This is a genomic window from Vibrio sp. J2-4 (assembly GCF_021728155.1).
GTDB lineage: Bacteria > Pseudomonadota > Gammaproteobacteria > Enterobacterales > Vibrionaceae > Vibrio > Vibrio diabolicus.
Map to the genome: position 1 here is coordinate 288,357 of NZ_JAKKCN010000004.1, position 56,050 is coordinate 344,406.

Below are 56,050 nucleotides of genomic sequence, written 5' to 3' on the forward strand. Positions count from 1 at the left end.
TCGACCGCAACGTAGGCGCGCATCGGGAAAAGGTGAATCTTGCCAACTTGAGAGCCTGGGATACCATTTTTTCCCGTCAGACACCCTAAGATATCACCCGGTCGTACTTTCTGTTTCTTACCGCCATCAATGTTAATCGTCACCATCTTCGCTTGGTATGGCTGCTGATTTGATTTGGCAGGCAATGTTGCTGGTACCACGTCCATATCCAGGTATTCTTCAATACGAGCTACACGCAAACCGTCTTTCTCTCCAAAGAAGCTGAACGCCAAACCTTTACTACCCGCACGGCCTGTACGACCGATACGGTGTACATGAACCTCAGGATCGCGTGATAGCTCAAAGTTAAAGACTGCATCAAGGTTATCTACGTCCAAACCACGCGCCGCGACGTCTGTTGCGACAAGGATAGAAACACTCTTGTTAGCAAACTGCACCAATGCCTGATCGCGTTCACGCTGTTCTAAGTCCCCATGGATATCGATAACGCTGAACCCTTTGCGATGCAACTCATCTGCGACACTTTGCACTTCTTTTTTGGTATTGCAAAAAACCACCGCGGACTCTGGTTGGTGAGTCAGTAGCAAGTTCGCCAACGCTTCATCACGCGCTTCCGAACCTTCAACTTTGTAGAAATGCTGAGCAATGCTTGAGGTATCGTGCGTCGATTCCACCTTAATGACTTCAGGCGTCTGCATAATACGCTGCGCAATTTGCTCAATTTTCTCCGGGAAAGTAGCACTGAAAAGTAGAGTTTGACGCTGCTTTGGCGCTGCATCAATAATCGCATCTAATGCGTCTTGGAAACCCATGTCCAACATGCGATCAGCTTCATCCAACACCAAGGTATTCAGCTCGCTAAGGTTAATGCGGCCTTTCTCAAGGTGATCCAAAATACGGCCAGGTGTGCCGACTAGGATATGCGCTCCATGCTCCAGCGAACCAATTTGTGGCCCCATTGGCATCCCACCGCAGAGAGTAAGCACTTTAATATTATGAATGCCACGACCTAAAGTACGAATTTCCTTCGCGACTTGATCCGCAAGCTCACGAGTTGGACACAATACTAATGACTGGACACGAAAGCGTTTGACGTTAAGGTTCGATAAAACACCCAAACCAAATGCAGCGGTTTTACCTGAGCCCGTTTTACCCTGCCCGATGACATCACGATGTTTTAGGATTGCAGGCAAACTCAAAGCTTGAATTGGCGTCATGTGGGTGTAGTTCAGGGAATCAAGTGTGGCGAGTAACGCTGGGTTTAGCCCGACTTGATCAAAAGTTTGTTTGCTCACGGGAATATCCTCAGGTGAGATGAAAAGAGGGCACATTATCACCAGATTTGGTGGGAAAACCAGTGATAATTAACCTTTGTTAATGAGTATGAGTACAAAACAAAGTAAAGTCAGTCACTCTACTCTCATGACGGATGACAACATGCTCACTTGGATTACTTTGCCCTTTGCTCAACTGACAACCACACAATTGTATACAATGATGAAATTACGTGTGGATGTATTCGTCGTTGAACAAACCTGCCCTTATCCTGAACTGGATGGCAAAGACACACTGGAAGGTGTTTATCATCTAATAGGTTACCACGGTGATGAACTTGTTGCTTGCGCACGATTGCTACCCGCTGGCACGACGTATGACAATGTAAGCATTGGTCGAGTCGTCACCAAACAAACTGCGCGTGGTGATGGTCTGGGACATAAGTTGCTGAAAGAGGCATTAACACAGTGTGAAATATTGTGGCCAGGACAGACGATTGATATAGGAGCTCAAGAGCATCTCATCCAGTTTTATGCGAGTCATGGATTCAAAGTTATTTCTGATCGCTACCTAGAGGATGGTATTCCACATGTGGATATGCGAAAAGAAGCCGTAGCGATATAACGCGTTCATTGCTAGGTTAACTAATTCAAAGATAGATAAACTAAAAAGACGCGATACCTTCGCGTCTTTAGCTCATTTGAAGCATCTACTTGTTGCGCCCAAAGGTCCCATCCGATAAGCGGAAAAACATGACGGACCGGCCGCTTTTTTCTAGTTGCAGCATATCCAACTCGCCTTCATCGCTAAGCTTAAAGCGAATCAATTGTCCTTGTTTAATTTGGCTCAGCGGCTTATCACTGCCTTCGATTTTTACTAGAGCGCTAAGATCCGCCATCGAGAGCTGATTACTTCTGAAAACCTGCGCTAACGTGTCGCCATTTTTAACCGTGTACTCTTTCCAGTCTTCGGATTTCGGCCCAGAATTCTTAGAGGTTCTTTGCTGGCTTAAACTCTGTGCGTTCAGCTGAATCGCTACGCGCTGATGATCGACCTCAGCTTGCTCAACTGATTGTTCAGTTTTATTCGGCAAAGGAATAACAAGGAGTACCAGAATCAATGGTACTAAAACCATCAAAGCTCGCTGATGGAATTTCGGTAGGCGCAGCCAAAACTGCTTAACTGGCTGTATACGCTCCAACCATTGCTCTTTGTTGAACGGCTGCTTCCAGTCGATAGCAGCGAATTTTTGTTTAACCAATTCGACATAGTCGACTTGCTGCTTTTTCTTTCTGCGACGATTCATTTTAATGAGTCCCTTAATACTTCTACTGCCAGTATAAAAATACCGACGCGGAGAGTATATGTTTTTCACTAAACTAAAATGGAATTTGGATTAAATTAGCAGAAATTTCACTTGGAGTAAGAGATAAGTCACACCCTGGCCGCCTCAATTAAGCATTCAGTCGCAATCATTTAAACCTAAGCTCGAAACTGATATCCTGTTGCCTTTATCACTCCTAACAAGAGCGACATTCATGTCTGAAATTAAATTTGAAACTGCAGAACAAAAAGCAAGCTACGGCATTGGTCTGCAAATGGGTCAGCAACTTGCAGGTTCTGGTCTTGAAGGTCTTAGCGTTGATGCTATCGCAGCGGGTATTGCAACAGCACTAACTGGTGACATGCCATCAATCGAAATTGATGAAATCAACAAAGCACTACAAGAACTTCACACTCGTGCAGAAAACGCTCGCCAAGAAGCAGCGAAAATTGCAGCAGCAGAAGGCGAAGCGTTCCTAAAAGACAACGCACTACGCCCTGAAGTTAACGTTCTAGACTCTGGCCTTCAGTACGAAATCATTTCTGAAGGTACTGGTGCAGTTCCAACAGCAGAAAGCTCAGTTCGCGTTCACTACCACGGTGAGCTAACTGACGGTACTGTATTCGATAGCTCTGTATCTCGCGGTCAACCAGCTGAATTCCCTGTTACAGGCGTAATCAAAGGCTGGGTAGAAGCACTACAACTAATGCCTGTTGGTTCTAAGTGGAAACTATACGTACCACAAGAGCTTGCGTACGGTGAGCGTGGCGCTGGTGCAGCTATCCCTCCATTCGCAGCACTAGTTTTCGAAGTAGAACTACTAGATATTCTTTAATTGAAACCATTTTCAATTATGATTTAATAAAACGGCGCATTAGCGCCGTTTTTTTGTCTAAACTGAATAGACTTTCTCACCTCTAAACCTTTCATTCTGATAGCCTTTAAAACAATAAAATCACGTTAAAAACGCTCAACCTTCGGAGGTACTATGCGTAAAACACTCCTGACTCTGGCACTCTTATCAATGAACATTGGTAGTGCACACGCATTCTTAGATTCCGTCACGCAAAAAAGTAAAGAAAGTGGCCTAATGGATATGGTAGGTAGTAGCCTGAACACTGAATCATCTCCATTGACAGACATGCTAACTAGCCAATTACCTGTATCTACAGAACAAGCGGCTGGAGGTAGTGGCGCACTACTCGCTTTGGCTCAAAGCCAGCTTTCACAAGAAAATAGCAGTGAATTACAGTCTTTGATTCCTGGGCTTTCAAACTTGCAAGGAGCACAAAGCTTACTGGGGAATATTGAGAATATCAGTGCAGTAAAAAGTGCATTCGATACGTTGGGTTTAGATCCCTCTATGATCAGTCAGTTTGCTCCAGTAATTCTGGATTACTTGAACAAACAAGGCGCCAGCGAGGGGCTTCTAAGTTCGTTGGGCGGGTTGTGGAATAGTAGTAAATAAGCGCAAGTGATAATCACTTTTTAAATTGCCAGTCTGCATGGAGTAAAATAAATGCAGGCTAGATATAAAGATTTACTGAATCGCAGATACAAAAAAGCCGAGCTAACGCTCGGCTTTCTCGTTCTTACGAACTGATTACTCAGCAGCTTCTTCAGCAGCTGGGCGATCTACAAGCTCAATGTAAGCCATTGGAGCTTTATCACCAGCACGGAAGCCAGCTTTTAGGATACGAGTGTAACCGCCCTGACGAGCAGCAAAACGTGGACCTAGTTCGTTAAATAGTTTTGCAACTACTTCGTTGTCACGAGTACGTGCAAATGCTAGACGACGGTTAGCAACACTGTCAGTCTTAGCTAGTGTAATCAAAGGCTCAACTACGCGACGTAGCTCTTTTGCTTTTGGCAAAGTAGTCTTGATAACTTCATGACGTACTAGAGAGCTAGCCATGTTGCTGAACATCGCTTTGCGATGTGAGCTGTTGCGGTTGAGTTGACGACCACTCTTACGATGGCGCATGACCTAATCCTTCTAACTAGTATCGATTAATCTTCAGCGATTGATGCAGGTGGCCAGTTTTCTAGGCGCATGCCCAGAGACAGACCACGTGACGCAAGTACGTCTTTAATCTCAGTAAGAGATTTTTTACCAAGGTTAGGCGTTTTAAGTAGCTCAACCTCAGTACGTTGTACTAGATCACCGATGTAGTGAATCGCTTCTGCTTTCAGACAGTTAGCAGAGCGAACTGTTAGTTCAAGATCGTCTACAGGACGCAGTAGGATCGGATCGAATTCTGGCTTCTCTTCTTTCTCCTCAGGAACTCGTACATCACGAAGATCTACGAATGCATCCAATTGTTCAGCTAGGATTGTAGCTGCACGACGGATTGCTTCCTCAGGTTCTAGAGTACCGTTTGTTTCCATATCGATAACAAGCTTGTCTAGATCAGTGCGCTGTTCTACACGAGCTGCTTCTACAGCGTAGGCAATTTTGTCTACTGGGCTGTAAGTAGCATCTACTAGTAGGCGACCGATTGGACGCTCGTCTTCTTCGTTATGGATACGCGCAGAAGCTGGAACATAACCACGACCACGTTCTACTTTAATACGCATTGCGATTTCAGCGTTGTCATCCGTTAGGTGACAAATAACGTGTTCAGGGTTAGCGATCTCTACATCACCATCATGGGTGATGTCACCTGCAACCACAGGGCCCGAGCCTGATTTGTTCAAAGTAATGAACACTTCATCTTTGCCTTCAGCAACACGCACTGCCAAACCTTTAAGGTTTAGAAGGATTTCAAGAATATCTTCTTGTACGCCTTCTTTAGTGCTGTACTCGTGAAGTACGCCTTCGATTTCTACTTCTGTCACTGCACAACCAGGCATAGAAGATAGAAGAATGCGGCGAAGTGCATTACCCAGAGTATGACCAAAGCCACGCTCTAATGGCTCAAGAGTTACTTTTGCGTGAGTCGAGCTGATTTGTTCGATGTCAACTAGACGTGGCTTAAGAAATTCTGTTACAGAACCCTGCATTGTGTCCTCTCTTTAGTTTAAACCTTACTTAGAGTAAAGCTCGACGATCAATTGTTCGTTGATGTCAGCTGATAGATCAGAACGCTCAGGCATACGCTTGAATGTACCTTCCATCTTGCCACCATCTACTTCAATCCAAGTTGGTTTTTCACGTTGTTCAGCAACTTCTAGAGCCGCTTTAATACGAGCTTGCTGTTTAGCTTTCTCGCGAATAGAAACAACGTCATTAGCCGCTACTTTGAAAGAAGGAACGTTTACAACTTTACCGTTTACTAGGATAGCTTTGTGGCTAACTAGCTGACGTGCTTCTGCGCGAGTTGCACCAAAGCCCATGCGGTAAACTACGTTATCAAGACGACCTTCAAGAAGCTGAAGTAGGTTTTCACCAGTGTTGCCTTTTAGGCGAGCAGCTTCTTTGTAGTAGTTACGGAATTGTTTTTCTAGAACGCCGTACATACGACGTACTTTTTGCTTCTCACGAAGCTGAACGCCATACTCAGATAGACGACCGCGACGAGCGCCGTGTACACCTGGTGCGTTATCAATTTTACACTTGGTATCGATCGCGCGAACACCAGACTTAAGGAATAAGTCAGTGCCTTCACGACGGCTAAGCTTCAGCTTAGGACCCAAATATCTTGCCATGATTCTTCTCCAATTGTCCTAGAAACGTTATACGCGACGTTTCTTAGGTGGACGACAACCGTTATGAGGGATTGGTGTAGCATCAACGATGTTTGTGATGCGGAAACCAGCGGCGTTTAGTGCACGAACAGTAGATTCGCGACCTGGACCAGGACCCTTAACCATAACTTCCAAGTTCTTTAGGCCGTATTCTTTAGCCATTTCAGCACAACGCTCAGCAGCAACCTGTGCAGCGAACGGAGTAGACTTACGAGAACCACGGAAACCAGAACCACCTGCAGTAGCCCATGCAAGAGCGTTACCTTGACGGTCAGTAATGGTTACGATTGTGTTATTGAAAGAAGCATGGATGTGCGCAACGCCATCTGCAACTTGCTTGCGTACGCGCTTACGAGCGCGAGTTGGTTGTTTAGCCATTGTACTCTACCTTCCCGATTATTTCTTGATCGGCTTACGCGGACCCTTACGGGTGCGAGCGTTGGTTTTAGTACGCTGTCCACGTAGTGGTAGACTGCGACGATGACGAAGACCACGGTAACAGCCAAGGTCCATAAGACGCTTGATGTTCATAGATACTTCACGACGTAGATCACCTTCTACAGTGTACTTAGCTACACCATCACGCAGTTGATCGATCTGCTCTTCAGTTAGTTCACTGATCTTAACATTTTCAGCAATACCCACTTCAGCTAGGATAGCTTGAGAGCGAGTTTTACCGATGCCGTAGATCGCTGTTAGAGCGATTACTGCATGTTTCTGATCAGGAATGTTAATGCCTGCTATACGGGCCATTATTCACTCCTAAGTGTTTCTATAAAAGAATTAGCCGCAGCAAAGCCCGTTATGGATACGCTGCGGAATACTACTTCTTTTGCACGCAAAAGGTAGGCCGAGGAATATACTCGACCCAACCTTCATTTTCAAGTAAAAATTTCTGCTAATTAGCCTTGGCGCTGTTTGTGCTTTGGCTCACTGCAAATCACGCGAACGACACCGTTACGCTTGATTACTTTACAGTTACGGCAGATTTTTTTAACGGAAGCACGAACTTTCATTGCTAAACTCCGTAAATGAAACTGAGTCTACCGCCGGATTAACGGCCGTAGCCTTTCAGATTCGCTTTCTTCAACACAGAATCATACTGTTGAGACATCAGATGAGTCTGTACCTGTGCCATAAAGTCCATAATTACAACAACTACGATTAGTAGCGATGTACCGCCGAAGTAGAAACGTACGTTCCACGCGACCATCATGAACTCGGGAATCAGACAGATAAAGGTAATGTACAGTGCACCAGCAAGGGTTAAACGTGTCATTACTTTATCAATGTACTTCGCTGTCTGCTCACCTGGGCGGATACCGGGTACGAATGCACCAGACTTCTTCAAGTTATCTGCTGTTTCACGCGGGTTGAAAACCAACGCCGTGTAGAAAAAACAGAAGAAGATAATTGCTGCTGCATAAAGCATTACATACAACGGTTGACCTGGGCTAAGAGCCAAAGACACGTCAGTTAACCAACCGAACGCGCTGCTCTCGCCGTTTTGACCAAACCACTGAGCCAATGTTCCTGGGAACAAGATAATGCTTGATGCAAAAATCGCTGGAATTACACCTGCCATGTTAATTTTAAGAGGCAGATGCGAGCTTTGTGCAGCAAATACTTTACGACCTTGTTGACGCTTCGCGTAGTTAACGACGATTCGGCGTTGACCACGTTCCATGAAAACAACGAAGTAAATGACTGCAAAAGCTAATACCGCGATTAGCAACAGAAGAAGTACATGCAATTCACCTTGACGCGCTTGCTCGATTGTTTGACCGATTGCAGAAGGCAATCCAGCAACAATACCTGCAAAAATCAGTATCGAAATACCGTTACCAATTCCTCGCTCTGTAATTTGTTCACCTAACCACATTAAGAACATGGTACCGGTTACTAAACTTACGGTAGCAATTAGCGTAAACATGGTTTGGTTGATAACAACCAGATTGTCGACCATGTTTGGTAGGCCAGTTGCAATACCTATAGCTTGGAAGGTTGCAAGTACAAGCGTGCCGTAGCGTGTGTATTGGCTGATCTTACGACGGCCTGCTTCACCCTCTTTTTTGAGTTCAGCTAACGCTGGATGAACTACAGTTAGCAATTGGACAACAATAGATGCCGAAATATACGGCATGATGCCCAATGCTAATATAGATGCACGCTCAAGAGCACCACCGGAGAACATGTTAAACATTTCAACGATGGTACCTTTTTGCTGTTCGAACAAATCGGCAAGTACAGCAGCGTCAATACCAGGAATCGGCACAAAGGAGCCGGCTCGGAATACTAAAAGTGCACCAATTACGAATAACAAGCGCGACTTTAGTTCACTTAAGCCGCTCTGAGCACTACGAAAATCTTGTCCTGGTTTCTTAGCCATCTGTACCTCGTTCCTCGAGATTATTCCTCGATTTTACCGCCTGCAGCTTCGATTGCAGCTTTAGCGCCTTTAGTCACACGTAGACCTTTCACAGTCACTGCTTTGTTGATTTCACCAGAAAGAACAACTTTTACAAATTCGATGTTCTTAGTGATGATGTTAGCAGCTTTAAGACTGTTTAGATCAACTACGTCACCAGAAACTTTCGCTAGCTCAGCTAGACGAACTTCAGCAGACACTAGGCTCTTACGAGAAGTGAAACCGAATTTTGGTAGACGTTGTTTCAGAGGCATCTGACCGCCTTCGAAACCTGGACGAACACTGCCGCCAGAACGTGATTTTTGACCTTTGTGACCACGGCCACCAGTTTTACCTAGGCCTGAACCGATACCACGACCTACTCGCTTCGCAGAAGTTTTCGCGCCAGCAGCCGGTGCTAGAGTATTCAAACGCATTCTGATTACTCCTCAACTTTAACCATGTAGTAAACCTTGTTGATCATACCGCGAATACACGGAGTATCTTCAAGTTCTACTGTGTGGTTGATTTTACGAAGACCTAGACCGCGCAAAGTAGCTTTGTGCTTTGGCAGACGACCAATTGAGCTTTTAGTTTGAGTTACTTTAATAGTTGCCATGGTGTTCTTACTCCGAAATAGATTCAACAGTTAGACCACGTTTAGCAGCAACCATTTCTGGTGACTTCATGCTACCTAGTGCATCGATCGTTGCACGAACGATGTTGATAGGGTTCGTAGAACCGTACGCTTTAGATAGTACGTTGTGTACACCAGCAACTTCTAGTACTGCACGCATCGCACCACCTGCGATAACACCAGTACCTTCTGCAGCAGGCTGCATGTAAACTTTAGAGCCCGAATGGCGACCTTTCACTGGGTGGTGAAGAGTGCCTTCGTTTAGAGCGATCGTAGTCATGTTACGACGCGCTTTTTCCATTGCTTTTTGAATCGCTGCAGGTACTTCACGAGCTTTGCCGTAACCGAAACCTACACGACCATTACCGTCACCAACTACTGTTAGTGCAGTGAAGCTCATGATTCGACCGCCTTTAACCGTCTTAGATACGCGGTTAACTGCGATTAGCTTTTCTTGCAAATCATTCGCTTGAACTTGTTGTTCTTTAGCCATCTTCCAACCCTACCTTAGAATTTCAGACCAGCTTCGCGAGCAGATTCTGCTAGCGCCGCTACTCGACCGTGGTATTGGAAACCAGAACGATCAAATGCAACTGCAGTTACGCCCTTCTCAAGAGCGCGCTCAGCAATAGCTTTACCCACTGCTTTAGCTGCATCAACGTTACCAGTGTATTTCACTTGCTCACGGATCGCTTTTTCTACAGTAGAAGCTGCTGCGATAACCTCAGAGCCGTTAGCCGCGATAACCTGTGCGTACACGTGACGAGGAGTACGGTGTACAACTAGGCGAGTCGCACCCAGTTCTGCAATCTTACGACGTGCACGTGTAGCACGACGGATGCGAGATGCTTTCTTATCCATAGTGTTACCTTACTTCTTCTTAGCTTCTTTAGTACGCACATTTTCATCTGCGTAACGAACACCTTTGCCTTTGTATGGCTCAGGCTCACGGTAAGAACGAATGTCAGCCGCAACTTGACCAACTAGTTGCTTGTCAGCACCAGTGATCACGATTTCAGTTTGGCTTGGACATTCAGCTTTAATACCCGCTGGCAACTCGTGCTCAACTGGGTGTGAGAAGCCTAGTGTTAGACCTACAGCGTTGCCTTTGATAGCAGCACGGTAACCTACACCTTTAAGAGTTAGCTTCTTAGTAAAGCCTTCAGTAACACCAACAACCATGTTGTTAACTAGAGCGCGAGCAGTACCTGCTTGAGCCCATGCGTTAGCAACACCTTCTTTAGGACCGAAAGTCAGGTTATTTTCTTCCTGAGCGATTACAACTGCATCGTTAAGAACGCGAGTTAGTTCGCCTTTCGCACCTTTTACAGTGATTTCTTGGCCGTTTAGTTTCACCTCTACGCCAGCTGGAATAGCGACAGGTGCTTTTGCAACACGAGACATAGTCTACTCCTTATTAAGCTACGTAAGCGATGATTTCACCACCAAGACCTGCTTTACGTGCAGCGCGGTCTGACATAAGACCCTTGGAAGTTGAAACGATAGCAATACCAAGACCACCCATTACAGAAGGAAGTTCATCTTTCTTCTTGTAAACACGTAGACCTGGACGAGAAACACGTTTAAGTTGCTCGATTACTGGTTTAGCTTGGAAGTACTTAAGTGTAACTTCTAGCTCAGGTTTTGCTTCGCCTTCAACAGCGAAGTCAACGATGTAACCTTCAGCTTTTAGTAGTGCAGCAATTGCAACTTTAAGCTTTGAAGAAGGCATTTTTACAGCAACTTTGTTTGCTGCCTGACCGTTACGAACGCGGGTCAGCATATCCGAAATCGGATCTTGCATGCTCATATGATTTACTCCAAATGATTAAGTGGCAATTACCAGCTAGCCTTACGAAGACCCGGAATCTCGCCTTTCATGCAAGCTTCACGAACCTTAATACGGCTTAGACCGAACTTACGTAGGTAACCGTGTGGACGACCAGTTTGGTTGCAACGGTTGCGCTGACGTGATGCACTTGAATCACGTGGAAGAGATTGCAGTGTAAGAACCGCGTTCCAACGATCTTCTTCAGATGCGTTTACATCGCTGATGATAGCTTTTAGCGCTGCACGCTTTTCAGCGAACTTAGCTACTAGCTGTGCACGTTTAGCTTCACGTGCTTTCATTGATTGTTTAGCCATAACAGTAACCCTTCACCTTACTTACGGAATGGGAAGTTAAAGGCAGCCAGCAGAGCACGGCCTTCCTCATCAGTACCAGCAGACGTCGTAATAGTGATGTCTAAACCGCGTACACGATCAACTTTATCAAAGTCGATTTCCGGGAAGATGATTTGCTCGCGAACGCCCATGCTGTAGTTACCGCGACCGTCAAAAGACTTAGCGCTAACACCACGGAAGTCACGTACACGTGGAAGAGCGATGTTAATTAAACGCTCAAGAAAATCCCACATACGTTCGCCACGCAAGGTTACTTTACAACCGATAGGGTAGCCTTCACGGATTTTGAAACCTGCAACAGATTTGCGCGCTTTTGTGATAAGTGGCTTTTGACCAGAGATCGTTGCCATATCAGACGCTGCATTTTCTAGCAGTTTCTTATCGTTGATTGCTTCACCAACACCCATGTTTAGGGTGATTTTCTCGATTCTAGGGACTTGCATGACGCTTGTGTAACCGAACTGTTTGGTCAGTTCAGCGACTACAGACGACTTGTAGTAATCATGCAGTTTCGCCATAGTAGAACTCCAAATTACTTCTATTAGTTAGAAACGGTTTCGCCGTTAGACTTGAAGAAACGAACTTTTTTGCCGTCTTCAAAACGGAAACCGATACGGTCAGCTTTACCAGTAGCTGCGTTGAAAATCGCCACGTTAGAAACGTCGATTGCTGCTTCTTGCTCTACGATACCGCCTTGGATACCCATAGCTGGAACAGGTTTCTGATGCTTCTTAACTAGGTTGATACCTTCAACGATAACTTTACCAGTTGCTAGAACCTTAGTTACTTTACCTTTCTTGCCTTTGTCTTTACCAGCAAGAACGATTACTTCGTCATTACGACGGATTTTAGCTGCCATTTCTACGTGCTCCTTACAGAACTTCTGGAGCCAGTGAAACGATCTTCATGAACTTATCGCCACGAAGTTCGCGTGTCACAGGACCAAAGATACGTGTACCGATTGGTTGCTCAGTATTGTCGTTTAGCAATACGCAAGCATTTCGGTCGAAGCGAATGACAGAACCGTCAGGACGACGTACGCCTTTACGGGTGCGCACTACCACCGCCTTCAGAACATCACCTTTTTTAACTTTACCGCGAGGGATTGCTTCCTTCACAGTAACTTTGATGACGTCACCGATATGTGCATAACGGCGGTGAGAGCCACCCAGAACCTTAATACACATTACGCTGCGTGCGCCTGAGTTATCAGCTGCGTCCAGCATACTTTGCATTTGGATCATGTTAGTGCTCCGCTAAATATTAATAACTAGACCCATCACGGGTCGGGCTGCCTCTTTAAAAGGGACGCGAATTGTACCACCCTTTTTTGTGATTGGGTAGTCAAAAAATAAACGGCTCCAAAAATATTTTGGAGCCGCTTTAGTTTCATAGAATTAACGAGATTAAATCTTCGCCTTTTCTAGAACTTTTACCAAAGTCCAAGACTTAGTCTTAGACAGTGGACGACACTCTGCGATTTCAACTGTGTCGCCTAGGCCACACTCGTTGTTCTCGTCATGTGCGTGTACTTTAGTCGTACGTTTTACGTATTTACCGTAGATTGGGTGTTTTACGAAACGTTCGATAGCAACAGTGATAGACTTGTCCATCTTATCGCTAACAACACGACCTTGTTGAGTACGTTTTACTTCGCTCATTATGCGCCTGCCTTCTCAGTCAAAACAGTTTTCACACGTGCGATATCACGGCGTACAGCTTTCAGAGTATGAGTTTGCTGTAGTTGACCAGTCGCAGCTTGCATGCGCAAGTTGAACTGTTCACGTAGCAAATTCATTAGCTCAGCGTTAAGCTCTTCAACGCTTTTCTCGCGTAGATCTTGTGCTTTCATCACATCACCTGCTTAGTTACAAATGTAGTTTTGAAAGGCAGTTTACGTGCCGCAAGACGGAACGCTTCACGTGCCAATTCTTCAGGTACACCACCCATTTCGTACATAACCTTACCAGGTTGGATTTGGGCTACCCAGTACTCAACGTTACCTTTACCCTTACCTTGACGAACTTCAAGTGGTTTTTCTGTGATTGGTTTGTCTGGGAACACACGGATCCAGATTTTACCTTGACGCTTAACGTGACGTGTCATTGCACGACGTGCCGCTTCGATTTGACGAGCAGTTAGACGACCACGGCCAACAGCTTTAAGACCGAATTCGCCGAAGCTTACATCAGTACCTTTAGCTAGACCACGGTTACGACCAGTCTGAACCTTACGGAACTTAGTACGTTTAGGTTGTAGCATCTGTCGACTCCTTACTTACGGCCTTTACGCTGCTTCTTAGGCTTGTCGCCTTTAGGCTCTACAGCGTTAGCTGCTGGCATACCACCTAGGATTTCACCTTTGAAGATCCAAGTTTTAATGCCGATCACACCGTATTGAGTGTGAGCCGAAGAAGTTGCGTAATCAATGTCAGCACGTAGAGTGTGTAGAGGCACACGGCCTTCACGGTACCACTCTGAACGTGCGATTTCAGCGCCGCCTAGACGACCGCTTACTTCCACTTTGATACCTTTAGCGCCTAGGCGCATTGCGTTTTGTACTGCGCGCTTCATAGCACGACGGAACATAACACGACGCTCTAGCTGAGACGCGATGCTGTCACCAACAAGTTGCGCATCTAGTTCAGGCTTACGTACTTCAGCGATGTTAATTTGCGCTGGTACACCTGCAATTTTAGCTACAGCTGCGCGTAGCTTCTCAACGTCTTCACCTTTCTTACCGATAACAACGCCTGGACGAGCAGTGTGAATAGTCACACGGATGCTCTTAGCAGGACGCTCGATAACGATACGTGATAGAGACGCTTTTTTCAGTTCACTTGTAAGGAACTGACGTACCTTGAAGTCGCCGTCTAGGTTGTCAGCGAAATCTTTGGTGTTAGCAAACCATGTAGCATTCCAAGGCTTAACGATGCCTAGACGAATACCATTTGGATGTACTTTTTGACCCATTGCTTACTCTCCTAGTCTCTAGCGATCTGCTACAACAACAGTGATGTGGCTTGAACGCTTCAAGATACGATCCGCACGACCTTTAGCACGAGGCATAATACGCTTCATGGTTGGGCCTTCATCTACAAAGATTTTTGCGACATTCAGATCGTCAATATCTGCACCTTCGTTGTGCTCCGCGTTAGCGATAGCAGACTCTAGAACTTTCTTAACTAGTGCAGCAGCTTTTTTGTTGCTGAACGTTAGGATTTCTAGAGCTTGGTCAACAGATTTACCACGGATTAGATCCGCAACTAAGCGAGCTTTCTGAGGCGAAATGCGAGCAAAGTTATGTTTAGCAATTGCTTCCATTATTTACTCCTTAGCGCTTCTTAGCTTTCTTATCCGCAGCGTGACCGCGGTAAGTACGTGTTGGTGCGAATTCACCCAGTTTGTGACCGATCATTTCATCAGTTACAAATACTGGTACGTGCTGACGACCATTATGGACAGCGATGGTCAAACCGATCATCGTAGGGATGATCATTGAACGACGGGACCAAGTCTTAATAGGCTTTTTGTCTCCGCTTTCCACCGCTTTCTCTACCTTCTTCAGCAAGTGTAGGTCAATAAAAGGACCTTTCTTGAGAGAACGTGGCATGGCGATTCCTCTTTATATAGATTACTTGTTACGACGACGTACGATGTACTTGTCAGTGCGTTTGTTCTTACGAGTCTTGAAGCCTTTAGTAGGCATACCCCAAGGAGATACTGGGTGACGACCACCAGAAGTACGGCCTTCACCACCACCGTGTGGGTGGTCAATCGGGTTCATTACAACACCACGAACCGTTGGACGGATACCGCGATGACGTGATGCACCTGCTTTACCAAGTTCACGTAGCATGTGCTCAGAGTTACCAACTTCACCGATTGTTGCACGGCCTTCAGAAAGAACTTTGCGCATCTCGCCAGAACGTAGACGGATAGTTACGTACGCACCGTCGCGAGCAACGATTTGAGCGTAAGCACCAGCCGAACGAGCTAGCTGACCACCTTTACCAGGCTTAAGTTCAACGTTATGTACTGTTGAACCTACTGGGATATTACGCATTGGTAGAGTGTTACCAGCTTTGATTGGTGCATCAACACCAGACTGAATAACATCACCAGCTACAACACCTTTAGGTGCTAGGATGTAGCGACGCTCACCGTCTTTGTAAAGAACTAGAGCAATGTTTGCGCTACGGTTTGGATCGTATTCAAGACGCTCAACTGTCGCTGGAATACCATCTTTAGTACGTTTGAAGTCAACTACACGGTAGTGGTGCTTGTGACCACCGCCGATGTGACGTACTGTGATACGACCCTTGTTGTTACGACCACCGTTCTTAGAGTTTTTCTCTAGAAGAGGTGCGTATGGCTTGCCCTTGTGTAGGTCAGCGTTAACAACTTTAACAACGTGACGACGACCAGGGGAAGTCGGCTTACATTTAACAATAGCCATTTTTAACTACTCCTGTTATTCCGCGCCGCCAACGAAGTCAAGATCTTGACCTTCTTTCAAAGTAACGTACGCTTTCTTAACGTCGCTGCGGCGACCTTGGCGTAGACCTTGACGTTTGGTCTTACCCTTAGTGATAAGAGTATTTACAGACTTAACTTCAACTTCAAATAGCTTTTCTACAGCTGCTTTGATCTCTTTTTTAGTCGCATCTTTAGCTACTTTGAAAACGATAGTGTTCGCTTTCTCAGCTGCCATAGTTGCTTTTTCAGAGATGTGCGGTGCACGTAGAACTTTTAGGATACGCTCTTCAGTGATCATGCTAGCATTTCCTCTACTTGCTTAACTGCTTCTGCAGTCATTACAACTTTGTCAAACGCGATTAGAGATACTGGATCGATACCAGCAACATCACGTGCGTCAACTTTGTATAGGTTACGAGCAGCTAGGAATAGATTCTCATCTACTTCGCTAGTCACGATTAGAGCGTCAGTTAGCTCAAGCTCTTTAAGCTTAGCAACTAGCTCTTTAGTCTTTGGTGCTTCAACTGAGAAGTTATCAACAACGATTAGACGCTCTTGACGAACAAGCTCAGAAAGAATGCTCTTCATAGCACCACGGTACATTTTTTTGTTTACTTTTTGGCTGTGATCTTGTGGTTTCGCAGCAAAAGTAACACCACCTGTACGCCAGATTGGGCTACGGATTGTACCAGCACGCGCACGGCCAGTACCTTTTTGACGCCATGGCTTAGCGCCACCGCCAGAAACTTCTGAACGTGTTTTTTGAGCACGAGTACCTTGACGAGCACCTGCTGCGTACGCAACAACTACTTGGTGTACAAGAGCTTCGTTAAACTCACGTCCGAAAGTAGTTTCGGAAACAGTTAGTGCATCGGCACCTTTAACCATTAGTTCCATTACTTACTCCTGAGACGTTATGCTTTAACAGCTGGTTTAACGATCACGTTGCCGCCAGTTGCGCCTGGGACTGCACCTTTAATAAGAAGCAGGTTGCGCTCAGCGTCAACACGTACGATCTCTAGGTTTTGAGTCGTTACACGCTCAGCACCCATGTGACCTGCCATTTTCTTGCCTTTAAATACGCGACCTGGAGTCTGACATTGACCGATAGAACCAGGAGCACGGTGAGACAATGAGTTACCGTGAGTCATATCTTGAGTACGGAAGTTCCAACGCTTAACAGCGCCTTGGAAACCTTTACCCTTAGATGTACCAGTAACGTCTACTTTCTTAGTTTCGTTGAATAGTTCAACAGTTAGTTCTGAACCAACTTCGAACTCTTCGCCGTTTTCTAAACGGAATTCCCAAAGACCGCGACCAGCTTCAACGCCAGCTTTAGCAAAGTGACCTGCTTCAGCTTTGTTTACGCGGTTAGCTTTCTTAGAACCAGCTGTAACCTGGATTGCTGCGTAGCCGTCAGTTTCAAGAGTTTTCACTTGAGAAACACGGTTAGCTTCAACCTCAACAACAGTTACTGGGATAGAAACGCCTTCTTCAGTAAATACGCGGGTCATGCCCACTTTACGACCGATTAGACCAATCATACTTCTAATCTCCCTTAACCTAGGCTAATTTGAACGTCAACGCCCGCAGCAAGGTCTAGACGCATTAGAGCATCAACAGTCTTGTCTGTTGGCTCAACGATGTCGATTAGACGCTTGTGAGTACGGATTTCGTACTGGTCACGTGCTTTCTTGTTAACGTGTGGAGAGATAAGAACTGTGAAACGCTCTTTACGAGTTGGCAGTGGGATTGGACCACGAACCTGTGCGCCAGTGCGCTTAGCTGTTTCAACGATTTCCGCTGTAGAAGCATCGATTAGTTTGTAATCGAAAGCTTTTAGGCGGATACGGATACGTTGGTTCTGCATGAGACAGAGCTCCAAATTTAATAAATTACACAAACAATATCGCCACTCAAACTCGTCAAGACGAGAGAATGCCGATTGATTTATGTGAAACCGTAGCATCCAAGATTAGGACGCATTGTCAGTTAATTTTCGATTAACTATCCCTATATGCCAAAGTCACCTTTGAGGATAGTTTTTCCGAAGAAAAGATAGCTAATTGTATTAACCGCGAACATAAGCTGAGTATACATTACCTCGCAAATCCTTAGATTTGCTCGCTCCTCACTGCTCATTGGTTCACAACTGGCTTAACCAGTGCGCTGCATTATACAGATCACACTTTAGGTTGCAAGCGCTGAGTGAAAAATAATCGGGAATATTCCAAACCCTATACATCCCTCTTCGCTTGGTAGCCATTAAACAAAAAGGACGCCGAAGCGTCCTTTTCTAAACTGTAATCGTAATAGCGGCTGCTATTATTTCTTACCGCTTGATAGTGCACCGAAACGCTTGTTGAAGCGATCAACACGGCCGCCTGTATCAACGATACGTTGCTTACCAGTGTAGAATGGGTGACACTTGTCACATACGTCTAGGTGGATAGACTCTTTACCTAGAGTAGAGTTGAACTCAAAAGAGTTGCCGCAAGAACAAGTCGCTTTTACTGCTTTGTATTCTGGGTGGATACCAGCTTTCATGGGATAACCTCAATAGTAGGCCGTGTCGCTATACGAATCTAAGCCGCACACCACACGCAATTAATAATAAAATGGGATACCGCATCAACTAATTGCCGAAGCCATATCTCAAGGCGCGATATAGTAAAGAATCACATTGCTCGGATCAACACATTTGGCAACTTTTTCGCCACTTTTTTAGCCAGACTAATCATAGAGGCACGATTCACGCTGAATCACATAGCTTTACTCGAATTTCCATACCGATTTTAATAGACTCTCATTTCCTTTCCCTCTTTTTAATAGCTAAGAATTTATGCGTCCAACCATTGCTAGAGTGGCATTACCCGTTCCGCTCGACAAACAATTTGATTACGCCATTCCGGGGCACCTGTTTCCGATCATTGGTGGACGCGTTTCCGTACCTTTTGGACGCCAAACCTTAGTCGGCATCGTCACCGCAATGGTGAACGACTCCGACTTTCCTAAAGATCAACTTAAGCCAATCAAAGCGGTATTAGACTCCCAACCGATATGGCCAGAGACGCTTTATTCTCTGCTAAATTGGTGCAGCCAGTTCTATCAGTACCCTCTAGGTGACACTCTACACAATGCAATGCCTGCCGCGCTGAGGAAAGGCAAACCGGCCGACTTTGCAACGCTACAAGAATGGCAACTGACAGAAGCAGGAAGAAATAAGCTCATGCAAGGGCTTGGACGTGCGATAAAACAACAGCGTGCACTCCAAATGATGATCAACGGCCCAATCTCGCATCAAGAGCTCTTGGATCAAGAAGTAAACTCGACCATCTTAAAAAATCTCGAAGAAAAAGGTTGGGTCGAGCGCATCGAGAAAAAGCCGACCATTACGAAATGGAGTCAAAATGTAGAGTGTGCGGTAGAGAAACCAAAGCTTAACCATGAACAAGCACTCGCGATTGCCAGTGTAAATAGCCAAACGGGCTTTGCTTGCTATTTATTAGAAGGGGTCACGGGATCCGGTAAAACCGAAGTTTACTTAAACCTTATCAAGCCCGTTCTAGAGCAAGGGAAACAAGCATTAGTTTTAGTACCTGAGATCGGTCTAACGCCCCAAACCATCAACCGCTTTAAACATCGATTTAATGTCCCAGTAGATGTGATTCATTCCGGTTTGAATGAAACAGAGCGTTTGAACGCCTGGTTATCGGCTCGCGATAAAGCCGCGGGGATCATCATTGGTACGCGCTCAGCCCTACTGACACCTTTTGCTGATTTGGGGATTATTATCGTTGATGAAGAGCATGACTCCTCTTATAAGCAACAAGACAGCTTGCGTTACCACGCTCGTGATGTTGCTGTCATGCGCGCCCATAAAGAGCAAGTGCCGATTGTCCTTGGCTCAGCGACGCCAGCGTTAGAAACCCTACATAATGCGCTGTCTGGTAAATATCACCATTTAACACTCACCCAACGAGCTGGCTCTGCCGTGCCAACCACCAATAAAGTGTTAGATGTAAAAGGTCAGTATTTAGAAAGTGGCTTATCCGCCCAACTGATTGCCGAAATGCGCAAACACTTAAAAATGGGCAATCAGGTTATGTTGTTTCTTAACCGCCGAGGTTTCTCGCCCGCTTTGATGTGCCATGAATGTGGTTGGATTGCAGAATGTAAACGCTGTGATGCGTACTATACGTTCCACCATTACAGCAACGAAATACGCTGCCATCACTGCGGCTCACAACAACCGGTGATTCATCAGTGTCAGGGATGTGGTTCAACTCAACTGGTTACCGTCGGCGTAGGAACGGAACAGCTCGAACAACAATTGGCTCAGTTGTTTCCAGAATACAAAGCCATTCGCATCGACAGAGACAGCACACGTCGCAAAGGTAGCTTGGAAGATGCCCTTGAGTCGATTCGTAAAGGTGAATACCAAATACTGATAGGCACTCAAATGCTGGCTAAGGGGCACCACTTTCCAAATGTAACGCTCGTTGCTCTTTTGGATGTTGATGGCTCTCTATATAGTAGTGATTTTCGCGCTTCGGAGCGATTAGCTCAGCTGTTTATTCAGGTCGCAGGTCGTGCTGGCCGAGCAAGTAAACCTGGCGAAGTGATCCTGCAAACTCACCATCCTGAGCACAGCTTGCTGCAAGCCCTACTTCAAAAAGACTATCGTCACTTTGCTATGACAGCTCTGGAAGAACGTAAGCTCGCCCAGCTTCCGCCTTATAGTTTCTTGACTCTGTTTAAAGCAGAAGCAAACCAAAGTGAAGTGGTTGAAGACTTCTTACGTCAGGTTCGCTTTACCTTAGAATCGCATCCTTTATTTGACGACACTTGCATGGTGCTGGGTCCAACACCATCACCTCTCGCCAAACGTGCAGGCAAATACCGCTGGCAGCTGTTACTTCAAACCCAGCATCGTTCATTGATGCAAAAGTTATTAACCAGTGCCAAACCTGCTATTGAGTTGTTGCCAAATGCCAAGAAAGTTCGCTGGAATTTAGACATAGAGCCACAAGATCTCAGCTAGCAAACGTTTAACTATGTAATGAATTACCATTTAATGTGACAAACATCACAACGGGATTGCAATTTTTGTTAAACAGACCGTAACTTTCACTTTAGAAATGAATAGACTATCCAAATTAGAAAAGTCTAAAGTGACTTGTTCGCACAGGCTTAGATTAAAACAATGACTATTCCCACAAATTGATGTCGCAGTGAAGAATCCATTTTTCCACTTGTTAACACGAACTGAGCGAAGAGCAAACGCTGCTCTAACTCAGCGTGATTACTATGATTTCAAACCGGAATAACGTCATCTTGGCAAAAAATAAACGAGAGGTTAAAAACTATGGCGACAATGAAGGATGTTGCCCAGCTTGCGGGAGTGTCTACGGCTACGGTATCTCGAGCATTAATGAACCCAGAAAAAGTATCTTCTTCAACGAGAAAAAGAGTAGAAGATGCCGTACTTGAAGCGGGTTATTCTCCAAACTCATTAGCGCGTAACTTACGTAGAAACGAATCAAAAACCATTGTTACTATCGTTCCCGACATCTGTGATCCTTATTTTTCTGAAATTATTCGCGGTATTGAAGATGCTGCCATGGAACATGGCTATCTAGTCCTGCTGGGCGATAGCGGACAACAGAAGAAACGCGAAAGTTCTTTCGTTAACCTCGTATTTACTAAGCAGGCGGATGGAATGCTACTGCTTGGCACAGATCTACCGTTCGATGTCAGTAAGCCAGAACAAAAGAACTTACCTCCGATGGTAATGGCGTGTGAATTTGCGCCAGAGTTAGAACTTCCGACAGTACATATTGATAACCTGACCTCAGCATTTGAAGCGGTGAATTACCTAACCCAACTAGGTCATAAACGCATCGCGCAAATCTCGGGGCCAGATACGGCAATATTGTGTCAGTTCCGCCAGCAAGGTTATCAACAAGCCTTGCGCCGTGCCGGCATCAATAAAGATCCACAATATAGTGTCATTACTGAGTTCTCTTTTGATGGCGGAGCAAAAGCCGTTCGTAAACTGCTCGAATTGCCTGAGCCACCAACGGCTATTTTCTGTCACTGTGACACAATGGCCATCGGCGCAATTCAAGAAGCGAAAAAGCTTGGCTTACGAGTACCGCAAGATCTCTCTGTTGTGGGCTTTGATGACATTAACTTCGCTCAGTACTGCGATCCGCCGTTGACCACTATCTCTCAGCCTCGCTATGAGATTGGTCGACAAGCGATGCTAATGATGCTTGAGATGTTAAAAGGCCACGACGTGCATTCAGGCTCGCGTTTGCTTGAAACTAATCTCGTCATTCGCGGAAGTGCAGCGCCACCACAGCGCCCTTAACCTAAAGATTAGGTATTCATACCCAAAGCGGTGCTAAGGCGCCGCTTTTTATTTACCCCTCCTGCTTTTTGTATATCCCCGAATAAATATAAGCGAGAACGGAAACACACTCCTACACTCGAGCGTTGTCGCGCTTTAGCTATCAAGATTCTATCAATAGGGTGTTTTCTCAACTCGTTCTGGATTAACATATTTGCAAGAATCCTTGATGACCAGAAATAACCGTGGCAAATAGAGATTATGTAAGACGGGGGCGAGGCGCCCCAAAAAAGTCGACAAAAAAACAGCCGCCGAGAAGAAAAAAGCCTTGGCGTAGTGGCCTGCTCGCTATCTTGCTTGTGGGCGGTTTTGGCTATGGTCTTTACCTTTTGAGTAGCGACCCAGAACCAAAACAACCTGTCGTAAAACAGCCAACAACCACTGTGAGCAAACCAAAGCCGAAAAAAGATTTGCCGCCACCACCAGAAGAAAAGTGGGAATATGTTGAGTCACTACCGAAACGTGAAGTTGAAGTTGTGGCCAAAGAAATTGAAGTTTCTAAAATTCCTTACATCATGCAATGTGGCGCTTACAAAACCCAGGCGCAAGCAGAAGAGCGTAAACTTGCAATCGCGTTCCAAGGGATGTCGAGCAAGATTCGTAAGAAAGAAGGCAGCTCATGGTATCGCGTGGTGCTAGGTCCGTATAAGTTCAAACGTGATGCAGAACGTGACCGTCACAAGTTGCAACGCGCGAAAATCGAGCCATGTGCGATTTGGAAAGAAAATCTTTAAACTCAGGCCCTAGGAGCTAAGATCCTAGGGCCTTTCTTTTTGCCCCCTTGAATCCCTATTTCCCCTCCCCCATATACTGAATTAAATCCAAAGAGAAATAATCAAGAGGTCGACTGTGACTACCATTGTATCTGTACGTCGAAATAATAAAGTCGTCATCGCGGGTGATGGCCAAGTATCTCTAGGCAATACCGTAATGAAAGGTAATGCGCGCAAAGTTCGCCGCTTATATAACAACCAAGTACTAGCGGGCTTTGCTGGCGGCACTGCGGATGCCTTCACCCTTTTTGAGCGCTTCGAAAGCAAGCTGCAAATGCACCAAGGCCACCTAACTAAGGCTGCGGTTGAGCTAGCCAAAGACTGGCGTAGCGATCGTGCTCTGCGCAAGCTCGAAGCCTTGCTTGCCGTTGCCGACGAAACTGCATCGTTAATCATTACTGGTAATGGTGATGTCGTACAGCCAGAACACGACCTGATTGCGATTGGCTCTGGTGGTGCTTACGCACAAGCTGCAGCAACCGCCCTACTAGAAAACACAGATCTAGATGCTCGTGAGATCGCTGAAAAAGCTCTCAATATCGCGGGTGATATTTGTGTCTTCACCAACCACCACCACACAGTAGAAGAGCTAGACTCAACGGTAGAGCCTGAAAAACCAACCGCGTAATCGTAACGAAGTAAGGAAAGAATATGTCTGAAATGACGCCTCGCGAAATCGTTCATGAATTGAACCGCCACATTATCGGTCAAGAAAAAGCCAAGCGTTCGGTTGCGATTGCACTTCGTAACCGCTGGCGCCGTATGCAGCTTGAAGAAAGTTTGCGTGCCGAAGTGACGCCAAAAAACATTTTGATGATTGGTCCTACTGGTGTTGGTAAGACTGAAATAGCACGCCGCCTAGCAAAACTGGCAAATGCACCATTCATCAAAGTTGAAGCGACAAAATTCACAGAAGTGGGTTACGTTGGTAAAGAAGTTGAAACTATCATCCGTGACCTGACTGATGTCGCGGTAAAAATGACGCATCAACAAGCGATGGAAAAAGTAAAATTCCGCGCTGAAGAGCAAGCGGAAGAACGCATTCTTGATGCGCTACTGCCACCAGCACGTGATAGCTGGGGTCAAGCAGAACAAACAGAAGAGTCTTCTCACACTCGCCAGATTTTCCGTAAAAAATTGCGTGAAGGCCAACTAGACGATAAAGAAATTGAAATCGACGTAGCCGCACCGCAAATGGGCGTAGAGATCATGGCGCCTCCTGGTATGGAAGAGATGACCAACCAGCTGCAAGGCATGTTCCAAAACCTGGCTGGCGATACTAAGAAAAAGCGTAAGCTGAAAATCAAAGACGCAATGAAAGCGTTAGCGGAAGAAGAAGCGGCGAAATTGGTTAACCAAGAAGAGCTAAAAGAAGCAGCGATTTTCAACGTTGAAAACAACGGCATCGTATTTATCGATGAGATCGACAAGATCTGTAAACGCGGTGAGAGCTCAGGCCCAGACGTTTCACGCGAAGGTGTTCAGCGCGACCTGCTTCCATTGATTGAAGGCAGCACAGTATCAACCAAGCACGGCATGGTAAAAACAGACCACATTCTGTTTGTTGCATCTGGTGCATTCCAAGTGGCAAAACCATCTGACTTGATCCCAGAATTGCAAGGTCGTCTACCAATTCGCGTTGAGCTAGAAGCACTAAGCAGCAACGACTTCAAACGCATTCTGACAGAGCCAAAAGCCTCTCTAACAGAGCAGTACGTTGCGTTGATGAAAACGGAAGATGTGGACATCGAGTTCACAGAAGATGGCATCACGCAAATCGCGGAAGCGGCATGGACGGTCAACGAAAGCACAGAAAACATCGGTGCTCGTCGCTTGCATACCGTTATGGAGCGCTTAATGGATGAAATCTCTTACGATGCAGCAGAACAATCTGGCGCGAAGTTTGTTATCGATGCCGCTTATGTGAAAGAGCGCCTAGGCGACACGATTGAAGATGAAGATCTAAGCCGCTTTATTCTTTAATCGCAATCTATTTTACCAAAGCCCAGAACCTTGTTTCTGGGCTTTTTGTTTAGAATGACGATTACTGTGACAACACCTAAATCAAAAGATCTGGTCATTCTAGCGAGCTCAAGCGAGACTAAGAATCTAGTAACAGCACACCCTATTCTTTCCAGCTCACCTTAACCACCGCACAATCGGACGATAGATTCTGAATCACACTCGTTCCTCGTTGTTCAGAATGGCGGTGACTTTGACAACTCATAAATCAAAAGATCTGGTCATTCTAGCGAGCTCAAGCGAGACTAAGAATCTGCTAACAGCAGACGCTTACTCTTCATCTCTCACCTTAACCACCGCACAACCAGACGATAGATTCTGAATCACACTCGTTCCTCGTTGTTCAGAATGGCGGTGACTTTGACAACATCTAAATCAAAAGATCTCGTCATTCTAGCGAGCTCAAGCGAGACTAAGAATCTAATAGCAGCGTTCTCAGTACCCTCCACTTTCCAAAAAGAGGGCTATTTTATCGCCTCAAATATCGAAACTGCTTTCCTTCTACTTCACCCTTTGACTTTTAGTTGAGTTGTTTTAGGTCAATAGCGTATCTGCCTCTTTGTGCTTATACTGGGCACATTGGTTACTAGCACGAAATTTCCATGAAACAATCTTTACAGATCTGGCTTGAAGCCGCTCGCCCAAAAACACTACCTCTGGCGTTAGTCTCTATCTTAACGGGTAGCGTACTCGCCTACTCGGCGGGTCATTTTTCACTGACAATTGCCATCATGGCTTTCGTAACCGCGACGTTGCTGCAAATTCTATCCAACCTTGCGAACGACTATGGCGATGCCGTTCAAGGTACAGATAACGACAAACGCCTTGGCCCATTACGAGCGATGCAGTCTGGCGTGGTAAGTGCGAAACAAATGAAACAGGCGATTATCTTTAACATCGTTCTGACCGCCATTTCTGGCTTAGTGTTAGTTTTCTATTCACTAAGCTCACTAGAAAGCATTGTCACTTTTATCGGGCTGGGAATTTTGGCCATTCTCGCAGCCATTGCTTATACCATGGGTAGCAAACCATACGGTTACGTGGGGCTTGGCGATATTTCAGTTTTCTTGTTTTTTGGTCTACTCGGCGTATCCGGTACCTATTTCTTGCATACTGGTCACGTAGATACCACGCTATTCTTACCTGCTCTAGGCTGCGGTTTGCTCGCCGTTGCAGTACTCAACATCAACAATATGCGTGATATCGAGAACGACCGAGAGTGTGGTAAACGCACGGTCGCAGTGCGTTTGGGTCAACGCAAAGCCAAGCAGTACCACTTTGTTTTACTTGGCGGTGCTATTCTTGCCTTTGCGGCTTACTTGTTAATTCAAGACAAACCCGTTTGGATTAGCTTGCCATTTTTACTTAGTATTTATTTCGTGGCCGATCATGGTAAAGCGGTTTGGCATACACAAAAGCCCGCTCAGATAGCACCAATGATGCCAGTCATCGTGAAATGTTCTTTAGTCACCAACGTTTTGTTTGCAACAATTGTGGTAGCTCAAACTCTAGTAAGTTAAAAAAGGATTGTCATTGCATTGACTTAATGCCTAGATATACTCAAAGACAACCAATTTCTGTTTAGAAAGGTACGCTATGGAATACAATACCTCAGCACTCTGTGATATCTACCTCGATCAGGTAGATGTGGTTGAACCAATGTTCAGTAATTTTGGCGGTCGCGCTTCATTTGCCGGGCAAATCACCACCATCAAGTGTTTTGAAGATAATTCGTTGCTCCGCGAGACATTAGAGCAAGATGGACTTGGTCGTGTTTTGTTAATTGACGGTGGCGGTTCCCTACGTAAAGCCCTTATCGATGCAGAAATCGCAACTATTGCGGAAGAAAGCGAGTGGGAAGGCATTGTCGTTTACGGCTGTGTTCGTGAAGTAGATGAACTTGAAGATATGAATTTAGGCATTCAAGCCCTCGCTTCTATTCCTGTTGGAGCGACCAGTCAGGGTATTGGCGAATTGGATGTACCAGTCAACTTTGGCGGCGTCAGCTTCTTACCTGAAGATTATATTTATGCTGATAGCACTGGGATCATCCTGTCGCCTGAGCCATTGAATATTGATTTAGAGTTGGATGAAGAAGAAGAATAACGAGTCTTAGGTACCTAAGTTATAGGACCTTCTCTTGGCTATCAGGCATAGAGCTTGTCCAAAGATTTCCTACTTCCCCAAAACACAAACACCCGCTTAACGCGGGTGTTTTTAATTTGGAATGAAGAAGCCGGATTATTCCACTTCGTCCATTTTGCCAAGTAGTGCACGAATGCGCTCTTGCCATTGCGCATGCTCTTGCTGTGCTTGTTGTGCTTTTTGCTCTAGCTCTTCTCGTTGAGAGCGAAGCTCGTTCGCTTCTTCCGCAAGTTTAGCTTTATCTTCTTTCAGCTCTTCGACTTCCATCTGAAGAAGAGTGATTGTGTCAACTGCAGTTTGAATTTTAGATTCTAGTTGTTCTAGTACTTCAAAAGACATCTTGGCCTACCTATGTTATTCCGTTGGGACGATGTGCAAGATTGATGCACACCTAACCTATATAAGGTTCATTCTACTCAGCGTCGCGATGAGAAACACTCACTATATTCGATATTTCGCATCATTCGGTCAAAAAATCAGCGCAATCTCACTAAACGCTGACTTTTCTTATCGCCGAAGCATTTTTGAGCAAGGATTTTGCCTCCCGCCACGCTGAAAATCGCCCTAAGTATTGATCAAATTCAAGTTAGATAAAGTAAAAGCTCCGCAAAAAGGCAAACGTTTACCCTACGTTGTGATAGAATCGCCGCGCAAATTCTTCTTCCCTCTTGCTTACTTGGAGACATCATGAAACGCGATTTAGCAATGGCATTTTCCCGTGTGACTGAAGGTGCAGCTTTGGCTGGTTACAAATGGCTTGGCCGTGGCGATAAAAATGCAGCCGATGGCGCAGCTGTTGAAGTTATGCGCACCCTACTGAACAAAACAGATATCAGTGGTGAAATTGTCATTGGTGAGGGTGAAATCGATGATGCGCCAATGCTATACATTGGTGAGCAAGTGGGTATTGGTGGTGATGAAGTAGATATTGCAGTCGACCCGATTGAAGGGACTCGCATGACGGCAATGGGGCAATCTAACGCACTAGCCGTACTTGCCGCAGGTGAGAAAGGCAGCTTTCTTAAAGCGCCAGATATGTACATGGAAAAACTGGTTGTTGGCCCTGGTGCAAAAGGCGTAATTGATTTAGAAAAGCCGTTAAAAGAGAACCTAGAGAACGTAGCAAAAGCCCTGAACAAACCACTTGATACCTTAGTCGTTATTACCCTTGCGAAACCTCGCCACGATGACGTTATTGCAGAAATGCAAGCAATGGGCGTACGTGTCTTTGCGGTGCCTGATGGTGACGTGGCTGCCTCTATTCTGACTTGTATGCCAGACAGTGAAGTGAACATGATGTACTGTATTGGCGGCGCGCCAGAAGGGGTCGTATCAGCCGCGGTGATTCGAGCGCTAGACGGTGACATGCACGGTCGTCTACTTCCACGTCACGAAGTAAAAGGCGATACTGAAGAAAACCGCATTTACGGCGCAGACGAACTAAAACGCTGCGATGAAATGGGCGTAAAAGCGAATGTTGTCCTCAAAATGGAAGACATGGCACGCAGCGACAACGTGGTATTCTCAGCAACAGGCATTACTAAAGGTGACTTGCTAGAAGGCATCTCTCGCCAAGGCAATATCGCAACCACAGAAACGCTTCTCGTGCGTGGTCGATGCCGTACTATTCGTCGTATTAAGTCGACTCACTACCTAGATCGTAAAGATCCAGAAGTGCGTGATATTATTCTTTAAGCATTTCTCGAGGCTCTCGCTCAATCTGAGTGTGAGCCTTTCTTTCCGCACAACCAAGCAATAGATTCTGAAGCACACTCGTTTCTCGCTGTTCAGAGTGGCGATATATATTGGTTCGCATGAACATAGACCCAACAGATCCCCACTCAAACTAAGTCAACACTTTTCTTTACTAACCCTATCGCGCATAATATGTACTGACGTATAAATGGTGGGTATATGAAGACCGTAGATAGGATATTGCAAATCGTTAAGCGTGATGGTTCCGTCACTGCAAAACAACTCTCTTCTGAGCTGGGTATGACAACTATGGGGGCACGTCAGCACCTGCAGAGTTTAGAAGACGATGGCATCCTGTCTATTCATGACGTCAAAGTCAAAGTAGGTCGCCCAGCTCGTCATTGGTCTCTCACTCAAAAAGGTCATGAGCAATTTGCTGACCGTCACGGAGAGTTGACCATTCAGTTTATAGAAGCTGTCGAACACATTTTTGGCAAAGATGGACTGGACAAAGTCACATCGGAAAGAGAAAAACTCACGTTACAAAGTTATCGTCAGCACCTTGAGCAATGCAACTCTCTGCAAAGCAAACTAGAGACTCTTGTGACACTCAGAGAACAAGAAGGCTATATGGCCGAGCTTGAGCAAGATGAGAACGGATTTATCTTGATCGAAAATCACTGCCCGATTTGTAAAGCCGCAACTCGCTGCCCAAGCTTGTGCCAATCAGAATTAAATGTCTTTCAGTCTTTACTTGGACGTGACACCAAAGTAGAGCGTACCGAACACATCATTAGCGGCCAACGACGCTGCGTTTACCGCATCCAACAACTGCAGTAACCACCACAACCAAACATCGACATGCCGCACTTATTCAATCTCAAGCTTAAAAGCTTCTCTTATAAGTGAGACGGCTGAAGAATTCATCCTCTCTTCTCTTTCTAATGGTATAGGCTTTTAGTAACTAAAGGCAATTTCCATAAGGATTTGGAGAACATTGATGTCTACTCTACGTCACTACTCTTCTCAAACGCTTCCGCCATTCGATGAAATGGTTCGAATGGCAGAGCGAGATCCAGAAGCTTTTGAGCAATTTCGTCATGAAATGGCGAAAGAGATGATCGAAAGCGCATCAAAAAACATGCAAGAAAGGCTGTGGGCTCAGCAAAGCCACATCGATAGGGTCATCAGCACGTGTAAAAACCCTCACCACACCAATGTGGTATTGATGAACGAATTACAAAAACAGGTCGTGAAGTTCAGAGCGGCGCTACAAGGGGAAACTGCATCGACTCAAAAAGCGGATGTGGTTAGCTTAAATGCGTTTAAAGATAGGGATGATTTTTACTGATACTCAGCAGACAGATCGAGAAAGTTAGGATTCGTTTCTCTTACCAAGTCTAACTTCCATTTACGCTTCCACTGCTTGAGCTGCTTCTCTCGGGTTATGGTAGTTGCCATATCTTCGAATAACTCAAAGTAAACGAGCTTATGAACGTTGTATTTCTTGGTAAATCCCTCAACTGCTCCGTTTTTATGCTGTCATATTCTTTGAGGCAGCTGACTGGTAACACCAATGTAAAGAACGGCGTTGTTGTTTGACGTTAGGATATAAACGCAAGGTGTCCTATCGATGATTCATTCTTCTTTATGATTCGCTGTTACTTTTCCATTGTAATTCACTCGCTTTCAAACTCGGATCGCTCTGTGCGTAGATTCTGAATCATGCTCGTACCTCGCTGTTCAGAATGACGGTTAATTTAACTTGCTATTAAATAAGAGAAAGTCGTCATTCTAGCGAGCCTCGGCGAGACTCAGAATCTACTTTCAGCGCGCACGTTACTTAAAGCGATTACTCAGGCTCAGGGCCATATTGGTTTGGTCCTGATGTCCCCTTTAAGAAGCCACATTCAATTAGAATCCATAAACCACAAATCAGAGAAATGGATGCGACGAACATCTGTGGGGTCGACGGCTCTTGCGCGGCAGGGCTGGTCATTGGCGTAGCGATTCGTCCGATAATCAGCGGAATATTCAGCGCTAGCCAATAGATTGATTTGTTGCGGTCATGCCAACGCTTGGTGGTGATCGCCAAATCAGGGATTAACAAAATCACCAAGAAAATAGGGAGAAGTAAATAGGAGAAAGTAGGAAATAGCTTACTGATTCCAGCACCAAAACCTAGAATAGAGACATAGTAAATGACGTTCCAAATCCAGTAGGTTTTACGGTTTATACGTCCTTGAAAAGAAAACAGTAACTCTTTAGTCGACATCAAATTTTACCCCAAAATAGAAAGGTTATAGATTAGCCGAGTCGATATGGTTTGGAAAGTACACCTGCAGTGTAAGCGCCAACAACGCCGTTATAACAAGCAGAGCGAGACTAAGCTCAAGCAACGATAAACACTCGATAAGGCCTATTAGCTTTCAGTTCCCTTGCATTTCGCGATGCTTAACCCTGATCGCTATTCTCAAGAAACTCTGTTCAACCTAATTCACTACCTTCTGGAAGCTGTCTACGTCCATGTCTCGGATGTTGACCGTTAAGCTGTGCACGTGACTGGCTTGCTCTTGAAGTGTCGCCATCAAGGCTCGTGACAGTTCCCGCTTCTGCTCTTGGGAACGGCCAGATAGCAAATCAAAGTTTATATGGATAAAGTCGAGGCTATCGCCCTCTTCCCCAATTAACCAATTGTGGCACCTGAGCGTTCTAGATTTCACTGACGCGAGTTCAAAAAGGCCACTCTCTAACGCCGTTTTATGTAAATCCTCCAGCAACCCCTGAACATTGACGCGTTCTTCCACCGAGTTTGAATACTCTAAAACGAGATTTGGCATTTTGATTCCTTTCTACAACAATTAATTCCAGCGCGTAGTAATACCAATCTCAGCAGCAATTTCCGAGGAATGAACTATCATTCTGTCTACGTGATCACCAATCGATTGCTTTTGACAAAAATAACAGAATCGATGCTTGGTCGAATCAGTAAAGAAAGCCGGACAAGACATGACGCCAATCATGATCTGTTCACATTATTCTGTTATATTCCTACGTAGATTTTTTACATTAATTGACTATTTACATTAAAGATAAGGGAGATATTCCTATGCGTCGTCCTGTAGTGATGGGTAACTGGAAACTAAACGGCAGCAAAGCAATGGTAACTGAGCTGCTAACTGGTCTTAACGCAGAACTTGAAGGCGTTGAAGGTGTTGACGTAGCAGTCGCTCCACCTGCACTTTACATCGACCTAGCAGAGCGCGTAATCGCTGAAGGCGGTAACAAGATCATCCTAGGTGCTCAAAACACTGACCTAAACAACAGCGGTGCGTTCACTGGCGATATGTCTCCAGAAATGCTGAAAGATTTCGGTGCTACTCACATCATCATCGGTCACTCAGAGCGTCGTGAATACCACAACGAATCTGACGAGTTTATCGCTAAGAAATTCAACTTCCTAAAAGAAAACGGCCTAACACCTGTTTTCTGTATCGGTGAATCTGAAGCGCAAAACGAAGCTGGCGAAACTGAAGCTGTATGTGCACGTCAAATCAACGCAGTTATCGACACTTACGGTGTTGAAGCTCTAAACGGCGCAATCATCGCTTACGAACCAATCTGGGCTATCGGTACTGGTAAAGCAGCAACAGCTGAAGATGCACAACGCATCCACGCTTCTATCCGCGCACTTATCGCAGCGAAAGACGAAGCAGTTGCAGCACAAGTAATCATCCAATACGGCGGCTCTGTTAAGCCAGAAAACGCTGAAGCTTACTTCTCACAACCAGACATCGACGGCGCTCTAGTTGGCGGTGCTTCACTAGACGCGAAAAGCTTCGCAGCAATCGCAAAAGCAGCGGCTAAAGCAAAAGCTTAATCTCGTTTTTACTGAGAGTAGAAATAACAAAGGGATGCATCATGCATCCCTTTTTGTTTGTGTATTAGATTACACACGATCATCGTAACTAAAGTCTAATCACTACCAAATAGGTCTCGCGTGTACACCTTATCAGCCACATCAGTAAGTTCTTCAACCATACGGTTAGAGACAATCACATCGGCGCTTTGTTTAAACTCATTCAGATCGTTGATTACACGTGAGTTAAAGAACTCGTCTTCCTGAAGTACTGGTTCATACACCACCACTTCAACGCCCTTTGCCTTGATACGCTTCATAATACCTTGAATAGACGAAGCGCGGAAATTATCTGAGCCAGCTTTCATTATCAAACGGTATATCCCAACCACTTTAGGTTCTCGTTTGAGAATAGACTCAGCAATAAAGTCTTTACGAGTTCGATTGGCTTCCACTATGGCCCCAATAATACTGTTTGGGACATCTTGATAGTTTGCACGAAGTTGCTTGGTATCTTTTGGCAGACAATAACCGCCATATCCAAACGAAGGGTTGTTGTAGTGGTTGCCAATACGCGGGTCCAAGCCAACACCTTCTATAATTTGGCGAGAATCAAGATTATGTGCCTCAGCGTAAGAGTCTAGCTCATTGAAATAAGCTACGCGCATCGCAAGGTAAGTATTTGAGAATAACTTAACCGCTTCTGCTTCTGTAGAGTCAGTAAACAGGACTGGGATATCTTCTTTTATCGCTCCTTCAACGAGAAGGTTGGCGAATGTCTCAGCACGCGCACTACGCTCCCCGACAATAATACGAGAAGGATGCAAGTTATCGAAAAGTGCCTTACCTTCACGCAGGAATTCTGGTGAGAAAATAATGCTTTCACAACCTAACTCTTGCTTAATACGCGCAGTGTAACCCACTGGTACTGTAGATTTAATCACCATTACAGCACTTGGGTTAATCGCCATTACATCCTTTATCACCGCTTCGACGGAAGCAGTATTAAAGTAGTTGGTTTGTGGGTCATAATCCGTTGGCGTAGCTATAACAACAAAATCGGCCCCTTTGTAGGCAAACGCTTTATCCGTGGTAGCAGTAAAGTCTAGTTTTCTATTAGAAAGAAAATCTTCAATTTCTTTATCTACAATAGGTGAGCATTTGTTGTTAAGAAGCTCAACTTTTTTTTCTATAATATCAAGTGCAACAACTTGGTGGTTTTGGGCTAACAACATCGCATTAGAGAGCCCGACATACCCCGTACCGGCAACTGCTATTTTCATTCCAATACCCTAATCTTTAGTTCTTATATCAGAATATCAATAGTTTTAATTTTTGGATAGTGAAACAATATTGTGCAACCTAAGCTTCATACATTAGAAAATAAAAAAGCGGCTCATTGGCCGCTTTTTGCACATCGTATTACTCTATGAGTTTAGTCTAACTGAGTTGATAGGTAACGCAGGTAGGCATTACGTAAGCGAATCTTATTCTCTTCAAAGTAATCACTACCATAGCGACCACGGTTGAAGTAACGACGTAGCATGCTGTTGTCCATGATAAGCTCATCACCTTGCCCATCACTTAAGTAATTCACATCATTGCCTACTCGTGTCATCACATTAAAGTCATAGGCCTCGTTGCCTCTAACCTGCAACAAACCAGGAGACATATCGCGCCAAGGTGTTAATGGTAGCTTGACTGAAACAGCCACAAACTGCTCTTCATCAGTATCTTTGTACTTAGTAACCTGATAAGTGGCGGAAACCTCAATATCCTCAAACCAATGAGAGGTTGTTAGCTTGGCACCGACATCACCCCGCCAAAACTCACCCGCTGTCGCGTTAAACTGCCAATCCCATTCAGGCATTGAGAAAGTATAGCGAGCTAGCGAAGTTTGACGATCGAGAGTCTCGTAGCCATTTTCATCTTTCTCATCGACGTGCTGGAAATAACTCATTTCTAAGCTAAAGGCATGAGCACCGGACTGAGAAAACCATGTTGATTCACTTCTCGCGCCAACATAATCTGTTTTCGCCAAACCAACGGATACTTGGTTCGCGATATCAACATAAGGCAAACGGAAGAATTGATGCAACATTGCACGCTCGATATCATTCTCGTACGCGCTATCTTCAAAGTACCCCCATTTTTCATAATCGTCACTTTCTGCTAACGGCAGAATATGGCGAACATCGACAGCCGCACCTGACCAAAGATAGGTATATAAGTTGCTCGACATCGCAAAAGAGTAGTCATAGACCCCAAACTCTGTCGCAACGGCATGGCGAACCATAGGTGAAAAAACAAGTTGAGAGTCTAGTACACCGCTATTTACGCGCTCTGTTTTCCAATTAACCAGCTCAAGTTTCTCGGCTAAATCTCGTGTCGTGAACTTAATATCCTCGCACGCAACAGAACCATTGATAAAACTTTGATAACAAGACGAATTCGCTTGCACACTAACAACGGGCTTTTGGTTTGCGAGCATAATTAGCTCAATGCGCTCCGACTCACCGCCCACTTCTGATACGGCGTTTTGACCTAGGTGGCTAGAGATGATCCCCATCGCAACACCTAAACCGTCAACTTGGTTATGGTTATAACGACGGTTTTCTAGCGCAACTACCGTCGTTTGGTTCAACAGACCGATTTGAATATTCACAAAACCTTCATTACGAAGCGTGCTCACCAAAGCAGAGATAGAAGCCTCTTTGGCTTTCTTCTGCTCCAAAGATAGCCTTTCCATCAACGTGACATTATTACGAGAGTAATCGTGAGAACGCGTGTACCCGGTGACTAGAGGTACTGAAAGTGCCGCGTTCCAGATATTTTGCTCATCTGTATTGTGGCCTGAATATAGCTGATAACTGAGTGAAGCTGTCACATCATAAGGCAGTGTACCTTGTGGAGTAAAAAGTTTTACCGATGAGTTGAACTCCACAGCATCGTATTCCCCACTGACCTGTAAGAAGCTCAATGGCTGATACTCAATACCACCGAAGGGCCCGTCCATCACACCCAACTCGATATCAGAGAGCCCGTAACCTGCCGACACTCGAACTGGAGCAAAGTCGAAAGAGTAGTCCGCAACCGCATATTTAGTGCTGAACTGATTGGCAGAACCACCTAGATCTTGAATACCTAAAGCAAAGTCTAGATTCTCAGTTCCCCAAAAGTTAGGAACCTGATATTTGAAAGACATCGATAGATCACGAATGTCTCCACAATCGTAAAAACAGTTAGAGGTATAATCGTCAGTGACAATTCTTCCGTGGGCCTCTAAACCCTCCAGCAAACCAAACGAAAACTTGAGAGAGTCTAAATCCTGAACGGCTTTTCTCCATGGTAAGCCTTGAGCATACGTAAAAGAAAAGTCTCCGTAATTTAACGACTGCGCATTAGGGGTAAAAGTCAAACCCGTAAAGCTTTGGTTGGAAGGTAACGTTTCCAACTCGTGAGCGGTAAGGGAGGTACTTACCAGTAGCGGCAGCGATAAAGCTGCTATCCCTGTTTTAATCGTTTTCTGTGCCATCAGTTTTAGCCACTGTTAATATATTGAATACAGAAAAAGGCACTCAGAAGTGCCTTTTTGATATTGTGATATGCCGATACTGGGCTCGTCATAGGTAAACCACCACAGCGAGCACCACGAAAGCATATCTTATTAATTTTTCTATTATTTACCAATCAAACAAAAGCATCAAGTTTCACTTGCATTACTTTGCTTTGGTTCAAAAGTATATAACTCCGCAGTGCGAGTATTTTGCTTCCATACAAGGTCTTCAATGCCATCTACTGGGTTAAAACCTGTAGGGGCCTCGAGCAGTAAACGACGAATCACTTCGTGTTGGAAGTTGTGGCAAGCAACATCGAGCTTGTCGATCAAGGTCTCATACTCTTTCAATGGCAAGTAACTTTCTTGAGCTGTCATAATGCGAGCGTGTGCCGTTTCGGAAACATTATCATCCCCAATCAACAGCTCTTCATATAACTTCTCACCAGGCCTCAAACCAGTGAAGAGAATTTCTATATCGCCATGAGGATTGTTTTCATCTTTAACTTCAAGGCCGGATAAATAAACCAAATTCTTCGCTAGATCGACAATCTTAACTGGCTCCCCCATATCGAGAACAAATACATCGCCACCTTTACCCATTGCCCCAGCTTGAATGACCAACTGAGCGGCTTCCGGGATCGTCATAAAGTATCGAGTAATGTCTTTATGGGTGACCGTAATAGGCTCTCGCTTCTCAATCTGTCTTTTGAATACAGGAATTACCGAGCCTGACGAACCCAGTACATTACCAAAGCGCACCATACAAAAGCGCGTGCCAAGGTTTGGGTTGCTCTCACGAATTCGATTTTGTTGCTCCGCCAACGCTTGTAAACCCAACTCAGCCATGCGTTTAGTCGCACCCATCACGTTCGTTGGTCTAACGGCTTTATCGGTAGAAATGAGAACGAAATTCTTCACACCAGCATCAATCGCGGCTTGTGCGGTGTAGTAAGTGCCAAATACGTTGTTTCGCACACCTTCAACAACGTTATACTCCACCAGAGGAACATGTTTGTACGCTGCAGCATGGTAAACTGTGTCCACTTCAAACGCCTTCATGGTGGTTTCTAAGCGATTTTGTCGCTGTACAGAGCCAACTAGAGGCACAACCACAATGTTTAGCTTCTTAGCCTTGATGATTTGGCTTAGCTCACTATGAACCTGATACAAGGCAAACTCAGACAGCTCAAATAAGATCAATGACTTTGGTGAGTAGTTCAAAATCTGACGACATAACTCAGAACCAATTGAGCCACCAGCTCCCGTCACCATGACCACTTGGTTCTTGATGTTTGCTTCCATCAAAACTTGTTGCGGCTGAACAGGATCACGACCTAACAAATCACCAATCGGAACCTCTTTCAGTTCATCAATTTTCGCCTTACCCGTAAGGATATCTTTCATATCAGGAACGGTTTGGATTTCAACCGGAAGTTTAGAGATTCGATCCAAAACCTCCTTACGGCGTTTATTCGAAGCGCTAGGAATGGCAAGTAAGATTTTTTTCACTTCATGCTTTCTGATCGCCTTTATCGCATTATCTGCGGTATAGACTCGATAACCCATTAACATTGTGTTTTGCAGGGTTTTATCTTCATCCACAAAGCCGATAACTCGGTAGGTTTCTGATTGTCGCAGCGCAAACGCAAGCTCACGACCAGCACTACCTGCACCATAAATGAGGACTGGATCTCCGGCCTTATGTACCGATTGAGCAACCAAACTTCTTACTAACAGACGGCTAGTCCCTACCCCTATTGCTAGAAAAGCGGCATAAATAAAAGGAATCGAGCGTGGTAATTGGGCATCGAATGCGAAAGCAAAACTGGCCACACAAAGCGCAGATAGAATAGTACCTAACCCGACGACTGCCAGCACATGAAAGCCTAAATAGCGTAATACCGCTCGGTAGAGGCCAAACGCGATAAAGACAGCAAGGGTACAAACAACGGTGGCAAGCAATACGTAGTGACTGCTTGTATCTGGAAGTGGACGGAACTCACCGATGCGAGACCAATAAGCAAACATAAAAGCAGCAGAGATAATAAAGAAATCCACTCCGATACTAATAAGGCGCTTTTGATATCTCGGTAAAGACCAAATGACGTTAAGTTTGGAATTATTTTCAATCATGACAGTATGTAAGCCTCATTACCCCAAGTTTATTTTTTAAGAGTTTGGTGGTAATGCTAGTTAATGTTATGAGATAGCCTGAGCAAAGATTATACAACCTGATGATTATGTATAGAACCATTATTTGCATATTATCTCGCTGCATCGCATCTTTTAAGCAATATACGTAACAGACGTTTTACATTTTTCATCAAGTGGGGGACGCATTGGTAGGAAAAAATTATAGATAACGACGCGTTAAGGCATTGTTATTTATGCCTCCCACTCAGACTGAACAGGTTTACTTCTGCGCCTCTAACAACACTTCACGGATCACGCAGCTGGTTTTAGCAACTTCTTCTGGTGTTAATGTCGGATGGACCAAAAACATCAAACTGGTCTCACCTAACTGCACCGCATTTGGTAGGCGTTTTTCTGGTCGCCATGGCGTATTATCAAATGCTTTTTCTAAATACACCTCAGAACAGCTCCCCTGATAAGCCGGAACGCCACGTTCTACAATGGTTTCCACAATGCGATCTCTCGTCCAGCCCTCTGCCAAATGTTCAGGCTCAACAAATAGGTAGTGTTTGTATTCTGCGTGCTGCGAATGCTCAGGCACGTGAACACGGCGAACGATATTGAGATCTGCAACTGCCTCATCGAGTTGTGCCGCATTGGCTTGACGTTGTGCCGTCCATTCTGACATGCGAGTCAATTGAATACGACCAACCACGGCTTGTAGCTCAGTCATACGCCAGTTGGTTCCAAAGCTGTCGTGCAACCAGCGAAAGCCCGGTGGATGTTGACGATTATAAATCGCGTCATAGTTTTTACCATGATCTTTGTAAGACCACATTTTTGACCACAAATCTTTATCATTTGTGGTCACCATGCCACCTTCACCGCCTGTGGTCATGATCTTATCTTGACAGAATGACCAAGCACCAATGTGACCAATTGTGCCTACACTGCGCCCTTTGTATTTTGCGCCATGTGCTTGGGCACAATCTTCAATAACATAAAAACCATGTTTTTCTGAAAGTGCCATAATGGCATCCATCTCTGCAGGCATACCAGCTAAATGAACAACGATGACCGCTTTCGTCTTAGGGGTTAGCACCGCTTCAATTGACTCTGCCGTGATGGCTTGGCTATTGAGATCCACATCCGCGAACACAGGGTTGGCGCCAGCCGTAACAATAGAAGACGCAGAAGCAAGAAACGTTCTAGGCGTCGTAATAACCTCGTCCCCTTCACCAATCGCTAACGCTTTAAGCGCGACATCGAGTGCAAGGGTACCGTTGCTTAGTGCAACAGCATGATCACATCCAACCCAAGCTGCGAATTCTTTTTCGAACTCACGGCACTCACTACCCGTCCAGTAGTTTACTTTGTTTGACAGTAGTACACGACTAACTGCATCAGCTTCTTCTTGAGTAAAAGAAGGCCATGGAGAAAATGGAGTATTAAGCACGATGTCACCTAAATAAAAATTATTCTGAAAATGTTATTTTGACTTGTTTACGAGCTGTGCAGGCGTACCCACAACAGTTTGCAAATCTGGTACATGGTTCAGGACAGTCGCGCCGGCTCCTACCATTACGCCCGTACCAATGGAAATAAGTTGTTTAACTTGGCTTCCGATACCGAGCCAAGTACCCTCCCCGACAGTTACCCCACCAGCAAGATTACAACCAGGGCTAACATGTACGCCATCCTCTAAACGGCAGTCATGATCTATCGTTGAGGACGTGTTAATAATGCATGCTTTACCAACTTTGACAAAAGGGTTGATCACTGCACCTGCCATTACAACCGTACCTTTATCAAGCTGACTATGCCGACTAATTGTGGCCCTAGGGTGCTCTAGTACAGAGAATTTAGCACCAGCTATACTCAGTTGCTTCTGCTTTTCTAACCTGACTTTATTATTGCCGACTGCTATGACCGTCAGATCAAACTGCGCCGCTACCTTTAACAAGGTTTCGGAATTCCCTTTGACTGACCAATGCTCAACATTTTGCAACTCTGGCCAGCGGTCATCAAAAAACTCAATGTTTGTATAACCATTTAGCTCCGCAATTTCAGCAACGACTTTACCGTGACCACTAGCGCCTAAAATTGCGCAAGTTCTATTCATTGATTTCGTCCTGCTTTGATTGACCAGTAAAAGGTTCTATCGTGACATGGCCATCTGCCGATATTCCTTCCTTCACAAACACTTTTTTAACAGTTAGGAACAGAATTTTGATATCTAGCCACAGGTTACGATTATCGACATACCAGACATCGAGCTTAAACTTATCTTCCCAGCTGATTGCATTACGCCCATTAATTTGAGCCCAGCCCGTTACGCCAGGCCTGACTTCATGACGTCTTGCTTGCTCTTGACTATAAAGCGGTAAGTACTGCATTAATAAAGGACGTGGCCCCACTAAACTCATTTCACCTTTCAATACGTTCCACAACTCCGGAAGCTCATCAAGGCTTGAGTTTCTTAACTTGTCTCCAAACGGAGTCATTCGCTCGGAATCAGGAAGTGGATTCCCTTGTGAATCGACCGCATCTTTCATGGTACGGAACTTAACCATTTCAAACGGTCTGCCATTTAAACCAGGACGTGTTTGACGAAACAGTACGGGCGAGCCTAAGTTCTTGCGTATTTTCCAAGCCACGAGCGCGATAATTGGCGAAAGCAAAACAAGCCCAAATAAAGAGGCACAGAAATCAAATAACCTTTTCATTATCTACCTCTGCAGATTTCACATCTGATTGAGCAGTTCCTACTACCCACTCAACCCATTTATCAGCTAACAACTGGCGGTCAAACTGACTTTCAGCAAGCTGTCGAGCGGATGCCCCCATGTTAACAAGCGCATCTCGATTATCTGCCGCCTGCTCTAAGGCATTTGCAAACGCCTGCGGATTTTCCGGAGCCACAGTAAAGCCACACTGAGAATCTTCTATCATCCCTGCTAGCCAACCTGGGTAGTTATTGATCACAGGGAGGCCCGCAGAAATATAATCGAAAAATTTATTCGGAGATGTTCCGTAATAAAAAGCAGGGATATTTGCCAACACTTGCATTCCAACATCAGCGCTTGCCATTAAACCCGCCAACTTCTGCTTATTTACAGGAGGGTGAAATACAACGTTATTCAGCTGCATCTCTTGAGCTTTGGACTCCAATTGTGGTTTTAGCTTACCTTGCCCCACCAAAACTAACTTAATATCGTTTCGGCCACGGCTTTGTAACTCTGTCGCTGCATCTAAGACAGCATCCAAGCCGTTCGCCATACCATGAGTGCCAGTGAAAACCGCCATCAAATCTTCTTGCGTGACACCCTCTGGTCGCCATGGTTCGCTTGGTTGAGTAAAGATGGAGAGATCACAGCCATTGGGTACCATCGCTATTTTGTCTGTAGGCACTCCACGCTTCTTGATTCCCTCGACAATGCCAGGAGAAAGGCCAATACAGCGATTCGCACTTCGATAAGACGCCCATTCTAATAGAGACATCAAACCCAAAATGATAGGGTTTTTGATTACCCCCATTTCTTTTGGTAATTCAGGCCACAAATCCCTTACTTCAAATACAAACGGCTTTCCACGTAACCAACGTGCAAAAATACCTGGAATACCCGCTGTTAATGGGGTTGTTGTTGCAAACAATACATCGTATTTTTCCGTAAAAGCTAAGCCGATACTTTTTAGGGCAAACTTAACAAAAGTCATGCTTCTTTTAAGAAAGCCATCTGAGTTGGAATACGCCAAATCAAACTCAATAATGCGGATGCCATCGACGACACCCTCACGTTTGCCACCAATAAACTCTGACTCTAACCCTGTCTCTCCTCCACCATATGTGCCACATACCATAGTGACATTATGCCCATGGTGAATTAGGCGCTTTGACATCTCGTAGGAACGTATTCCTGTGGAACCTTTAGGTGTTGAAAAGTGCTGGTGAAAATAAAGAATATTCATTATCTGTAATTATACTCTGTCGTTATTTTGCCATCTGACGTTACTTCGATTTCCAAAACAGGAATGGAAGTTTCTTGGTAGTAATAGCGAGACTCTTTTCCTTCGACTAACTCAAGTCGCTTGATGTCGGTATTACTATTTATCGTTATAGAATGAATATGGTTGGTGATGCGATTGCCTTCTATCATCCATTCCCCCGGACTCAGGCGCCAACGTAGTACCGCTTTTTTCTGTACACCTTGAATCTCATCTACAACTCGCAGCGTACTGCTTGAAAGAGAAATCTCTCTTTTATGGCTGCACCCCAAATAGTCACGGTAACCAGCGCTACAATATTGTCGAGCTTCATCCCAATGGACATTTTCAGCCTTAAGCCAAGCACCTAAGAGAAATCTGCTCAAGCGTGGCATTTGTTCATGCTCATCAAACTGAACCGTATTATGACTTTGCGTTCCACCATAGTAATCGATATATGCTTGACCAGCATTGTAACTAAAGGTGCCACCGTCTCTTAACAGGTTTACACCATCAAGCCAAAAGTCCACATGTAGAGCATCGTTTTGAGCAGGTCGAAAACGAAAGATAGGGTAATTGAATAGTGCAAACGCTCCAGTTTGGCTTCTTAATCCGACGTATCCGCCTTGCGCAAAATGAAATGAACTTGGTTTGTTAAGTGCTTGCTGTGGTTTACTTAACCCCAGAAGTTTAAGTGGTTCATCATAGCTACCTGCTTTTTCCCAAGCAGATGACTGCAAGAACAGGACTGAGGCGAGCTGAACCGTTGGGCGAAAATCTCGATAATCCGAGTCACTTAAAGGTAACAACCTTGCGCCATCGTTATGACCTAAATTAGGTGCATCCCCATTTACTTCTTGAGTCAACTGATATAACCATTGAGTCGCCAAACCAATTTTTGTATACAACGACGGACTAAACGACTTGAGATTAAGTTCCCGCCTCCATAGCTCAGCCATTGAGTAAGTATCTAACATAACTCGGTGATAGTTGACTGAATACTGGCTGAATGTTCCATCACAATCGATTAAATGCTTTGCTCGATTCTCTAACCACTTACGCCCCATTTTTTGCCAGCGCATAGCGCTTTTATCGCCATTGGAAACAAGCCAACTTCCACCGATAAATAGGGCTGCAGCTTCCGAAGTGCCATGGTTGTTATCTTGAGCAACGGCATAAGAGATGGTCGGGGCAATGCGTTTTAAGTGGGCTTTAACAAATGCCAACAGTGCAGGTTCAGGACTTTCAACTTGATTCAATAATTTAGCAGCCATAGCCAAATGCATGACTCTTATTGAGGCTTCTTGACCACACTTCCAGTTCGGCCCCAAATAAGGAGAATTGTATTTTAGCCAATCTTTCGTAGTTGCATTCAGCTCATCAAGCGCTTGCTCTCTTCCAGAAAGATAATCCTTCGCTAAGCCTAGTACCCAGTCGAATCTAGATGCCTCCCAAATCCCTTTAATATCACCAACATTAGAATCAAAGTCAGACAAACAAAACCAAGGTTTTTCCATGTTGGAGTAGCATTTTCCAGTTAATGCGCTCTCCGACCATCGCAATTCACTGACTAATCGCTTCGGCTTCCAACCAAAAGGGGAGAGTTGGTATCGCTGACTAGATTTACATTGAACTGAAGCAGATAAAGGACGAAACAAAAGCCCCGATATCGAGGCTTGATTGAGACGCTTAACTGGGTTTAATCCGCTTCGGACACCTAGTTGGTAAACTGCCACTCTGGCTAAATTGAAAACACCCAAGTTCTTTGCAGTTTGCGCTTTTAGTTTGAGACTCATTGTTGTTTACGCAATTGCTCTGCTATTTCAATTGTCACTCTTGCTACCTCAAACAACTCTCGAGCTGGAATCGGCGACTCTTTACCTGATTCAATAGCACTAAGGAAAGCGGCCGCACAACCTGTTTGGCCTTTGTCTTGTTTCCATAAATTCATTTTGCTAAAGCCAGGCCAACCAAAACCTTTTAACTTACGGAAGTTGTCTAGTTGAAGTACTCTACCTGCAGCGAAAACTTCTACGCGCTCTTTCGGGAAGTTAGCAGCACCATTAGCTAAGTAGTGGATAGTGCCGAAAGAACCATCAGCAAAACCAAGAATAATCGCAGCTTTATCTTCCGTGATATCAACACTATCAACATCACCCATACGACGACCCTGCACAGAAACAATATCGGAATCAGCTAGGTATCTCATTAGATCAATGAAATGGCACGCCTCTCCAATAATACGACCGCCGCCAATTTCATTATCTTGCGTCCAGTGATCCGCAGGGATCGCTCCAGCATTCATGGTCATCATAAAGCTCTTAGGTTCTTTCACTGACGAAAGTAGCTCTTTCATTTTTTGCACTTGAGGCGAAAAACGGCGGTTAAAGCCAACCATTAACTTTGGCGCTGAAGCAGTAGATGCTTTCGAATAATAGGTAGCTTCTACTTCCGCAAGCTCTTCTAGAGTGACGGCTAAAGGCTTTTCTACAAATACGTTTTTACCTGCATTGAGCGCCTCAGAAACAAAATGAGCATGGCTGTTATGGCGCGTAACAATTGCAATTGTATTAATTTCTGAGTCAGAAATCATGGCGCTTGTATCAGTGGTGGTTTTTGCAAAACCAGCTTTTTCGCCATGAGTTACTCCATTAATACCACCAGAAGTAGCAATAGTATGTAGTTGAGCGCCTCCCGATTTAAACGCAGGGATCAACATGCGAGAAGCGTAGTTCCCTGCCCCAACAAACCCAACAACAGGCTTAGATGCTTCAAAAGTCGCTTTGCTGTTAAGTGTGATGGACTTTTCGTGGCGAGCACTGGAATCACTCTGATATTGAAGCAAAATACCTAGCGCTGACTTATCAGAAGTTAGTAATTCATATGCTTGCGCTGCATCTTCAAATTTAAATCGATGAGTAATAAGTGGTTTAACATCAACTTGGCCAGAGGCCATCATGTCCAAGATAGCTTCGAAATTTCGTTGTTCAGTCCAACGTACAAAAGCATATGGGTAATCTTGACCATTATCTTCGTAGTTGGCATCGTAGCGACCAGGGCCATAAGAACAAGAGACTTGGAAGGTTAGTTCTTTCTCATAGAAATCCGCACGATTTAGCTCTAAGCCAGTCACACCAACAAGGATAATGCGGCCGCGCTTACGACTCATTCGTGCAGCTTGTGTCACTGGATCATTTGATTTTGTCGAAGCAGTAATAATTACGCCATCGACGCCGTTTCCACGGCTAAATGCCATACCAGCTGCAACAGGATCTTCACCTTTACCAGGGTTACAAACTTCCGCGCCGAATTGCTTCGCCAGCTCCAACTTCGCATCATCGTAATCAATCGCCAGTACACGACAACCTTGAGCACGTAGCAATTGAACGGTTAGTAAACCAATTAAGCCAACACCAGTAACCACAAACGCCTCACCTAATGTTGGTTCGGCTAAACGAATCCCTTGTAGACCAATACTCGCCACAACCGTAAACGATGCTTCCTCATCGGATACGTTGTCTGGAATTAAAGCGCACAAATTTTTAGGCACACGAACGACATCTGCATGAGGGCCGTTCGATACAACGCGATCACCTTCTTTGAAGCCCTGAACACCCTCACCAACGGCGTTAACGACACCAACGTTGCAATAACCCAAAGGTAATGGTTGTGCCAACTTAGACTGCACTGCTTCCAATGTTGTCATCAAGCCATCTGTCTGCACTTTTTCCGACACCATTTTTACTTTGTCTGGCTGCTGGCGGGCTTTATCTAACAAACTCGCTTTACCAAAATCTACGAGCATACGTTCTGTGCCTGCAGAAATTAATGAGATACTGGTATCGATTAACACATTACCGGTTGTAGCCTTTGGAGCAGGAGCCTGCACCAAATTAGAACCACCTTTAGCCATATCTTGTAGTACTTGTTTCATTTTATAATCCCAAACAAAGTTTCCCAATTACTTTTTAAAAAATCACGTTCATTATTAATAACCTCCTCTTTATAAAGATCATTCAAAAAATCTTTTTTAGATATTTTTTTTACCAACAAACTCTCATTATCAGATACGACAATTCGATCTGATATATCAAATTCATTCATATGATCAATTATATAATCTGAAGAAGAAACGCATATAAACTTATTAGAAAGAATACCCTCAAATATTGGCAAACCAATTGTTTCAACCTTGGATGGGAAAAGCACAAGTGCACAATTGTGATAAAGGTTAAATAAATCAACCTTAGTTTGCCTTCCTATAAAAACAATATTACTTGGATAATCTCCTTGTGATGGCTTTTCACATGTAACCAAAATAACCTCATTGTTAGTTAATCTTCTTGCTAAAGAAACAATGAAATTAAAATTTTTATGTGGACTAGATATATCTGTATAGGGAACTAGGTAAAAGCCTTCACCATACAAGCACTCTCCAAATGAAAGCATGTTAATAGGTTCAACTCCAGGCCAAACAACCATTACTTTATCATCTGGATAATTAAAGTACTCAACAAATTTTTTCTTAATCAAATTTGTTTGAACAATAACATTATCTGTTTTTTTTAGTTTGAAATATAGTCTATATATTAAACATTTTAAGCTATTATCATCATCAAAAACTTTAGCTTGATGAAAATAGGTAATACAATTATTATCAAACACAGAGTTAATATTATTAAATGAAAGTAAAATATCACAACGGAAAAACTTTTTAGTTATAGAAGAAAGGAATAGGGTATAAATTATGGAAAAAATTCCCGACAATGAGATACAATACCAGCTTATATTATTTTTAATTTCATTATCATTTTTAAAACCGCAAAAAAAATCAGCATCAAAATCTTCATCGAAATTGTTATAAAATTTCTCTACGATTGTTCTAGCGCCACCGATTTTTGCAGAAACTGCGTTGATCATTATTCTTTTTTTATTCATATACAAAACCTATTTTGCAAAATAAAATGCATCTCCATACTGTATAGCTGTATCAACAAAATTATAAGACGCATATGAAAAGTAAATTAATAGTGACATTACATAAACATTAAGCCCTTTCTTATAACCAATAGAAAAGAAAATAAACAAAAAGAATGCCAACATATTAACTCGGCTGCCACCCAATATAAAAACACAAATCCCAATCCAAAAGAAAGATAATACAACAAATGGTATATTACTCTTCCTTTTTGTCATTGAAAAAATAGAAAAAAACATTAGTAAAACAACTTTAAGAACGTCTGATAGGTTGCCACCCAAAGCCGAATATGACATAAATTTAGATATTAAATGCTGAGACAAGAATATTAAAAAAACTAATAAAATGATAACGAAAACAAATGCAATAATTGGTCGTTTTTTAATTACTGGCCAGGATTCTTTCAGAATAAATGGTACAAACAATATGATCAGACTAACATGCGTCAAAGAAGAAATTATTAAAAATGATATAGATAATTTCTTCTTTCCATTATAAAAAAGAATCAAACCTAAAAACAAAAATATAAATGCAAACTTCAATCTTTCAGCAGGAATATATAAAACAAAAAAATAAAAGTTAGTTAATAAAAAAAATATTGCGACTGTATTATAACTACCTAGCTTTTTTAGAAGCTTAAACGCCAAAATAATAAGAATAACATTTGAAGCAGCTAAGTAAATCTCTCTATCTATATATCCGCCTAACCAATAAATCAATAAAAAATATGGCAACTCTAAAGAACTTAAGCTTCTAATATACTCTTCATATGCATCTAAAAAATTTAACTTCCATAAGTTTTCGTAGACATATAAATAATGAACTTGATCACCATCCACATAGTGATCAAGCATAATATATGTAAAAAAAACACCAAACAATATTAAAATAAAGACAGAAAAAACTTCAAATATCTCATCATTTCTAATTCCATTACGAAACAATAACACTATTTCTCTCCATGGACTCCAAACAAAATTTCAAATTATCACGAGAAGAATCATTGTAAATTTCACTAACATCTCTCTTAGATATTAGTGATTTAGCTAACTTAAGCATTGTCTTTTTTTCTATGAAGTCATCTACTGCTACCGGAACAGATTCATTGTTTACAGCTCCCCAAACCTCATTTATTTTTTTATCCCAAACAATATTTAATGTTGGCTTTCCAAGTGCATGGGCAATTATCGCACCATGCATGCGAAATGAAATGACGTGTGAGAAATTAGAAATTAAATCAATTAATTCAACTGGCGTTGTAGGTCTTTCTGCTAATTCGAAATCAACGACATTTTTATATTTATTATAAAACTCATTTGCGTAACTAAAATCAACCGGGTCACCATTTGTAAATATAGCACATCTTATACCTAGTTGTTTGTATTGATTAACTATATTAAATACTATTTCTTCGACTCCACATTTACCAATATCAAGAAATTTTCTTTCATGCATCGCCATTGACATAATATCTTGATAGCATATACCAACAAATATTCTACTTTCTTTTAAAGACTTAGTACTATTTAGGCCAAAAACAGGATCTGGAACGAGTTTAACACCTTTAATGTTACAATATTTTTCAAGTCTAGCTTTAGAGTCCAAGCCTCTTACAGAAACATAGCTAGCACCATTTAATAGTTTGGTATATTTACTTTTACCAAGTTTAGTAAATGAATTTCCTACGCCACACCCATATATTGAGTAGGGTTTACTATTTCGATTACATAGTTCAGCTATATCAAGTAGCCGAGTTGGCAGAGTCTCAGTAAAGTTAGTAATTAATTGACCACCTCCAATAATAACCATGTCTGCATTTTTAATTTTTTCCTCTGCAAACTTATTAAATTTTTTACGACCAATCATTGAAGTAACAATAGTCAAGCTCTTGTAAAGAGTCGGACTGATATTTATAAGTTTAGATTTCAACCCTTTATTATTTTTATTACTTTCAATTGATTGAAACCCTTTCATTCCTGATGTATCTAGAGAATCTACTTTTGCACCTAACTCTTCAAGAGCTAACTTTAGAGAATGGAAAATAACTCCGTCACCCAAGTTATTGCTGTATATCATACCAACAACTATAACTTTCATAAATTTCTCCACTTTTTTAAAATAAAGTAACTAAGCATAACTTTCCAAAGAAACATGGATAATGTCGTGGCAACAGCCGCTCCTAAAGCACCAAATGTAGGAACTAGACTAACATTTAAAAGAAAATTAATTAACATTGAAATTAAGCTAGAACCTAAAGCCATCTTTTCTAAGCCCAACATATTAGCCACTCCTAGAACGGGACCAAATATAGAAAAAACAACCGCTCCTAAACATAACACCAAGAGAGTACTACTTACATCTAAGTATTTATCACCTAACAGAAAAAAAATCACATCTCTGTGGAGAAAATAGACCATGAAAAACAATAATAGTGACACCAAAAAACCGATCACACTACTATTTAGAAAGAAAATACCCGCATCTTTTTTCTTTCCATCATTAATTAAGGATAAAACTTTTGGCGAGACAAATATAGAAAGAGCAACTACTGGTATAAACAATAGAGATGCAAACTGATTTGCGATCTTATACATACCAACAGATTCCAATGATGAGAGAGCAGCTAAAGAATAGATATCAATTTGACTATTTATCAACTGAGCTCCAGATATGGCAGAAATATAAAGCGCTGAAACTTTGAGCGCATTTGACTTAGATGAAAAAACATTTCCATATATTAGTTCAAATCTATTTTTACCAAAAAAAAGATAAAGAACAACAGAAATAAGGACCAATGAAAAACCATTAGCTAAAAATAACTCATATCCATCATTCAATTTAAGAATAAACAATAGACTCAAGATAACAACCGGAGAAAAAATCATTTCCGGAATCTGCGAATAATTATATCTTTCATCTATAATGTTGTATGTCCTTACAATTGAAATATATCCCCCTCCAATTGAATAGAGCATCACACCAGTTAGACTAATTACCAAGTCACCCTTATTTATAAAATTAAAGAAAAACAATAGAACACACACCAATAGCGATAGAACTACAAATAATATATAATAAAATATTTGCACTCCATCAGCTAATTTATTTTCATTTATATGATTTGACTTCTTATGCTCTCTTATCGTTAAAGTTGAAGCTCCATTTTTTAACGGTATGGCCATTAAGGTAAAAATAGATATAAGTAAAGAGTATTTACCGTACTCTGCGGGGCCCAACTGCTCTGCTGCAACAACAACAATTAACAACACAGTTAATGCATTTAGCAACTTTATTGATATTATTCCAACAGAGCTTTTTAAGACTACTTTTTTCACCAAATTCCCTTCGTATCAATAGTTAAACCGAAGTTTATAAAGGCTTCCTTAAATTCCTTATGATCAACTAATAACACATGAATGTCTGCTTCTTTAGGCGCTACATCAAAGTCCATTAGCTCAACATGCTTTAGTTGCTCAGGAATTGATTCAATATTAGGCTCTACAGCGATTACACGACCTGCATGCATTTCGGCAATTTTTTGTGTAATTGCCATTGCAGGGCTTTCACGCAAATCATCAATATCAGGTTTAAAGGCCAAACCGTAACAAGCAACCGCCACCTCACGGGCTGTTTTATCTGGATTTGCTTGTAAAAACTCGGCAATTGCCAGTTTTACTTTATTAATAACCCAATCCGGTTTGCCATCATTCACTTTACGTGCCGTGTGGATAATTTGTGCTTCTTCTGGTGTTTTTGACACAATGAACCAAGGGTCAACCGCAATACAGTGGCCACCAACACCAGGTCCTGGCTGAAGGATGTTTACGCGAGGGTGACGGTTCGCGAGTGCAATCAATTCCCATACATTGATGTCTAACTTGTCGCAAATGATTGAAAGCTCGTTAGCAAAGGCAATTTGAACATCGCGAGAGCTATTCTCTGTCAGTTTTGCCATTTCCGCTGTGCGCGCATTTGTTACGACACATTCACCTTGTACAAAGGTACGGTACAACTCTACTGAGCGCTCAGAGCAGCGAGTAGACATACCGCCAATAACGCGATCATTTTCTACCAATTCACGAACAACGTGACCAGGCAATACACGCTCCGGACAGTGAGCGATATTCACATCAGCTTGTTCGCCATGCGTTTGTGGGAAAGTCAGATCACCACGAGCTTCAGCTAACCAAGCAGCCATTTGCTCTGTGGCACCCACAGGTGACGTGGATTCAAGAATAACGAGGTCACCTTTTTTAAGAACGGGGGCTATGGCTTTACTTGCCGCTTCAATGTAAGACAAATCAGGCGCTGGTACTTCGCCTTCTTTACATGGCAAAAATGGCGTTGGGACCGCAATCAGAAATGCATCTGCTGGCTCTGGCGTTGTGGTTGCTTTCAAGTAACCTTCAGACACGGCTGCACTTACGATCATATCGAGAGCCGGTTCAACAATATGGATTTTGCCTTGGTTGATGGTATCAACTGCATGCTGGTTTACATCAACACCTATTACCTTTTTCTTACGTGATGCAAACATCGCTGCGGTTGGCAGACCGATGTAACCTAAGCCAATAACTGAAATTGTTTCAAAAGACATAATTTTTCCTAACTAAATGATTATTTTACTAATTCTTCTAAAATACGCTGACAGGCTAGACCATCACCATAAGGGTTGTGTGCAAAGCTCATCGCTTGGTAAGCCTCTTTGTCATTAAGTAGTACATCTAAACCAGTGACTATCTTATCAACGTCGGTTCCAACGAGTTTCACTGTACCCGCGGCAACGGCTTCTGGTCTTTCTGTTGTGTCACGCATAACTAATACAGGTTTGCCTAGCGAAGGGGCTTCTTCTTGAATACCACCGGAATCGGTTAAAATGATATGCGCGCGGCTCATCAAGTAGATAAATGGTAGATATTGTTGAGGCTCGATAAGATGCACATTATCGACGTTTGACAGAATGCGATTTACTGGTTCTCTTACATTCGGGTTTAGATGTACTGGGTATAAGATCTGTGCTTCAGGGTGGTCTTGCGCGGTTTTAGCTAAAGCTTCACAAATGCGTTCAAAGCCGCCACCAAAACTTTCGCGACGGTGACCAGTAACCAAAATCAGCTTTTTGTTTTCATCAAGCATTGGAAACTGGCTTGCCAACTGTTGGTTAAGCGCACTGTCGTTATCAATTTTGTCTTTAACCATCAATAGAGCATCGATAACGGTATTACCTGTGATGCTGATATTGTCTGGATTGATGTTTTCTTGTAGCAGGTTGTGTTGCGAGGTTTCTGTAGGAGCAAAGTGATAGGTAGTTAACGCACCAGTTAGTTTTCGGTTTGCCTCTTCTGGCCATGGTGAGTAAATATTGCCAGTGCGCAGACCTGCCTCTACATGGCCCACGGCAATTTGCTCGTAGTAAGCTGCAAGGCTTGCAGCAAAGGTAGTTGCAGTATCGCCGTGTACTAGCACTACATCCGGCTTAAACTCCTGAAGTACTGGTTTAAGTTCCAGCAAGATACGTGCGGTTACATCATTAAGAGATTGACCCGCTTTCATCAGGTTAAGATCGTAATCAGGCTTAATTTCAAATAACTCTAAAACCTGATCCAGCATTTCTCGGTGTTGAGCGGTAACGCAGCACTTAGCGTCAAATCGCTCATCATTTGCAAGCGCATGAACTAGAGGAGCCATTTTAATGGCTTCTGGACGTGTACCAAAAACGGTGAGAATTTTCTTTTTAGACATTGTAAATAACCTAGGCCAAAGAATAGGACGTTGATGAGAATAATCGCGAGTGATGGATACAACGCTTCTGCTTACATTAAAAAAGCATTGTTGCCGGACAGCACAATAACCCCAGAGGAAAATACACAAACGAATGCGCCACAAGTGCGCAAGCGATACCTTTGGGGGAATAGAAATCTAAGTAGATAATTTAGGCGGGTCAGTCATTATCAAAAAAAGAAACTTTTATGAAGACTGTCGTTGATAGGTATTGGTTGATAAACCTGATGCCTAGCCATTATCTTTTCAAAACAGTATTCATTACTGTTTTGTCCTCCTCTGACGTAACAGGAGGTGTTTAAGTGTTTGTTTGAAGTCTCTATTTTAATTATAGAGCCTTGCCAGAAATGCAACTATGTGCTTAATTGTATTTATATTTATCTGGTGACATTTTTATGTCACTTAGAGAGCTTTGTTTTGCTTTTTGGCACGCTACCGCCCTTAGGTCTGGCTCCTAAAGGCAATGCATTTGGTTTTTTATCATTTGTGCTCAAGGCAAAGGATTGTATAGCAAACAGGTTGCAACGAAAAGCACAAGACTGACAAAAAAATGGCTTTTTTATGACAACTAACCAAGATATCAGGTGTCATTTTAACCAGAAAATCGTAAATTCTGCCTACCTAAAGCGCGTTTTATAATACGCATTTATTCGTTTATATTTATTACAAAATGCAAAAAGTTGCCTATGTGGAATATGCATCACAATTTAATGCAACTTAAAACACCGTTTAACACTCCCCTAGCATTTTGACTCCTACTTTCGTGTTTATCTGGTCGGTTACCCTCCCTCTTCTTTCTTCGATTCATTACATTGATGCCTATGAAAAGGAGATAGCTATGAAAGTACTTCATCATGGTGGGAAGGATACGGTGACAGGCTCTTGTCACGAACTGCGACTTGAGCAAGGGAGCATTTTGATCGACTGCGGGTTATTTCAAGGTAAAGATGCATTGGTAGGTCGTCATGATCGTTCGCTGGCGATAGAGTTTTCTTTAACCAAGGTAAAAGCGCTGGTACTGACCCATGCTCATATTGACCATATAGGCCGATTACCATGGTTACTCGCTGCTGGCTTTAAAGGCAAAATCTACTGCACACAAGCAACTGCTGAGTTGGTCCCTCTTATGTTAGAGGACGGATTAAAGCTACAGCTGGGTTTAGGCAAACATCAACGACAGCATATATTAAATCTAATTAAGCAACGATTGGTGCCATGTCAGTACAATACATGGCTTCCTCTTAAGGGGTTGGCTTATATACGCTTTCAACCTGCGGGCCATATTTTAGGTTCTGCTTATTTGGAATTTAAACTCTCAAATAATGACGTAGTGGTATTTTCTGGTGATCTCGGTCCAAGTGATACGCCTTTACTCCCAGATCCGAAACCTCCTGAAAAAGCAGACTATTTGTTTATTGAGTCGACCTATGGTGATAAGCACCATGAAAGCGTGAAAAGTAGAAGCACTCGATTGCTCTCTATTATCGAACATGCGCTGGAAGATGGTGGTGTGATTGTTATTCCTGCTTTTAGTGTCGGTAGGACACAAGAACTGTTATTCGATATCGAACAGCTTCTTCACCAGGAGTCTTTACATGGTGCCCTACCAATTATTCTTGATTCGCCTTTAGCACGAAAAGTGACAAAGACTTATCGGCGCTTTAAAAAGCTTTGGGGTAAAGAAGCAAAAAGGCGTTTGGAGCAACATCGTCATCCTCTCGGGTTTGAACAATGTATTACGATTGAGACTCATGCTGAACATATGAGATTGGTGAATCGTCTGGCGAGCACTTCTGAACCGGCTATTGTGGTTGCTGCTTCTGGGATGTGCGAAGGTGGTCGAGTGGTGAATTACCTCAATGCGTTGTTACCAGATAGTCGTAATGATGTGCTGTTTGCTGGCTATCAAGCAGAGGGAACGCTAGGGAGAGAAATTCAAGAGGGTGCGAGTGAGGTTGATATCGAAGGAAAGAAAATTAAAGTGAAAGCTCAAATACATACGATGTCTGGCTATTCTGCTCATGCAGATCAATCCGATCTAATTTGCTTTGTAGAAGGAATTAATCCACCACCAAAAGAAGTGCATTTAATTCATGGTGAAAGTGTTGCAAAAGCAGAGCTGTATCAACATTTTGCCAGGAAAAAAATGAACGTTGTGCTTTAATTTACTGATAAGAAAATCAGGAGAAATTGGGTAAAAGTATCGTTTTGCTACCATTCTGTTACTTATTTTCTCCTTGAGATAGTTACCTTGTCGGTTAAAATAGCCGTCGAATAATTACAATGGCAGTTGGCACTATTATGTTTCTGGAACTTCTATTTATCTTCTTTTCTTCGTTTGCCACTTTGTTTCTCATGCGTAAGGTTGCTAAGTCGGTAGGCTTAGTTGATAAACCGAACGAAAGGAAGTTACATGACGGTGCTGTTCCACTTATCGGTGGAATCTCTATCTGTATTGTTCTTATCCAGTTTCTTACCTTTAAACCAGCAACTATCGAATACAGTTGGCTTTATGTATGTTCTATCGCACTCTTAACGCTGATCGGTGCCATTGACGATAAGGTCGACTTGAGTTTCAAAATACGCATGGGAGTTCAAGCTGGGTTATCTTTGGTGATGATTCATATTGCCGGTATCGAGCTACACAGCTTAGGTAACATGTTCGGCTTTGGGGATATAAATTTAGGTTGGACTGGTATCGCTATCACAGTGCT

General features: G+C 43.5%; 65 protein-coding genes and 1 pseudogene (2 of these 66 only partly in view). 16 read left to right on the forward strand and 50 right to left on the reverse strand.

Annotated features, from left to right (window positions below):
* Window positions 1-1,295: the 5' portion of an ATP-dependent RNA helicase DbpA gene (gene dbpA, locus L3V32_RS15835; RefSeq protein WP_047009023.1), read on the reverse strand. It extends 85 nt beyond the left edge of the window; 1,295 of the gene's 1,380 nt are visible here — the first part of the coding sequence; its start codon is at window positions 1,293-1,295; the stop codon falls past the left edge of the window.
* A 142-nt stretch (window positions 1,296-1,437) separates the two neighbouring features.
* Between dbpA and L3V32_RS15840 the strand changes: the two genes are divergently transcribed.
* Entirely contained in the window at window positions 1,438-1,899 is a 462-nt protein-coding gene (locus L3V32_RS15840) for a GNAT family N-acetyltransferase (RefSeq protein ID WP_046874180.1), read from the forward strand.
* Window positions 1,900-1,984: 85 nt separating this feature from the next.
* On the opposite strand, the gene L3V32_RS15845 is transcribed toward L3V32_RS15840, so the two are convergent.
* Complete coding sequence (locus L3V32_RS15845; RefSeq protein WP_012841171.1) at window positions 1,985-2,581, reverse strand: LysM-like peptidoglycan-binding domain-containing protein; 597 nt, start codon at window positions 2,579-2,581, stop codon at window positions 1,985-1,987.
* Between the two features lie 232 nt (window positions 2,582-2,813).
* Between L3V32_RS15845 and L3V32_RS15850 the strand changes: the two genes are divergently transcribed.
* Both L3V32_RS15850 and L3V32_RS15855 read left to right on the forward strand, forming a co-directional pair.
* Window positions 2,814-3,434: an FKBP-type peptidyl-prolyl cis-trans isomerase gene (locus tag L3V32_RS15850; RefSeq protein ID WP_237284673.1), complete on the forward strand. Its 621-nt coding sequence runs from the start codon at window positions 2,814-2,816 to the stop codon at window positions 3,432-3,434.
* Window positions 3,435-3,587: 153 nt separating this feature from the next.
* Window positions 3,588-4,067, forward strand: coding sequence for a DUF2780 domain-containing protein (locus L3V32_RS15855; RefSeq protein ID WP_048626581.1), 480 nt, complete (start codon window positions 3,588-3,590; stop codon window positions 4,065-4,067).
* Between the two features lie 135 nt (window positions 4,068-4,202).
* Here L3V32_RS15855 and rplQ read toward each other — a convergent pair whose 3' ends face one another.
* From rplQ to rpmE, 29 genes are all read right to left on the reverse strand, one after another.
* Entirely contained in the window at window positions 4,203-4,583 is a 381-nt protein-coding gene (gene rplQ, locus L3V32_RS15860; protein ID WP_005383141.1) for a 50S ribosomal protein L17, read from the reverse strand.
* A 26-nt stretch (window positions 4,584-4,609) separates the two neighbouring features.
* On the reverse strand, window positions 4,610-5,602 hold the full coding sequence (locus L3V32_RS15865) for a DNA-directed RNA polymerase subunit alpha (RefSeq protein WP_005383143.1): 993 nt from the start codon (window positions 5,600-5,602) through the stop codon (window positions 4,610-4,612).
* Between the two features lie 24 nt (window positions 5,603-5,626).
* Window positions 5,627-6,247, reverse strand: a complete 621-nt coding sequence (gene rpsD, locus L3V32_RS15870) for a 30S ribosomal protein S4 (protein WP_005383146.1) — start codon at window positions 6,245-6,247, stop codon at window positions 5,627-5,629.
* 27 nt (window positions 6,248-6,274) lie between these two features.
* Window positions 6,275-6,664 (reverse strand): 30S ribosomal protein S11, encoded by a 390-nt coding sequence (gene rpsK, locus L3V32_RS15875; RefSeq protein ID WP_001118870.1) that lies wholly within the window; start codon window positions 6,662-6,664, stop codon window positions 6,275-6,277.
* Window positions 6,665-6,682: 18 nt separating this feature from the next.
* The gene (gene rpsM, locus L3V32_RS15880) at window positions 6,683-7,039 is read right to left on the reverse strand and encodes a 30S ribosomal protein S13 (protein WP_005383154.1); all 357 of its coding nucleotides are present in this window, start codon (window positions 7,037-7,039) and stop codon (window positions 6,683-6,685) included.
* Between the two features lie 149 nt (window positions 7,040-7,188).
* Window positions 7,189-7,302, reverse strand: coding sequence for a 50S ribosomal protein L36 (rpmJ, locus tag L3V32_RS15885; RefSeq protein WP_000868186.1), 114 nt, complete (start codon window positions 7,300-7,302; stop codon window positions 7,189-7,191).
* A 38-nt stretch (window positions 7,303-7,340) separates the two neighbouring features.
* The gene (gene secY, locus L3V32_RS15890) at window positions 7,341-8,675 is read right to left on the reverse strand and encodes a preprotein translocase subunit SecY (protein ID WP_005379562.1); all 1,335 of its coding nucleotides are present in this window, start codon (window positions 8,673-8,675) and stop codon (window positions 7,341-7,343) included.
* Window positions 8,676-8,695: 20 nt separating this feature from the next.
* The gene (rplO, locus tag L3V32_RS15895) at window positions 8,696-9,130 is read right to left on the reverse strand and encodes a 50S ribosomal protein L15 (RefSeq protein WP_005383155.1); all 435 of its coding nucleotides are present in this window, start codon (window positions 9,128-9,130) and stop codon (window positions 8,696-8,698) included.
* A gap of 5 nt (window positions 9,131-9,135) precedes the next feature.
* Entirely contained in the window at window positions 9,136-9,312 is a 177-nt protein-coding gene (gene rpmD / locus L3V32_RS15900) for a 50S ribosomal protein L30 (protein ID WP_005379565.1), read from the reverse strand.
* Window positions 9,313-9,319: 7 nt separating this feature from the next.
* Complete coding sequence (gene rpsE / locus L3V32_RS15905) at window positions 9,320-9,823, reverse strand: 30S ribosomal protein S5 (RefSeq protein WP_004745894.1); 504 nt, start codon at window positions 9,821-9,823, stop codon at window positions 9,320-9,322.
* A 14-nt stretch (window positions 9,824-9,837) separates the two neighbouring features.
* Window positions 9,838-10,191: a 50S ribosomal protein L18 gene (gene rplR, locus L3V32_RS15910; RefSeq protein ID WP_005379568.1), complete on the reverse strand. Its 354-nt coding sequence runs from the start codon at window positions 10,189-10,191 to the stop codon at window positions 9,838-9,840.
* 9 nt (window positions 10,192-10,200) lie between these two features.
* Window positions 10,201-10,734 carry a 50S ribosomal protein L6 gene (gene rplF, locus L3V32_RS15915; protein WP_005392377.1) on the reverse strand — a complete coding sequence of 178 codons (534 nt, stop codon included), beginning with the start codon at window positions 10,732-10,734 and terminating at the stop codon, window positions 10,201-10,203.
* A 13-nt stretch (window positions 10,735-10,747) separates the two neighbouring features.
* On the reverse strand, window positions 10,748-11,140 hold the full coding sequence (gene rpsH, locus L3V32_RS15920; protein ID WP_005379572.1) for a 30S ribosomal protein S8: 393 nt from the start codon (window positions 11,138-11,140) through the stop codon (window positions 10,748-10,750).
* Window positions 11,141-11,169: 29 nt separating this feature from the next.
* The gene (rpsN, locus tag L3V32_RS15925) at window positions 11,170-11,475 is read right to left on the reverse strand and encodes a 30S ribosomal protein S14 (protein WP_012841173.1); all 306 of its coding nucleotides are present in this window, start codon (window positions 11,473-11,475) and stop codon (window positions 11,170-11,172) included.
* 17 nt (window positions 11,476-11,492) lie between these two features.
* Window positions 11,493-12,032: a 50S ribosomal protein L5 gene (rplE, locus tag L3V32_RS15930; protein ID WP_005379573.1), complete on the reverse strand. Its 540-nt coding sequence runs from the start codon at window positions 12,030-12,032 to the stop codon at window positions 11,493-11,495.
* 23 nt (window positions 12,033-12,055) lie between these two features.
* Window positions 12,056-12,373 carry a 50S ribosomal protein L24 gene (rplX, locus tag L3V32_RS15935; RefSeq protein ID WP_005379574.1) on the reverse strand — a complete coding sequence of 106 codons (318 nt, stop codon included), beginning with the start codon at window positions 12,371-12,373 and terminating at the stop codon, window positions 12,056-12,058.
* Between the two features lie 13 nt (window positions 12,374-12,386).
* Window positions 12,387-12,758, reverse strand: a complete 372-nt coding sequence (rplN, locus tag L3V32_RS15940) for a 50S ribosomal protein L14 (protein WP_004410450.1) — start codon at window positions 12,756-12,758, stop codon at window positions 12,387-12,389.
* Between the two features lie 162 nt (window positions 12,759-12,920).
* Complete coding sequence (gene rpsQ, locus L3V32_RS15945) at window positions 12,921-13,175, reverse strand: 30S ribosomal protein S17 (protein ID WP_005379575.1); 255 nt, start codon at window positions 13,173-13,175, stop codon at window positions 12,921-12,923.
* A complete protein-coding gene (gene rpmC / locus L3V32_RS15950) occupies window positions 13,175-13,366 on the reverse strand; it encodes a 50S ribosomal protein L29 (RefSeq protein WP_005379576.1) in 192 nt (63 codons plus the stop codon). The genes rpsQ and rpmC overlap by 1 nt, the downstream gene beginning before the upstream one ends.
* Window positions 13,366-13,776 (reverse strand): 50S ribosomal protein L16, encoded by a 411-nt coding sequence (gene rplP, locus L3V32_RS15955; RefSeq protein ID WP_005379577.1) that lies wholly within the window; start codon window positions 13,774-13,776, stop codon window positions 13,366-13,368. Before rplP ends, rpmC begins: the two co-directional genes overlap by 1 nt.
* A gap of 11 nt (window positions 13,777-13,787) precedes the next feature.
* Window positions 13,788-14,486 (reverse strand): 30S ribosomal protein S3, encoded by a 699-nt coding sequence (gene rpsC / locus L3V32_RS15960; protein ID WP_005383161.1) that lies wholly within the window; start codon window positions 14,484-14,486, stop codon window positions 13,788-13,790.
* A gap of 18 nt (window positions 14,487-14,504) precedes the next feature.
* Window positions 14,505-14,837 (reverse strand): 50S ribosomal protein L22, encoded by a 333-nt coding sequence (rplV, locus tag L3V32_RS15965; RefSeq protein WP_005383164.1) that lies wholly within the window; start codon window positions 14,835-14,837, stop codon window positions 14,505-14,507.
* A 10-nt stretch (window positions 14,838-14,847) separates the two neighbouring features.
* Entirely contained in the window at window positions 14,848-15,126 is a 279-nt protein-coding gene (gene rpsS / locus L3V32_RS15970; protein ID WP_004394525.1) for a 30S ribosomal protein S19, read from the reverse strand.
* Window positions 15,127-15,147: 21 nt separating this feature from the next.
* The gene (gene rplB, locus L3V32_RS15975) at window positions 15,148-15,972 is read right to left on the reverse strand and encodes a 50S ribosomal protein L2 (protein ID WP_005383168.1); all 825 of its coding nucleotides are present in this window, start codon (window positions 15,970-15,972) and stop codon (window positions 15,148-15,150) included.
* A 15-nt stretch (window positions 15,973-15,987) separates the two neighbouring features.
* Window positions 15,988-16,290, reverse strand: coding sequence for a 50S ribosomal protein L23 (gene rplW, locus L3V32_RS15980; RefSeq protein ID WP_004398471.1), 303 nt, complete (start codon window positions 16,288-16,290; stop codon window positions 15,988-15,990).
* The gene (gene rplD, locus L3V32_RS15985) at window positions 16,287-16,889 is read right to left on the reverse strand and encodes a 50S ribosomal protein L4 (RefSeq protein ID WP_005379556.1); all 603 of its coding nucleotides are present in this window, start codon (window positions 16,887-16,889) and stop codon (window positions 16,287-16,289) included. The genes rplW and rplD overlap by 4 nt, the downstream gene beginning before the upstream one ends.
* 17 nt (window positions 16,890-16,906) lie before the next feature.
* Window positions 16,907-17,536, reverse strand: a complete 630-nt coding sequence (gene rplC, locus L3V32_RS15990) for a 50S ribosomal protein L3 (protein ID WP_005379555.1) — start codon at window positions 17,534-17,536, stop codon at window positions 16,907-16,909.
* A 14-nt stretch (window positions 17,537-17,550) separates the two neighbouring features.
* Window positions 17,551-17,862, reverse strand: a complete 312-nt coding sequence (gene rpsJ / locus L3V32_RS15995) for a 30S ribosomal protein S10 (RefSeq protein ID WP_004410492.1) — start codon at window positions 17,860-17,862, stop codon at window positions 17,551-17,553.
* Between the two features lie 455 nt (window positions 17,863-18,317).
* Entirely contained in the window at window positions 18,318-18,539 is a 222-nt protein-coding gene (gene rpmE / locus L3V32_RS16000; RefSeq protein WP_005379546.1) for a 50S ribosomal protein L31, read from the reverse strand.
* A gap of 295 nt (window positions 18,540-18,834) precedes the next feature.
* On the opposite strand from rpmE, the gene priA reads away from it, so the two are divergent.
* From priA to rraA, 7 genes are all read left to right on the forward strand, one after another.
* Window positions 18,835-21,036 carry a primosomal protein N' gene (gene priA / locus L3V32_RS16005; protein ID WP_237284674.1) on the forward strand — a complete coding sequence of 734 codons (2,202 nt, stop codon included), beginning with the start codon at window positions 18,835-18,837 and terminating at the stop codon, window positions 21,034-21,036.
* Between the two features lie 303 nt (window positions 21,037-21,339).
* Window positions 21,340-22,368, forward strand: a complete 1,029-nt coding sequence (gene cytR, locus L3V32_RS16010) for a DNA-binding transcriptional regulator CytR (protein ID WP_254901949.1) — start codon at window positions 21,340-21,342, stop codon at window positions 22,366-22,368.
* Between the two features lie 224 nt (window positions 22,369-22,592).
* Window positions 22,593-23,141 carry a cell division protein FtsN gene (ftsN, locus tag L3V32_RS16015; RefSeq protein ID WP_017820300.1) on the forward strand — a complete coding sequence of 183 codons (549 nt, stop codon included), beginning with the start codon at window positions 22,593-22,595 and terminating at the stop codon, window positions 23,139-23,141.
* Between the two features lie 115 nt (window positions 23,142-23,256).
* Window positions 23,257-23,808, forward strand: coding sequence for an ATP-dependent protease subunit HslV (hslV, locus tag L3V32_RS16020; protein WP_005383176.1), 552 nt, complete (start codon window positions 23,257-23,259; stop codon window positions 23,806-23,808).
* A 23-nt stretch (window positions 23,809-23,831) separates the two neighbouring features.
* The gene (hslU, locus tag L3V32_RS16025) at window positions 23,832-25,163 is read left to right on the forward strand and encodes an HslU--HslV peptidase ATPase subunit (RefSeq protein ID WP_006742475.1); all 1,332 of its coding nucleotides are present in this window, start codon (window positions 23,832-23,834) and stop codon (window positions 25,161-25,163) included.
* Window positions 25,164-25,804: 641 nt separating this feature from the next.
* Window positions 25,805-26,722: a 1,4-dihydroxy-2-naphthoate polyprenyltransferase gene (locus L3V32_RS16030; protein WP_124007387.1), complete on the forward strand. Its 918-nt coding sequence runs from the start codon at window positions 25,805-25,807 to the stop codon at window positions 26,720-26,722.
* A 76-nt stretch (window positions 26,723-26,798) separates the two neighbouring features.
* The gene (gene rraA / locus L3V32_RS16035) at window positions 26,799-27,308 is read left to right on the forward strand and encodes a ribonuclease E activity regulator RraA (protein WP_237284675.1); all 510 of its coding nucleotides are present in this window, start codon (window positions 26,799-26,801) and stop codon (window positions 27,306-27,308) included.
* A 135-nt stretch (window positions 27,309-27,443) separates the two neighbouring features.
* On the opposite strand, the gene zapB is transcribed toward rraA, so the two are convergent.
* On the reverse strand, window positions 27,444-27,686 hold the full coding sequence (gene zapB / locus L3V32_RS16040) for a cell division protein ZapB (protein ID WP_005379536.1): 243 nt from the start codon (window positions 27,684-27,686) through the stop codon (window positions 27,444-27,446).
* Between the two features lie 348 nt (window positions 27,687-28,034).
* Here zapB and glpX point away from each other — a divergent pair, with 348 nt between their 5' ends.
* The 3 genes from glpX to L3V32_RS16055 all read left to right on the forward strand — a co-directional run bounded on the left by glpX (window position 28,035) and on the right by L3V32_RS16055 (window position 30,393).
* Window positions 28,035-29,042, forward strand: coding sequence for a class II fructose-bisphosphatase (gene glpX, locus L3V32_RS16045; protein ID WP_237284676.1), 1,008 nt, complete (start codon window positions 28,035-28,037; stop codon window positions 29,040-29,042).
* 219 nt (window positions 29,043-29,261) lie between these two features.
* Window positions 29,262-29,882, forward strand: a complete 621-nt coding sequence (locus L3V32_RS16050) for a metalloregulator ArsR/SmtB family transcription factor (protein ID WP_182019200.1) — start codon at window positions 29,262-29,264, stop codon at window positions 29,880-29,882.
* A gap of 160 nt (window positions 29,883-30,042) precedes the next feature.
* On the forward strand, window positions 30,043-30,393 hold the full coding sequence (locus L3V32_RS16055; RefSeq protein ID WP_237284677.1) for a DUF3135 domain-containing protein: 351 nt from the start codon (window positions 30,043-30,045) through the stop codon (window positions 30,391-30,393).
* Here L3V32_RS16055 and L3V32_RS16060 read toward each other — a convergent pair.
* The 3 genes and pseudogenes from L3V32_RS16060 to L3V32_RS16070 all read right to left on the reverse strand — a co-directional run bounded on the left by L3V32_RS16060 (window position 30,387) and on the right by L3V32_RS16070 (window position 31,882).
* A pseudogene (locus tag L3V32_RS16060) lies at window positions 30,387-30,680 on the reverse strand (GIY-YIG nuclease family protein). The gene L3V32_RS16055 and the pseudogene L3V32_RS16060 sit on opposite strands and share 7 nt — an antisense overlap.
* A gap of 214 nt (window positions 30,681-30,894) precedes the next feature.
* Complete coding sequence (locus L3V32_RS16065) at window positions 30,895-31,317, reverse strand: DUF805 domain-containing protein (RefSeq protein WP_145533362.1); 423 nt, start codon at window positions 31,315-31,317, stop codon at window positions 30,895-30,897.
* Between the two features lie 217 nt (window positions 31,318-31,534).
* Window positions 31,535-31,882 (reverse strand): 5-carboxymethyl-2-hydroxymuconate Delta-isomerase, encoded by a 348-nt coding sequence (locus L3V32_RS16070; protein WP_005397960.1) that lies wholly within the window; start codon window positions 31,880-31,882, stop codon window positions 31,535-31,537.
* A 269-nt stretch (window positions 31,883-32,151) separates the two neighbouring features.
* Here L3V32_RS16070 and tpiA point away from each other — a divergent pair, with 269 nt between their 5' ends.
* A complete protein-coding gene (tpiA, locus tag L3V32_RS16075) occupies window positions 32,152-32,922 on the forward strand; it encodes a triose-phosphate isomerase (protein ID WP_005384863.1) in 771 nt (256 codons plus the stop codon).
* A gap of 95 nt (window positions 32,923-33,017) precedes the next feature.
* Here the strand turns inward: tpiA and L3V32_RS16080 are convergent, their stop codons facing one another.
* From L3V32_RS16080 to wecB, 15 genes are all read right to left on the reverse strand, one after another.
* The gene (locus L3V32_RS16080) at window positions 33,018-34,184 is read right to left on the reverse strand and encodes a nucleotide sugar dehydrogenase (RefSeq protein ID WP_237284678.1); all 1,167 of its coding nucleotides are present in this window, start codon (window positions 34,182-34,184) and stop codon (window positions 33,018-33,020) included.
* 152 nt (window positions 34,185-34,336) lie between these two features.
* Window positions 34,337-36,436, reverse strand: coding sequence for a YjbH domain-containing protein (locus L3V32_RS16085; protein WP_237284679.1), 2,100 nt, complete (start codon window positions 36,434-36,436; stop codon window positions 34,337-34,339).
* 168 nt (window positions 36,437-36,604) lie between these two features.
* On the reverse strand, window positions 36,605-38,593 hold the full coding sequence (locus tag L3V32_RS16090; RefSeq protein ID WP_237284680.1) for a nucleoside-diphosphate sugar epimerase/dehydratase: 1,989 nt from the start codon (window positions 38,591-38,593) through the stop codon (window positions 36,605-36,607).
* 280 nt (window positions 38,594-38,873) lie between these two features.
* A complete protein-coding gene (locus tag L3V32_RS16095) occupies window positions 38,874-40,049 on the reverse strand; it encodes a DegT/DnrJ/EryC1/StrS aminotransferase family protein (RefSeq protein WP_237284681.1) in 1,176 nt (391 codons plus the stop codon).
* A gap of 33 nt (window positions 40,050-40,082) precedes the next feature.
* On the reverse strand, window positions 40,083-40,715 hold the full coding sequence (locus tag L3V32_RS16100; RefSeq protein WP_237284682.1) for an acetyltransferase: 633 nt from the start codon (window positions 40,713-40,715) through the stop codon (window positions 40,083-40,085).
* Window positions 40,708-41,319: a sugar transferase gene (locus L3V32_RS16105; protein WP_237284683.1), complete on the reverse strand. Its 612-nt coding sequence runs from the start codon at window positions 41,317-41,319 to the stop codon at window positions 40,708-40,710. Before L3V32_RS16105 ends, L3V32_RS16100 begins: the two co-directional genes overlap by 8 nt.
* Entirely contained in the window at window positions 41,303-42,562 is a 1,260-nt protein-coding gene (locus tag L3V32_RS16110) for a glycosyltransferase family 4 protein (protein ID WP_267136676.1), read from the reverse strand. The genes L3V32_RS16105 and L3V32_RS16110 overlap by 17 nt, the downstream gene beginning before the upstream one ends.
* Window positions 42,562-44,373, reverse strand: coding sequence for a heparinase II/III-family protein (locus tag L3V32_RS16115; protein ID WP_237284685.1), 1,812 nt, complete (start codon window positions 44,371-44,373; stop codon window positions 42,562-42,564). The genes L3V32_RS16110 and L3V32_RS16115 overlap by 1 nt, the downstream gene beginning before the upstream one ends.
* On the reverse strand, window positions 44,370-46,511 hold the full coding sequence (locus tag L3V32_RS16120; protein ID WP_237284686.1) for a bi-domain-containing oxidoreductase: 2,142 nt from the start codon (window positions 46,509-46,511) through the stop codon (window positions 44,370-44,372). Before L3V32_RS16120 ends, L3V32_RS16115 begins: the two co-directional genes overlap by 4 nt.
* Complete coding sequence (locus L3V32_RS16125) at window positions 46,508-47,515, reverse strand: hypothetical protein (protein ID WP_237284687.1); 1,008 nt, start codon at window positions 47,513-47,515, stop codon at window positions 46,508-46,510. Before L3V32_RS16125 ends, L3V32_RS16120 begins: the two co-directional genes overlap by 4 nt.
* Window positions 47,516-47,524: 9 nt before the next feature.
* The gene (locus tag L3V32_RS16130; RefSeq protein WP_237284688.1) at window positions 47,525-48,505 is read right to left on the reverse strand and encodes an EpsG family protein; all 981 of its coding nucleotides are present in this window, start codon (window positions 48,503-48,505) and stop codon (window positions 47,525-47,527) included.
* Window positions 48,489-49,652: a polysaccharide pyruvyl transferase family protein gene (locus L3V32_RS16135; protein ID WP_237284689.1), complete on the reverse strand. Its 1,164-nt coding sequence runs from the start codon at window positions 49,650-49,652 to the stop codon at window positions 48,489-48,491. Before L3V32_RS16135 ends, L3V32_RS16130 begins: the two co-directional genes overlap by 17 nt.
* On the reverse strand, window positions 49,649-50,890 hold the full coding sequence (locus L3V32_RS16140) for a lipopolysaccharide biosynthesis protein (protein WP_237284690.1): 1,242 nt from the start codon (window positions 50,888-50,890) through the stop codon (window positions 49,649-49,651). Before L3V32_RS16140 ends, L3V32_RS16135 begins: the two co-directional genes overlap by 4 nt.
* On the reverse strand, window positions 50,887-52,152 hold the full coding sequence (gene wecC, locus L3V32_RS16145; protein WP_237284691.1) for a UDP-N-acetyl-D-mannosamine dehydrogenase: 1,266 nt from the start codon (window positions 52,150-52,152) through the stop codon (window positions 50,887-50,889). The genes L3V32_RS16140 and wecC overlap by 4 nt, the downstream gene beginning before the upstream one ends.
* A gap of 20 nt (window positions 52,153-52,172) precedes the next feature.
* Window positions 52,173-53,297 (reverse strand): non-hydrolyzing UDP-N-acetylglucosamine 2-epimerase, encoded by a 1,125-nt coding sequence (wecB, locus tag L3V32_RS16150; protein ID WP_237284692.1) that lies wholly within the window; start codon window positions 53,295-53,297, stop codon window positions 52,173-52,175.
* Window positions 53,298-54,174: 877 nt separating this feature from the next.
* Here wecB and L3V32_RS16155 point away from each other — a divergent pair.
* Entirely contained in the window at window positions 54,175-55,500 is a 1,326-nt protein-coding gene (locus L3V32_RS16155; protein WP_065646559.1) for an MBL fold metallo-hydrolase RNA specificity domain-containing protein, read from the forward strand.
* Window positions 55,501-55,637: 137 nt separating this feature from the next.
* On the forward strand, window positions 55,638-56,050 hold the 5' end (the start) of the coding sequence (gene wecA / locus L3V32_RS16160) for a UDP-N-acetylglucosamine--undecaprenyl-phosphate N-acetylglucosaminephosphotransferase (RefSeq protein WP_237284693.1). The gene runs 664 nt beyond the window's last position; only the first 413 of its 1,077 coding nucleotides appear in the window; it begins with the start codon at window positions 55,638-55,640; its stop codon lies off the right edge, out of view.

What these genes read in the sequence shown, in the direction of transcription:
- L3V32_RS15840 (WP_046874180.1), top strand. Translation starts at nt 1,438, where the DNA reads ATGCTCACTTGGATTACTTTGCCCTTTGCTCAACTGACAACCACACAA.
- L3V32_RS15845 (WP_012841171.1), bottom strand. Translation starts at nt 2,581, where the DNA reads ATGAATCGTCGCAGAAAGAAAAAGCAGCAAGTCGACTATGTCGAATTG.
- L3V32_RS15850 (WP_237284673.1), top strand. Translation starts at nt 2,814, where the DNA reads ATGTCTGAAATTAAATTTGAAACTGCAGAACAAAAAGCAAGCTACGGC.
- L3V32_RS15855 (WP_048626581.1), top strand. Translation starts at nt 3,588, where the DNA reads ATGCGTAAAACACTCCTGACTCTGGCACTCTTATCAATGAACATTGGT.
- rplQ (WP_005383141.1), bottom strand. Translation starts at nt 4,583, where the DNA reads ATGCGCCATCGTAAGAGTGGTCGTCAACTCAACCGCAACAGCTCACAT.
- L3V32_RS15865 (WP_005383143.1), bottom strand. Translation starts at nt 5,602, where the DNA reads ATGCAGGGTTCTGTAACAGAATTTCTTAAGCCACGTCTAGTTGACATC.
- rpsD (WP_005383146.1), bottom strand. Translation starts at nt 6,247, where the DNA reads ATGGCAAGATATTTGGGTCCTAAGCTGAAGCTTAGCCGTCGTGAAGGC.
- rpsK (WP_001118870.1), bottom strand. Translation starts at nt 6,664, where the DNA reads ATGGCTAAACAACCAACTCGCGCTCGTAAGCGCGTACGCAAGCAAGTT.
- rpsM (WP_005383154.1), bottom strand. Translation starts at nt 7,039, where the DNA reads ATGGCCCGTATAGCAGGCATTAACATTCCTGATCAGAAACATGCAGTA.
- rpmJ (WP_000868186.1), bottom strand. Translation starts at nt 7,302, where the DNA reads ATGAAAGTTCGTGCTTCCGTTAAAAAAATCTGCCGTAACTGTAAAGTA.
- secY (WP_005379562.1), bottom strand. Translation starts at nt 8,675, where the DNA reads ATGGCTAAGAAACCAGGACAAGATTTTCGTAGTGCTCAGAGCGGCTTA.
- rplO (WP_005383155.1), bottom strand. Translation starts at nt 9,130, where the DNA reads ATGCGTTTGAATACTCTAGCACCGGCTGCTGGCGCGAAAACTTCTGCG.
- rpmD (WP_005379565.1), bottom strand. Translation starts at nt 9,312, where the DNA reads ATGGCAACTATTAAAGTAACTCAAACTAAAAGCTCAATTGGTCGTCTG.
- rpsE (WP_004745894.1), bottom strand. Translation starts at nt 9,823, where the DNA reads ATGGCTAAAGAACAACAAGTTCAAGCGAATGATTTGCAAGAAAAGCTA.
- rplR (WP_005379568.1), bottom strand. Translation starts at nt 10,191, where the DNA reads ATGGATAAGAAAGCATCTCGCATCCGTCGTGCTACACGTGCACGTCGT.
- rplF (WP_005392377.1), bottom strand. Translation starts at nt 10,734, where the DNA reads ATGTCTCGTGTTGCAAAAGCACCTGTCGCTATTCCAGCTGGCGTAGAG.
- rpsH (WP_005379572.1), bottom strand. Translation starts at nt 11,140, where the DNA reads ATGAGCATGCAAGATCCGATTTCGGATATGCTGACCCGCGTTCGTAAC.
- rpsN (WP_012841173.1), bottom strand. Translation starts at nt 11,475, where the DNA reads ATGGCTAAACAATCAATGAAAGCACGTGAAGCTAAACGTGCACAGCTA.
- rplE (WP_005379573.1), bottom strand. Translation starts at nt 12,032, where the DNA reads ATGGCGAAACTGCATGATTACTACAAGTCGTCTGTAGTCGCTGAACTG.
- rplX (WP_005379574.1), bottom strand. Translation starts at nt 12,373, where the DNA reads ATGGCAGCTAAAATCCGTCGTAATGACGAAGTAATCGTTCTTGCTGGT.
- rplN (WP_004410450.1), bottom strand. Translation starts at nt 12,758, where the DNA reads ATGATCCAAATGCAAAGTATGCTGGACGCAGCTGATAACTCAGGCGCA.
- rpsQ (WP_005379575.1), bottom strand. Translation starts at nt 13,175, where the DNA reads ATGAGCGAAGTAAAACGTACTCAACAAGGTCGTGTTGTTAGCGATAAG.
- rpmC (WP_005379576.1), bottom strand. Translation starts at nt 13,366, where the DNA reads ATGAAAGCACAAGATCTACGCGAGAAAAGCGTTGAAGAGCTTAACGCT.
- rplP (WP_005379577.1), bottom strand. Translation starts at nt 13,776, where the DNA reads ATGCTACAACCTAAACGTACTAAGTTCCGTAAGGTTCAGACTGGTCGT.
- rpsC (WP_005383161.1), bottom strand. Translation starts at nt 14,486, where the DNA reads ATGGGTCAAAAAGTACATCCAAATGGTATTCGTCTAGGCATCGTTAAG.
- rplV (WP_005383164.1), bottom strand. Translation starts at nt 14,837, where the DNA reads ATGGAAGCAATTGCTAAACATAACTTTGCTCGCATTTCGCCTCAGAAA.
- rpsS (WP_004394525.1), bottom strand. Translation starts at nt 15,126, where the DNA reads ATGCCACGTTCTCTCAAGAAAGGTCCTTTTATTGACCTACACTTGCTG.
- rplB (WP_005383168.1), bottom strand. Translation starts at nt 15,972, where the DNA reads ATGGCTATTGTTAAATGTAAGCCGACTTCCCCTGGTCGTCGTCACGTT.
- rplW (WP_004398471.1), bottom strand. Translation starts at nt 16,290, where the DNA reads ATGATCACTGAAGAGCGTATCCTAAAAGTTCTACGTGCACCGCACATC.
- rplD (WP_005379556.1), bottom strand. Translation starts at nt 16,889, where the DNA reads ATGGAACTAATGGTTAAAGGTGCCGATGCACTAACTGTTTCCGAAACT.
- rplC (WP_005379555.1), bottom strand. Translation starts at nt 17,536, where the DNA reads ATGATTGGTCTAATCGGTCGTAAAGTGGGCATGACCCGCGTATTTACT.
- rpsJ (WP_004410492.1), bottom strand. Translation starts at nt 17,862, where the DNA reads ATGCAGAACCAACGTATCCGTATCCGCCTAAAAGCTTTCGATTACAAA.
- rpmE (WP_005379546.1), bottom strand. Translation starts at nt 18,539, where the DNA reads ATGAAAGCTGGTATCCACCCAGAATACAAAGCAGTAAAAGCGACTTGT.
- priA (WP_237284674.1), top strand. Translation starts at nt 18,835, where the DNA reads ATGCGTCCAACCATTGCTAGAGTGGCATTACCCGTTCCGCTCGACAAA.
- hslU (WP_006742475.1), top strand. Translation starts at nt 23,832, where the DNA reads ATGTCTGAAATGACGCCTCGCGAAATCGTTCATGAATTGAACCGCCAC.
- L3V32_RS16030 (WP_124007387.1), top strand. Translation starts at nt 25,805, where the DNA reads ATGAAACAATCTTTACAGATCTGGCTTGAAGCCGCTCGCCCAAAAACA.
- rraA (WP_237284675.1), top strand. Translation starts at nt 26,799, where the DNA reads ATGGAATACAATACCTCAGCACTCTGTGATATCTACCTCGATCAGGTA.
- zapB (WP_005379536.1), bottom strand. Translation starts at nt 27,686, where the DNA reads ATGTCTTTTGAAGTACTAGAACAACTAGAATCTAAAATTCAAACTGCA.
- glpX (WP_237284676.1), top strand. Translation starts at nt 28,035, where the DNA reads ATGAAACGCGATTTAGCAATGGCATTTTCCCGTGTGACTGAAGGTGCA.
- L3V32_RS16050 (WP_182019200.1), top strand. Translation starts at nt 29,262, where the DNA reads ATGAAGACCGTAGATAGGATATTGCAAATCGTTAAGCGTGATGGTTCC.
- L3V32_RS16055 (WP_237284677.1), top strand. Translation starts at nt 30,043, where the DNA reads ATGTCTACTCTACGTCACTACTCTTCTCAAACGCTTCCGCCATTCGAT.
- L3V32_RS16065 (WP_145533362.1), bottom strand. Translation starts at nt 31,317, where the DNA reads ATGTCGACTAAAGAGTTACTGTTTTCTTTTCAAGGACGTATAAACCGT.
- L3V32_RS16070 (WP_005397960.1), bottom strand. Translation starts at nt 31,882, where the DNA reads ATGCCAAATCTCGTTTTAGAGTATTCAAACTCGGTGGAAGAACGCGTC.
- tpiA (WP_005384863.1), top strand. Translation starts at nt 32,152, where the DNA reads ATGCGTCGTCCTGTAGTGATGGGTAACTGGAAACTAAACGGCAGCAAA.
- L3V32_RS16080 (WP_237284678.1), bottom strand. Translation starts at nt 34,184, where the DNA reads ATGAAAATAGCAGTTGCCGGTACGGGGTATGTCGGGCTCTCTAATGCG.
- L3V32_RS16085 (WP_237284679.1), bottom strand. Translation starts at nt 36,436, where the DNA reads ATGGCACAGAAAACGATTAAAACAGGGATAGCAGCTTTATCGCTGCCG.
- L3V32_RS16090 (WP_237284680.1), bottom strand. Translation starts at nt 38,593, where the DNA reads ATGATTGAAAATAATTCCAAACTTAACGTCATTTGGTCTTTACCGAGA.
- L3V32_RS16100 (WP_237284682.1), bottom strand. Translation starts at nt 40,715, where the DNA reads ATGAATAGAACTTGCGCAATTTTAGGCGCTAGTGGTCACGGTAAAGTC.
- L3V32_RS16105 (WP_237284683.1), bottom strand. Translation starts at nt 41,319, where the DNA reads ATGAAAAGGTTATTTGATTTCTGTGCCTCTTTATTTGGGCTTGTTTTG.
- L3V32_RS16110 (WP_267136676.1), bottom strand. Translation starts at nt 42,562, where the DNA reads ATGAATATTCTTTATTTTCACCAGCACTTTTCAACACCTAAAGGTTCC.
- L3V32_RS16115 (WP_237284685.1), bottom strand. Translation starts at nt 44,373, where the DNA reads ATGAGTCTCAAACTAAAAGCGCAAACTGCAAAGAACTTGGGTGTTTTC.
- L3V32_RS16120 (WP_237284686.1), bottom strand. Translation starts at nt 46,511, where the DNA reads ATGAAACAAGTACTACAAGATATGGCTAAAGGTGGTTCTAATTTGGTG.
- L3V32_RS16125 (WP_237284687.1), bottom strand. Translation starts at nt 47,515, where the DNA reads ATGAATAAAAAAAGAATAATGATCAACGCAGTTTCTGCAAAAATCGGT.
- L3V32_RS16135 (WP_237284689.1), bottom strand. Translation starts at nt 49,652, where the DNA reads ATGAAAGTTATAGTTGTTGGTATGATATACAGCAATAACTTGGGTGAC.
- wecC (WP_237284691.1), bottom strand. Translation starts at nt 52,152, where the DNA reads ATGTCTTTTGAAACAATTTCAGTTATTGGCTTAGGTTACATCGGTCTG.
- wecB (WP_237284692.1), bottom strand. Translation starts at nt 53,297, where the DNA reads ATGTCTAAAAAGAAAATTCTCACCGTTTTTGGTACACGTCCAGAAGCC.
- L3V32_RS16155 (WP_065646559.1), top strand. Translation starts at nt 54,175, where the DNA reads ATGAAAGTACTTCATCATGGTGGGAAGGATACGGTGACAGGCTCTTGT.